The 57,145-nt window shown below is 73.0% G+C and carries 49 protein-coding genes, 1 rRNA gene and 2 pseudogenes; 14 read left to right on the top strand and 38 right to left on the bottom strand.

Annotated features, from left to right (window positions below; all coding sequences use genetic code 11):
- Nucleotides 1-256: 256 nt before the first annotated feature.
- Nucleotides 257-1,294, top strand: a complete 1,038-nt coding sequence (locus tag QNO07_RS19990; RefSeq protein WP_283993560.1) for an aspartate-semialdehyde dehydrogenase — start codon at nucleotides 257-259, stop codon at nucleotides 1,292-1,294.
- 117 nt (nucleotides 1,295-1,411) lie between these two features.
- On the opposite strand, the gene QNO07_RS19985 is transcribed toward QNO07_RS19990, so the two are convergent.
- The 5 genes from QNO07_RS19985 to QNO07_RS19965 form a co-directional block, all read right to left on the bottom strand.
- Complete coding sequence (locus tag QNO07_RS19985; protein WP_502961891.1) at nucleotides 1,412-2,485, bottom strand: S1 family peptidase; 1,074 nt, start codon at nucleotides 2,483-2,485, stop codon at nucleotides 1,412-1,414.
- Nucleotides 2,486-2,790: 305 nt separating this feature from the next.
- A complete protein-coding gene (locus QNO07_RS19980) occupies nucleotides 2,791-3,642 on the bottom strand; it encodes a slipin family protein (RefSeq protein ID WP_283993558.1) in 852 nt (283 codons plus the stop codon).
- Between the two features lie 188 nt (nucleotides 3,643-3,830).
- Nucleotides 3,831-4,766 (bottom strand): S1 family peptidase, encoded by a 936-nt coding sequence (locus QNO07_RS19975; RefSeq protein WP_283993557.1) that lies wholly within the window; start codon nucleotides 4,764-4,766, stop codon nucleotides 3,831-3,833.
- A 163-nt stretch (nucleotides 4,767-4,929) separates the two neighbouring features.
- Complete coding sequence (locus QNO07_RS19970; RefSeq protein WP_283993556.1) at nucleotides 4,930-5,733, bottom strand: DUF1684 domain-containing protein; 804 nt, start codon at nucleotides 5,731-5,733, stop codon at nucleotides 4,930-4,932.
- Between the two features lie 132 nt (nucleotides 5,734-5,865).
- On the bottom strand, nucleotides 5,866-7,044 hold the full coding sequence (locus tag QNO07_RS19965; protein WP_283993555.1) for a DUF5685 family protein: 1,179 nt from the start codon (nucleotides 7,042-7,044) through the stop codon (nucleotides 5,866-5,868).
- 296 nt (nucleotides 7,045-7,340) lie between these two features.
- Between QNO07_RS19965 and QNO07_RS19960 the strand changes: the two genes are divergently transcribed.
- The gene (locus QNO07_RS19960; RefSeq protein WP_283993554.1) at nucleotides 7,341-7,787 is read left to right on the top strand and encodes a cell division protein SepF; all 447 of its coding nucleotides are present in this window, start codon (nucleotides 7,341-7,343) and stop codon (nucleotides 7,785-7,787) included.
- Between the two features lie 58 nt (nucleotides 7,788-7,845).
- On the opposite strand, the gene QNO07_RS19955 is transcribed toward QNO07_RS19960, so the two are convergent.
- Nucleotides 7,846-9,033 carry an acyl-CoA dehydrogenase family protein gene (locus QNO07_RS19955; protein ID WP_283993553.1) on the bottom strand — a complete coding sequence of 396 codons (1,188 nt, stop codon included), beginning with the start codon at nucleotides 9,031-9,033 and terminating at the stop codon, nucleotides 7,846-7,848.
- A gap of 42 nt (nucleotides 9,034-9,075) precedes the next feature.
- Nucleotides 9,076-10,713, bottom strand: coding sequence for an MFS transporter (locus tag QNO07_RS19950; RefSeq protein WP_283993552.1), 1,638 nt, complete (start codon nucleotides 10,711-10,713; stop codon nucleotides 9,076-9,078).
- 490 nt (nucleotides 10,714-11,203) lie between these two features.
- Between QNO07_RS19950 and QNO07_RS19945 the strand changes: the two genes are divergently transcribed.
- Nucleotides 11,204-12,211: a phosphatase PAP2 family protein gene (locus tag QNO07_RS19945; protein ID WP_283993551.1), complete on the top strand. Its 1,008-nt coding sequence runs from the start codon at nucleotides 11,204-11,206 to the stop codon at nucleotides 12,209-12,211.
- A gap of 56 nt (nucleotides 12,212-12,267) precedes the next feature.
- Here the strand turns inward: QNO07_RS19945 and QNO07_RS19940 are convergent, their stop codons facing one another.
- The 4 genes from QNO07_RS19940 to QNO07_RS19925 form a co-directional block, all read right to left on the bottom strand.
- Nucleotides 12,268-12,483, bottom strand: a complete 216-nt coding sequence (locus QNO07_RS19940; protein ID WP_283993550.1) for an I78 family peptidase inhibitor — start codon at nucleotides 12,481-12,483, stop codon at nucleotides 12,268-12,270.
- A gap of 518 nt (nucleotides 12,484-13,001) precedes the next feature.
- Nucleotides 13,002-13,172, bottom strand: coding sequence for a hydrophobic protein (locus QNO07_RS19935; protein ID WP_283993549.1), 171 nt, complete (start codon nucleotides 13,170-13,172; stop codon nucleotides 13,002-13,004).
- 94 nt (nucleotides 13,173-13,266) lie between these two features.
- Nucleotides 13,267-14,127, bottom strand: a complete 861-nt coding sequence (locus QNO07_RS19930) for a hypothetical protein (protein WP_283993548.1) — start codon at nucleotides 14,125-14,127, stop codon at nucleotides 13,267-13,269.
- A gap of 234 nt (nucleotides 14,128-14,361) precedes the next feature.
- Nucleotides 14,362-15,018 carry a LysM peptidoglycan-binding domain-containing protein gene (locus QNO07_RS19925; protein ID WP_283993547.1) on the bottom strand — a complete coding sequence of 219 codons (657 nt, stop codon included), beginning with the start codon at nucleotides 15,016-15,018 and terminating at the stop codon, nucleotides 14,362-14,364.
- A 275-nt stretch (nucleotides 15,019-15,293) separates the two neighbouring features.
- Here QNO07_RS19925 and QNO07_RS19920 point away from each other — a divergent pair, with 275 nt between their 5' ends.
- On the top strand, nucleotides 15,294-16,091 hold the full coding sequence (locus tag QNO07_RS19920) for a DUF8842 C-terminal domain-containing protein (RefSeq protein WP_283993546.1): 798 nt from the start codon (nucleotides 15,294-15,296) through the stop codon (nucleotides 16,089-16,091).
- A gap of 58 nt (nucleotides 16,092-16,149) precedes the next feature.
- Nucleotides 16,150-16,467 (top strand): hypothetical protein, encoded by a 318-nt coding sequence (locus QNO07_RS19915; protein WP_283993545.1) that lies wholly within the window; start codon nucleotides 16,150-16,152, stop codon nucleotides 16,465-16,467.
- 59 nt (nucleotides 16,468-16,526) lie between these two features.
- Here QNO07_RS19915 and der read toward each other — a convergent pair whose 3' ends face one another.
- The 14 genes from der to pyrG all read right to left on the bottom strand — a co-directional run bounded on the left by der (nucleotide 16,527) and on the right by pyrG (nucleotide 31,899).
- A complete protein-coding gene (gene der, locus QNO07_RS19910; RefSeq protein WP_283993544.1) occupies nucleotides 16,527-17,993 on the bottom strand; it encodes a ribosome biogenesis GTPase Der in 1,467 nt (488 codons plus the stop codon).
- Nucleotides 17,994-18,037: 44 nt separating this feature from the next.
- A complete protein-coding gene (locus tag QNO07_RS19905) occupies nucleotides 18,038-18,625 on the bottom strand; it encodes a lysophospholipid acyltransferase family protein (RefSeq protein WP_283993607.1) in 588 nt (195 codons plus the stop codon).
- Nucleotides 18,626-18,720: 95 nt separating this feature from the next.
- On the bottom strand, nucleotides 18,721-19,422 hold the full coding sequence (cmk, locus tag QNO07_RS19900) for a (d)CMP kinase (protein ID WP_283993543.1): 702 nt from the start codon (nucleotides 19,420-19,422) through the stop codon (nucleotides 18,721-18,723).
- Between the two features lie 145 nt (nucleotides 19,423-19,567).
- A complete protein-coding gene (locus tag QNO07_RS19895; protein WP_283993542.1) occupies nucleotides 19,568-20,656 on the bottom strand; it encodes a prephenate dehydrogenase in 1,089 nt (362 codons plus the stop codon).
- Nucleotides 20,656-21,018, bottom strand: coding sequence for a chorismate mutase (gene aroH, locus QNO07_RS19890; RefSeq protein WP_283993541.1), 363 nt, complete (start codon nucleotides 21,016-21,018; stop codon nucleotides 20,656-20,658). Before aroH ends, QNO07_RS19895 begins: the two co-directional genes overlap by 1 nt.
- 110 nt (nucleotides 21,019-21,128) lie before the next feature.
- A complete protein-coding gene (locus QNO07_RS19885; RefSeq protein WP_283993540.1) occupies nucleotides 21,129-22,124 on the bottom strand; it encodes a pseudouridine synthase in 996 nt (331 codons plus the stop codon).
- A 12-nt stretch (nucleotides 22,125-22,136) separates the two neighbouring features.
- On the bottom strand, nucleotides 22,137-22,778 hold the full coding sequence (scpB, locus tag QNO07_RS19880; protein WP_283993539.1) for an SMC-Scp complex subunit ScpB: 642 nt from the start codon (nucleotides 22,776-22,778) through the stop codon (nucleotides 22,137-22,139).
- Entirely contained in the window at nucleotides 22,775-23,923 is a 1,149-nt protein-coding gene (locus QNO07_RS19875) for a segregation and condensation protein A (protein ID WP_283993538.1), read from the bottom strand. Before QNO07_RS19875 ends, scpB begins: the two co-directional genes overlap by 4 nt.
- Nucleotides 23,924-23,968: 45 nt before the next feature.
- Complete coding sequence (locus QNO07_RS19870) at nucleotides 23,969-24,529, bottom strand: hypothetical protein (protein WP_283993537.1); 561 nt, start codon at nucleotides 24,527-24,529, stop codon at nucleotides 23,969-23,971.
- On the bottom strand, nucleotides 24,526-25,707 hold the full coding sequence (locus QNO07_RS19865) for a ParA family protein (protein WP_502961890.1): 1,182 nt from the start codon (nucleotides 25,705-25,707) through the stop codon (nucleotides 24,526-24,528). The genes QNO07_RS19870 and QNO07_RS19865 overlap by 4 nt, the downstream gene beginning before the upstream one ends.
- Before the next feature lie 348 nt (nucleotides 25,708-26,055).
- Nucleotides 26,056-27,171: an alanine dehydrogenase gene (gene ald / locus QNO07_RS19860; RefSeq protein ID WP_283993606.1), complete on the bottom strand. Its 1,116-nt coding sequence runs from the start codon at nucleotides 27,169-27,171 to the stop codon at nucleotides 26,056-26,058.
- A gap of 150 nt (nucleotides 27,172-27,321) precedes the next feature.
- The gene (locus QNO07_RS19855; protein WP_283993535.1) at nucleotides 27,322-29,373 is read right to left on the bottom strand and encodes a tetratricopeptide repeat protein; all 2,052 of its coding nucleotides are present in this window, start codon (nucleotides 29,371-29,373) and stop codon (nucleotides 27,322-27,324) included.
- A 190-nt stretch (nucleotides 29,374-29,563) separates the two neighbouring features.
- Complete coding sequence (locus QNO07_RS19850) at nucleotides 29,564-30,193, bottom strand: NUDIX domain-containing protein (protein WP_283993534.1); 630 nt, start codon at nucleotides 30,191-30,193, stop codon at nucleotides 29,564-29,566.
- A complete protein-coding gene (gene pyrG / locus QNO07_RS19845) occupies nucleotides 30,193-31,899 on the bottom strand; it encodes a CTP synthase (protein WP_283993533.1) in 1,707 nt (568 codons plus the stop codon). The genes QNO07_RS19850 and pyrG overlap by 1 nt, the downstream gene beginning before the upstream one ends.
- Before the next feature lie 353 nt (nucleotides 31,900-32,252).
- Between pyrG and QNO07_RS19840 the strand changes: the two genes are divergently transcribed.
- Nucleotides 32,253-34,061 carry a glycoside hydrolase family 15 protein gene (locus QNO07_RS19840; RefSeq protein ID WP_283993532.1) on the top strand — a complete coding sequence of 603 codons (1,809 nt, stop codon included), beginning with the start codon at nucleotides 32,253-32,255 and terminating at the stop codon, nucleotides 34,059-34,061.
- Between the two features lie 129 nt (nucleotides 34,062-34,190).
- Here the strand turns inward: QNO07_RS19840 and QNO07_RS19835 are convergent, their stop codons facing one another.
- The gene (locus tag QNO07_RS19835) at nucleotides 34,191-34,457 is read right to left on the bottom strand and encodes a LamG domain-containing protein (protein ID WP_283993531.1); all 267 of its coding nucleotides are present in this window, start codon (nucleotides 34,455-34,457) and stop codon (nucleotides 34,191-34,193) included.
- Nucleotides 34,458-34,721: 264 nt separating this feature from the next.
- Between QNO07_RS19835 and QNO07_RS19830 the strand changes: the two genes are divergently transcribed.
- Nucleotides 34,722-35,750: a LacI family DNA-binding transcriptional regulator gene (locus QNO07_RS19830; RefSeq protein WP_283993530.1), complete on the top strand. Its 1,029-nt coding sequence runs from the start codon at nucleotides 34,722-34,724 to the stop codon at nucleotides 35,748-35,750.
- 24 nt (nucleotides 35,751-35,774) lie between these two features.
- Here QNO07_RS19830 and QNO07_RS19825 read toward each other — a convergent pair whose 3' ends face one another.
- From QNO07_RS19825 to QNO07_RS19790, 8 genes are all read right to left on the bottom strand, one after another.
- A complete protein-coding gene (locus QNO07_RS19825; protein ID WP_283993529.1) occupies nucleotides 35,775-36,935 on the bottom strand; it encodes a glycosyltransferase family 4 protein in 1,161 nt (386 codons plus the stop codon).
- A 243-nt stretch (nucleotides 36,936-37,178) separates the two neighbouring features.
- A complete protein-coding gene (gene recN, locus QNO07_RS19820; RefSeq protein WP_283993528.1) occupies nucleotides 37,179-38,930 on the bottom strand; it encodes a DNA repair protein RecN in 1,752 nt (583 codons plus the stop codon).
- 282 nt (nucleotides 38,931-39,212) lie between these two features.
- A complete protein-coding gene (locus QNO07_RS19815; RefSeq protein ID WP_283993527.1) occupies nucleotides 39,213-40,127 on the bottom strand; it encodes an NAD kinase in 915 nt (304 codons plus the stop codon).
- The gene (locus QNO07_RS19810; protein WP_283993526.1) at nucleotides 40,124-40,945 is read right to left on the bottom strand and encodes a TlyA family RNA methyltransferase; all 822 of its coding nucleotides are present in this window, start codon (nucleotides 40,943-40,945) and stop codon (nucleotides 40,124-40,126) included. Before QNO07_RS19810 ends, QNO07_RS19815 begins: the two co-directional genes overlap by 4 nt.
- Before the next feature lie 7 nt (nucleotides 40,946-40,952).
- The gene (locus QNO07_RS19805; RefSeq protein WP_283993525.1) at nucleotides 40,953-41,204 is read right to left on the bottom strand and encodes a hypothetical protein; all 252 of its coding nucleotides are present in this window, start codon (nucleotides 41,202-41,204) and stop codon (nucleotides 40,953-40,955) included.
- Nucleotides 41,205-41,214: 10 nt separating this feature from the next.
- On the bottom strand, nucleotides 41,215-42,027 hold the full coding sequence (locus QNO07_RS19800) for an ABC transporter ATP-binding protein (protein ID WP_283993605.1): 813 nt from the start codon (nucleotides 42,025-42,027) through the stop codon (nucleotides 41,215-41,217).
- A gap of 35 nt (nucleotides 42,028-42,062) precedes the next feature.
- The gene (locus QNO07_RS19795) at nucleotides 42,063-43,091 is read right to left on the bottom strand and encodes a FecCD family ABC transporter permease (RefSeq protein WP_283993524.1); all 1,029 of its coding nucleotides are present in this window, start codon (nucleotides 43,089-43,091) and stop codon (nucleotides 42,063-42,065) included.
- A complete protein-coding gene (locus QNO07_RS19790; RefSeq protein ID WP_283993523.1) occupies nucleotides 43,088-44,107 on the bottom strand; it encodes a FecCD family ABC transporter permease in 1,020 nt (339 codons plus the stop codon). The genes QNO07_RS19795 and QNO07_RS19790 overlap by 4 nt, the downstream gene beginning before the upstream one ends.
- A 202-nt stretch (nucleotides 44,108-44,309) precedes the next feature.
- On the opposite strand from QNO07_RS19790, the gene QNO07_RS19785 reads away from it, so the two are divergent.
- Nucleotides 44,310-45,332 carry an ABC transporter substrate-binding protein gene (locus QNO07_RS19785; protein ID WP_283993522.1) on the top strand — a complete coding sequence of 341 codons (1,023 nt, stop codon included), beginning with the start codon at nucleotides 44,310-44,312 and terminating at the stop codon, nucleotides 45,330-45,332.
- A 37-nt stretch (nucleotides 45,333-45,369) separates the two neighbouring features.
- Nucleotides 45,370-46,269: a siderophore-interacting protein gene (locus QNO07_RS19780; protein ID WP_283993521.1), complete on the top strand. Its 900-nt coding sequence runs from the start codon at nucleotides 45,370-45,372 to the stop codon at nucleotides 46,267-46,269.
- A 67-nt stretch (nucleotides 46,270-46,336) separates the two neighbouring features.
- On the opposite strand, the gene QNO07_RS19775 is transcribed toward QNO07_RS19780, so the two are convergent.
- Complete coding sequence (locus tag QNO07_RS19775; protein ID WP_283993520.1) at nucleotides 46,337-47,359, bottom strand: HAD hydrolase-like protein; 1,023 nt, start codon at nucleotides 47,357-47,359, stop codon at nucleotides 46,337-46,339.
- Nucleotides 47,360-47,465: 106 nt separating this feature from the next.
- Between QNO07_RS19775 and QNO07_RS19770 the strand changes: the two genes are divergently transcribed.
- The 5 genes from QNO07_RS19770 (at nucleotide 47,466) to QNO07_RS19750 (ending at nucleotide 54,474) form a co-directional block, all read left to right on the top strand.
- A complete protein-coding gene (locus tag QNO07_RS19770) occupies nucleotides 47,466-48,728 on the top strand; it encodes a DUF1015 family protein (protein WP_283993519.1) in 1,263 nt (420 codons plus the stop codon).
- Nucleotides 48,729-49,125: 397 nt separating this feature from the next.
- Nucleotides 49,126-50,685 carry a pyridoxal phosphate-dependent decarboxylase family protein gene (locus QNO07_RS19765; RefSeq protein WP_283993518.1) on the top strand — a complete coding sequence of 520 codons (1,560 nt, stop codon included), beginning with the start codon at nucleotides 49,126-49,128 and terminating at the stop codon, nucleotides 50,683-50,685.
- A 29-nt stretch (nucleotides 50,686-50,714) separates the two neighbouring features.
- Nucleotides 50,715-52,037 carry a lysine N(6)-hydroxylase/L-ornithine N(5)-oxygenase family protein gene (locus QNO07_RS19760; protein WP_283993517.1) on the top strand — a complete coding sequence of 441 codons (1,323 nt, stop codon included), beginning with the start codon at nucleotides 50,715-50,717 and terminating at the stop codon, nucleotides 52,035-52,037.
- Nucleotides 52,034-52,603: a GNAT family N-acetyltransferase gene (locus QNO07_RS19755; RefSeq protein ID WP_283993516.1), complete on the top strand. Its 570-nt coding sequence runs from the start codon at nucleotides 52,034-52,036 to the stop codon at nucleotides 52,601-52,603. Before QNO07_RS19760 ends, QNO07_RS19755 begins: the two co-directional genes overlap by 4 nt.
- On the top strand, nucleotides 52,600-54,474 hold the full coding sequence (locus QNO07_RS19750; RefSeq protein WP_283993515.1) for an IucA/IucC family protein: 1,875 nt from the start codon (nucleotides 52,600-52,602) through the stop codon (nucleotides 54,472-54,474). Before QNO07_RS19755 ends, QNO07_RS19750 begins: the two co-directional genes overlap by 4 nt.
- A gap of 575 nt (nucleotides 54,475-55,049) precedes the next feature.
- On the opposite strand, the pseudogene QNO07_RS19745 reads toward QNO07_RS19750, so the two are convergent.
- The 3 genes and pseudogenes from QNO07_RS19745 to rrf all read right to left on the bottom strand — a co-directional run.
- Nucleotides 55,050-55,682: pseudogene (locus QNO07_RS19745) on the bottom strand (tetratricopeptide repeat protein); the annotation flags it as partial.
- Nucleotides 55,683-55,997: 315 nt separating this feature from the next.
- Nucleotides 55,998-56,810 (bottom strand): annotated as a pseudogene (locus QNO07_RS19740) (tetratricopeptide repeat protein); the annotation flags it as partial.
- 260 nt (nucleotides 56,811-57,070) lie between these two features.
- Nucleotides 57,071-57,145: ribosomal RNA gene (gene rrf / locus QNO07_RS19735) — 5S ribosomal RNA — on the bottom strand; the annotation flags it as partial.

Below are 57,145 nucleotides of genomic sequence, written 5' to 3'. Positions count from 1 at the left end.
CGGGGATAACACCGCCGGCCCGCATCCGCGGCTTGAGTTCTAGCGGTCCGGGCCGCCCCGCGCCTCCGCAGCCACGCCGTCCCGCCGTCGTCCTGTGCCAGAATCGCCGCCGGGCGGGGGCCCGGGCCGGGCCCGCCGGTGGCTCCACCAGGTGTGACCGAGGTCAAAGGGTTGGCGGCCCGTACATTTGCCGGTGCAGGGTAGGGACCAGGATTCCGGACACCGCACGGACCGAGCACAGACGAGAAGGAGCCCCATGAGGATCGGCATTGTCGGAGCCACCGGTCAGGTCGGCAGCGTGATGCGCGACATTCTGACCGAGCGCGACTTCCCCGTGGAGGAGCTGCGGCTGTTCGCCTCCGCTCGGTCCGCCGGACGCACGCTCCCCTGGAAGGACGGCGAGGTCACCGTCGAGGACGCGGAGACGGCCGACTACGGCGGCCTGGACATCGTGCTGTTCTCCGCCGGCGGCTCGACCTCCAAGGTGCTGGCCCCCAAGGTCGCCGCGGCCGGCCCGGTCGTGATCGACAACTCCTCCGCCTGGCGCCTCGACCCCGAGGTCCCGCTGGTGGTCGCGGAGGTGAACCCGCAGGCCGCCACCGACCGGCCCAAGGGCATCATCGCCAACCCGAACTGCACCACCATGGCCGCCATGCCCGTGCTGCGCCCGCTGCACGAGGAGGCCGGGCTCGCGGCGCTGGTCGTCTCCACCTACCAGGCGGTCTCCGGCAGCGGACTGGCCGGCGTCGCCGAGCTGGACGGGCAGGCCCGCAAGGCGGTCGAGTCCGACGCCACCCGGCTCACCTTCGACGGCGACGCGGTGGACTTCCCCGCGCCGGACAAGTTCAAGCGGCCGATCGCGTTCAACGTGCTGCCGCTGGCCGGCTCGATCGTCGACGACGGTCTGGAGGAGACCGACGAGGAGCAGAAGCTCCGCAACGAGAGCCGCAAGATCCTCGACATCCCGGAGCTGAAGGTCTCCGGCACCTGTGTGCGCGTGCCGGTCTTCACCGGGCACTCGCTCCAGGTCAACGCGCGCTTCGAGCGGCCCATCAGCCCCGAGCGGGCCCGCGAGCTGCTCGGTGCCGCTCCCGGCGTGACGCTGTCGGACATCCCCACGCCGCTCCAGGCCGCCGGTCAGGACGCCAGCTACGTGGGGCGGATCCGCGCGGACGAGACCGTCGAGCACGGCCTCGCACTGTTCCTGTCCAACGACAACCTCCGCAAGGGCGCGGCGCTCAACGCCGTGCAGATCGCCGAGCTGGTCGCGGCGGAGCTGCGCTCCGCCCGCTGACCTGGCCCGCCGCCCCGCCCGGCGGCACCCCTCACCACGGAACCCCCCGGCAGTCGCCGGGGGGTTCCGTGGTGAGGGGTGGTCACCGCCGGACCGGGCCGGCGGCGGGTGGACCGGTCAGCCGATCTGGGCGCCGTACTCCGCGAGGGCGTCCGTCACCGGCTGGAAGAAGGTCTGCCCGCCGGAGGAGCAGTCACCGCTGCCTCCGGAGGTCAGGCCGAGCGCGCTGCTGCCGGCGAAGAGCGCACCGCCGCTGTCACCGGGCTCGGCGCAGACGTTCGTCTGGATCAGGCCGTTGACGGTGCCCTGCGGGTAGGTCACCGAGACGTCGAGCGCCTGGACCGAGCCGCCGTGCAGCTGCGTGGTGCTGCCGCTGCGCTGGACCTGCTCGCCGACGGTCGCGTCGCGGGCGTCGGTTATCTGCTGGGTCCGGCCGTTGTAGAGGTTGACCTCGCTGGGGTGGTCGGTGCTCGAGGTGTACTTCACCAGGGCGTGGTCGGCGCCGGGGAAGGTGCCGGCCTCCATCCGCCCGATCGGTGAGCCTCCGGAGGAGGCCGACCAGCTGCTGCCGGCCGTGCCGCAGTGACCGGCCGTCAGGAAGTGCGGCTCGCCGTCCTTCACCACGTTGAAGCCCAGCGAGCAGCGCGAGCCGGAGCTGAAGATGGCGTCCCCGCCCGCGATGAACGGCTTGAACTCACCGCTGGTCTTCTTGAGGACGGCTCTGCCGCCCTGGGCCTCGACCTCCTCGCGCAGCTTCGCGAGGTCGGCCGCCTTCACGGTGGAGTCGGCGGTGACGACGACCTTGTTGGTGACCGGGTCGACGGCACGCGAGGTGCCGGGGACCGCGGACTCGCCCAGATCGTCCTTGGCCGAGGTCAGCTGGGCCAGGCTGTGCCGGACGACCTTCGCCTTCGCCCCGGCCTGCTGGACCTCCTCGGCCGCCGAGGCGTCCAGCACGTTGACCACGAGCTGCTTGGTCTTCGCGTCGTAGTAGGCGCCGGCGGCGTCTCCCTTGAGCTCGGTGGCGAGCGTGCTCGCGAGATCACTCGCGGCGGCGGACGTGAGCACGTCCGCCGTGGGGACGGGGTCTGCGGCGTTGGCATTCGCCATCGTGAGGGTGCCGACCACGAGGGCCGCCACGCCTGCACCTGCGATGGCCGTGCGCCGCTTGTTCATCCGTCGGTGTCGCAACTCGTTACCTCCAGTGGGGGGTTGGAATCACTCCAGGTCGGAGTGATTCCGGAGGATGCCCGGACACGGACTCGCCCTGCAGGACGACTGCGCGTCCATGCCAAGCAGTGCCGCCGAGTATTACGAGTGCGACAGGTCGCACACAAGAACGACTTCACGTCAGCGCATGCGAACGCCCGGTACGGGCGGCGCACCTGACGCTTCGATGGCCGCGCACGTCACACCGCCGTGCGGACACCGGGAAACACCCCGGGCGATCAGTGATCACCTCGGGGTGAGGTCTACACCTGTCTGAAAACCGACCCTCAGGTGTCGCTGCCGGAGGTGCCTCCGGATTCGGGGAACACACTGGCCACCGGCTCGGCCGGGGCAACCGCCGGGCCGGCGGGCGTCCCGGCGGCATGGCCGGCCGGGAGCCGTTCCAGGAATCGCAGCAGCTCGACCGGGAACGGCAGCACCAGCGTGGAGTTCTTTTCAGCCGCCACCGACACGACCGTCTGGAGCAGCCGCAGCTGGAGCGCGGCCGGGGTGTCGGACATCTCCCGGGCTGCGGCGGCCAGCTTCTTCGACGCCTCCAGTTCGGCGTCCGCGTTGATGACCCGGGCCCGGCGGTCCCGGGTCGCCTCGGCCTGCCGCGCCATCGAGCGCTTCATCGTCTCCGGCAGCGAGACGTCCTTGATCTCGACCCGGTCGACGTTGACGCCCCACTCCACGGCGGGGCTGTCGATCATGATGGCCAGGCCCTGGTTCAGCTTCTCCCGGTCGGACAGCAGGTCGTCCAGCTCGCTCTTGCCGATGATCGACCGCAGGGCGGTCTGGGCCATCTGGAAGACGGCGAAGCGGTAGTCCTCCACCCTCACGATGGCGTCACCGGGGTCGACGACCTTGAAGTACACCACCGCGTCCACCCGCACGGTGACGTTGTCCCGGGTGATGCCCTCCTGCCCGGGGATGGGCAGCGTGACGATCTGCATGTTCACCTTGCGCAGCCGGTCGACGAACGGCACGACCAGGGTGAGGCCCGGCGAGCGGACCTCCGACTGGAGCCGGCCCAGCCGGAACACCAGCCCGCGTTCGTACTGCTTGACGACTCGGGCCGCCGCCGCGAGGTACGCCGCGCCGCCCGCCGCCGCTGCCATCACCAGTTCCACGACCATCTCGGCCTCCTGGCATCACAAGTCCGGCAAAGGACGCCATACGTGTCCCTTTCCACCGTACCGGAGCCGCCCCTTGCGGGACCCCTCCCGGAGCGCCCCCGCCCACGCGGGACACCTCCCGCCGGGCCCGGAAGGGCCCCGCGGGCGGTCGTGTGCCGTGCTGTGCTGTGCCGCAGGCGTGCCGGGGATCAGTACACGTTGACGCCGTAGCGGTCGAGGGCGGGCTGTACCGGCTGGAAGAACGTCGTCCCGCCGGTCCGGCAGTCGCCGCTGCCACCCGAGGTGAGTCCCAGCGCGACCGTGCCGGAGAACAGCGGGCCGCCGCTGTCGCCCGGCTCGGCGCAGATGTTCGTCCGGATCAGCCCGCGCACGATCTCCCCGTTGCCGTAGTTCACGGTGGCGTTGAGCCCGGTGACCATGCCGCTGCGCAGCCCGGTGGTGCTCCCGCTGCGCTGGGCACGCTGGCCCACGTAGGCCCTCCCCGCCCGGGTGATGTCCCGCGTGGCGCCGTTGTGGAGGGTGACCGAGCCGGGCTTTGCGACCGAGGTGTCGGTGTAGCGCACCAGGCCGTGGTCCTCCCCGGGGAAGCTGCTCGCCTCGGTGGTGCCCAGCTCCGCGGAGCGGGCCGTGTCCGCGTACCAGGTGGCGGCACCCTCGGTGCAGTGCCCAGCGGTGAGGAAGTAGGAGGCGCTGCCGCTGCGCACGTTGAAGCCGAGCGAGCAGCGCCACTCCTCCGCGTACACCGCCTCGCCGCCCTGGACGAGCGTGGAGAACCGGCCCGGGGTGCGCTCGACGGTCAGGGCCGGCGCCCGGTCGCCCGCGACCTGCCTGATCCGGGCCAGCTCGGAGGCCGGTACCGTGCTGTCCGCCGTCACGACCAGCCGGCCGGCGGCCTCGTCCACGTGCCAGGAGGTGCCCGGCACGTCCGCGTCGAGCACCGCCTGGGCCACCTGTTCGAGCTGGGCGGCGTCGAACGGCTCGGGCTCCCGGGCCCCCGCATCGGGGGCCGCCAGCGCGGTCGACGCCAGCAGCGCCGCCGCGACGGTGAGCACCCGGGCGCGCCGTCCGGCGCCGCGCCGGACGGGGTCGGTGGTGCGGGCGGGGGCGGTGTGCTTGTTCCTCACATGTTCCTCCACAAGGAGTCCGGGACGTGTGCCTGGGCGGGGTCGGGCGGAAGCCCGGGGCAGGACGGGGGCGCCGGGGCGGCCGGGCCCCGAGGCGGGTGGGAGAGCCGGGACGGGCGAGGCCGGGACGAGGACGGCCCCGGGAGGTGCGCACGCCGGGCCGTCAGGAGCTGATGTCGCGCTCCCCCACCGGGATCTCGGCGGCCAGGGTGTTGCCGGGAGGCGGGAAGGGGCACAGGAAGTGGTCGCTGAACGCGCAGGGCGGCAGGGTGGCCCGGTTGAAGTCCACGGTGACCGCACCGTCCGGGTCGGGCGCGCCGGTGCGCAGGAAGCGGAAGCGGTAGGTGCCGCGCCCGCTGCTCCCGTCGGTGAAGACCGCCCACAGAGCGCGGCTGCCGACCACGGACACCTGGAGGGCCTGCGGTCGCCCGTCCGGAGTAGCGAAGGAGACCTGGCCGCCCAGTTCGAGGGTGCGTTCACGGCCGTCGGCGTTGGGCACCCGCACCCCGCGCGGCGCCTCGTACGGCCGGAACCGGCCGGGCCGCACCCAGCGGCCGTCGTAGGACGCGGTCCTGATGCCGGGAAAGGCCCGCCGGGCCGGGGCGTCGGGGTCGTGCACCCGTACCGCCCACTGGCCCTCCCGGTTCAGCAGCTCCAGCCGGCGCTCGCCGAAGGACACCCGGGACCTGGACGGGCCGCCGCTGTCCCGGCCCAGGACCGCCTCCCCCACAAGGAGTTCGCCGTCGACCACCAGCCCGTCCATGATGTCCGCCCGCAGGACGACCCCCGACCCGTCGGGCGCCGGCTGCCAGCGCCCCGGCGTCTGCGGCAGCCGGCCCTCGGAGTCGGCGTCGAGGAGCCAGTGCGTCCCGGTCACCGACAGCGGGCCGTAGGGGGCCGTGACCGTCTCCAGTCGCTGCTGGTGCCACTCCTGCCACTCCTGGGTGGCTGACGTCGTCTCAGTCATGCTGATCAACTTGCCACAGCGCCCGGCTGCGGCAAGTCCGGCGGCGCCGATGGTGGCGAGCGGCCCCTCAGCGGTCGCAGGGCCGGCCGGTGAGCACTCGACCGGCCCTCCCACACTTTCAGGAGCGGCCGCTCAGCAGTCGCAGGAGCAGCAGTCCGGGCAGCAGCCGTCACTCCCGCCGCCGCTCCCGCCACTCCCACCGCTCCCACCGCCACCCCGGCAGGTGTTGCACCCCGGGCACTGGCAGCACTGGCAGCACTGGCAGCAGTCACAGCACTGGCAGCAGTCGCCGTAGCGGCACAGCCCCTCACGCTGCCGCCCGGTCCAGGGGTCGGTGTAGGAGGAGCAGCAGACCTGCCCGGTGCAGAACAGGCCGGTCCACACCGCGCAGCCGGCCACCAGGCCCCGGCGGCGGGTGGGCGGCCGGGGGGTGGGCGGCGCGCCGCCGGGCGCCCGCCCTGCGGCGAACGCGCGGCGTACCGCGCTGCGGGGCTCACGCCCCAGCAGCACCCGCACCAGTGCGCCGTCCTCGAACTCGACGTCGCGCAGTGCCAGCCGGATGCCGTGCGCCGCGTCGTCGCACAGCCTCCGCGCCTCGTCGCTGCCGGTGCCGGTGGCGGTCAGCGGGTTCCACGCCCCGGCGGCGTCGTCCGCCTGCTGGTCCTCGACCGCGTCCAGCAGGTGGGCCAGCCTGCCGAAGAGGCGTCCGGCCTCGGCGAGCGGCGCGGCGTTGCCGGGGCGGCCGGCGAGGTGCGCGGTGTGGGCGAACGCCGCGGCCGTCGCGGTCTCGGTCGGCTCGGTGACGGCGAGCACGCTGCTGCCGGCACCGGCGGCGGCCTCCAGCCGCGGCTGGCGGTCCACCGCGTCGAGCAGCACCGCCGCGTCGAAGCCGAGGCCGGCCGCCGCGCGGCTGCCGTCGCGGTCCCAGCCCGCGGCGACGCGGCGGGCCGCCGCCGCGACCGGCCGGCGGGCCAGCGCGCCGTCGCCGTCGGCGGCGTGGTCCCGCAGCCGGGCGGAGGCGAGCACCAGGGACACGGTGGCCGCCAACCGGGCCCCCTCCCCGCGGGCCACCGGCGCGGTGCGCATGCCGCGCAGCGGGCAGGGGCCTGCCGTGCGCCGGTCCGCCGGGGTGCGCGGGGACTGAGCCTCCGTCAGCACCGAGAGCACCAGACCGTCGTAGTTCGTGGCAATCCGGGCGAACTGCCCGTGTTCTGCTCTCAGTGCGAGGCACAACCCGCACAGATGCGCCATCCACTCGGCGGCGAGTCCCTGCCCCAGCCGGTGCCGGCACGGCCTGATGATTCCGAACACTGTGTTTTTCCGCTCCCCCGCATTACCGTTTCTGCTCCGCACCTTGACGGGCCGTCACGCGGACCTCGCGAGGTGTCACCCGTATGTCCGCCCCGCTCACCCGCGCGGCGGGAAGCAGAGATCTTTCCTTCCGTCACCACCCGTATACCGCAAGACCCCAGCTCCGGCGGCCCTCCCTGTGCACCAGAACTGTCACGAACGGTGCTCGGGGCGGATATCCGCTTGGCGCATCATCCGCATCATGGACGACGATAGGGATTGCGGACAGCACGGACCGCATGCGAGAGGAGGCGTCCATGGGATCGGTGCGCAAGGCGAGTGCCTGGCTGGGCCTCGTCGACGACAGCGAGATGCGTTACTACGACGACGACTACGCCGAGGGGCCGGAGCCCGGAGACGCCGCCCGTGACGTGTGGGTGACGGACCCCAGGATCCGGGCGACGGCCGAGACCGCGCAGGACCAGGGGACCCGGATCGCCACGGTCACCCCGGACGGCTTCCGGGACGCACGCGGCATCGGGGAGCTCTTCCGGGAGGGCGTCCCGGTGATCGTGAACCTGACGGCCATGGAGTCCGCGGACGCCAAGCGGGTGATCGACTTCGCGGCCGGTCTCACGTTCGGACTGCACGGCTCGATCGAGCGGGTGGCCAACCGGGTCTTCCTGCTGACCCCCAACGACTACCAGGTGGTGAACGGAGGAGAGCGGCGCACCTCCGAGGGCGGCTTCTTCAACCAGAGCTGACGCCCCCGGCACCGGACCCGCGGCGCGGTCCGGCTGCCGGACACACCGGGCGAACAGCTCACCGGAAGGCGTCCTGCCCGGTGAGCGCCTTGCCCAGCACGAGCTGGTGCATCTCCACGGTGCCCTCGTAGGTGAGCACCGACTCCAGGTTCGTGGCGTGCCGCATGACCGGGTACTCCAGGGAGATGCCGTTGGCGCCCAGGATGGTCCGCGAGGTGCGACAGATCTCGATCGCCTCGCGGACGTTGTTCAGCTTGCCCAGGCTCACCTGCTCCATCCGGAGGGTGCCGGCGTCCATCCGGCGCCCCAGGTGGTGCGCCAGCAGCAGGCCCTTGTGCAGTTCCACCGCCATGTCGGCCAGCTTCGCCTGGGTGAGCTGGAACCCGGCGATGGGCCGGCCGAACTGCTCACGGCTGCCCGCGTACGCGAGCGCCGCCTGGAAGCTGGCGCGGGCGGCCCCCATCGATCCCCACACGATGCCGTAGCGGGCGTGGTTGAGGCAGCTCAGCGGTCCGCGCAGCCCGGTCACGCCGGGGAGCACCGCGTCATGCGGCAGCCGGACGGCCTCCAGTACCAGCTCACTGGTGACGGACGCCCGGAGCGACCACTTGTGGCGGATCTCCGGCGCGGAGAACCCTGGCGTCCCGGCCGGCACGAGAAAGCCGCGCACGCCCTCCTCGGTCTGCGCCCAGACCACGGCGACCCCGGCCACCGAGCCGTTGGTGATCCACATCTTGCGGCCGTCGAGCACCCAGTCGTCACCGTCCCGGCGGGCCCGGGTGCGCATTGCCGACGGGTCCGAGCCGTGGTCGGGCTCGGTCAGCCCGAAGCAGCCGATGACCTCGCCGGCGGCCATGCGCGGCAGCCACTCCTGCTTCTGCTCCGGCGAGCCGAACCGGTGGATGGCGTACATCGCCAGGGAGCCCTGCACGGAGACCAGGGAGCGGATGCCGGAGTCCGCGGCCTCCAGTTCCAGGCAGGCCAGTCCGTACTGCACCGCGGAGGCACCCGCGCAGCCGTAGCCCTCAAGCGACATGCCCAGCGCGCCGATTCCGCCCAGCTCACGTGCCAGTCCCCGCACGTCGGGCAGCTCGCCGCGCTCGTACCACTCGGCGATGTGCGGCAGGACCCGGTCGGCGGCCCAGGACCGCACGGTGTCGCGCACCGCGAGGTCCTCCGGCGAGAGCAGGTCGTCCAGCCCCAGCGGGTCGGCGGGGTCGAACGGGGGCAGGGTGCGGCTGGACATGCGCGGCCTCCGGTGGGTGATCGTCTGGGCTCGCCGCCGACGTTACGACCGGGTAACCGGTGCGGACAAGAGGGTGCCTGCGCCCTGGGCCGCCGGGCCCGACGGCTGCGCGGGCACCCGGCACGCGGTCTCCATCGTGCGCGGCAGCCGCAGCGCGGCCAGGGCACCGCACAGCAGCAGGCCGACGCTGACCAGCAGCGTCAGGTGCAGGCCGTGCACGAAGGCGCCGCGGGCGACCTGGTGCAGGAGGTCACCGGAGGGTCCGCCGAGCCGGTCAGCGATCGCCTCGGCCTCCCCGAGTGAGCGGCTGGCCGAGGCGCCGACGTCCGCCGGCACGCCGTCGGCGCGGCGGACCGCCGCCGCGTAGGCACCGTTCATCACGCTGCCGAGCACGGCGATGCCGAGGCCGGCGCCCAGCTGGTAGGCGGTCTCCCCGATGGCCGCGGCGCTGCCCGCCTGCTGCGGCGGGGCGTCGCTGAGCATCGACTCGTAGCAGCCGAAGAGGGTCGTCTCCAGCCCGAACCCCAGCAGCACGAAACCACCGATCAGCACCGCCGGGCGGTCGTGCTCCCCCATCGAGGTCAGGCTGAGCACCGCGAGCGCGGTGGTGACGAAGCCCAGCGCGACCATGGTGCGCGGCCCCAGCCACTGGAGCATGCGGGGGCCGGCGAGCCCGGCCGCGACGGCCGCCACCGACAGCGGCAGCAGCCGCAGCCCGGTCTCCAGCGGGGACAGGCCGAGCACGAGCTGGAGGTACTGGGCGGCGATCAGCGCGAGGCCGACGAGTGCCAGCACGGTCAGCACGATGCAGCCCACCGCGGTGCCGAACGCGGGCCGGGCGAAGGCGGTGAAGTCGACGAGGGGGAAGGGTCGGCGGCGCTGGCGGCGCACGAAGAGCGCGAGCAGGCAGGCCCCCACCAGCAGCGGCGCCCAGGCCTGCGGGACGAGGAGGTCCCCGCTGCCGACCCGCTTCACTCCGAGAATGACCGCGAACAGGCCGGAGGCGGCCATGAGCGCGCCCAGCACGTCCCACGGACCCTCACGCCGGCCGGTGGACTCCGGGACCAGCCAGCGGGCGAGCGGGATGCTGAGCACCATCAGCGGGATGTTGATGAGGAACACCGACCCCCACCAGAAGTGCTCCAGCAGCAGACCGCCCACGAGCGGGCCCAGGGCCGCACCCACGGCCGCCACCGCGCTCCACACCCCGATGGCGAGGGCGCGCTCGCGGCGGTCGGGGAAGACCTGCCGCAGGATCGACAGCGTGGCCGGCATGATCATCGCGCCGCCGACACCCAGCAGTCCGCGGGCCGCGATCAGCATGCCGGGGGAGGTCGCCACCACCGCCAGGGCCGAGGCGAGACCGAACAGCGCGTAGCCGTACAGCAGGACCCGCCGGCGTCCGACCCGGTCTCCCAGAGTGCCGAAGAGGATGAGCAGGGAGGCGCAGACCAGCGGATAGCAGTCGACGATCCACAGCAGCTCCATGGCGCTGGGCCGGAGGTCCGCGGAGACCGCCGGTACCGCCACGTGCAGCACGGTGGCGTCGACCGCCACCAGCAGCAGGCTGCTGCACAGCATGACCAGGACGGTCCACCGGTTGGCGGACCCGCCCGCCGGACCTCTCCGGCCGGGAGCGTCCGGCGTTCGAGCGGTCCTCGCCGTGGGCGTCCCTGCCATCCGCACACCTCCTCCTGCCCCGCCCCGGCCGGGGGGATCGCCGGACGCGGGACAGCGTCCAGCCCGGTGGGCAAGGGTCGAGTGATGGGGAAAGGGTACGCGAGTCCGGCGACGGCAGAAGTGCCCCACGTCACTCGTACCGTCCAGGGCCCGGCCCGGGCCTGACGCAGGAGCGAGAACCGTACCCGTGCTCGATCGCCGGCCTCACCGTGGGCGCGTGGGGCGCACGGGCGCCGGGCAGCCCGTCGGAGAACGGGCCGCCGCGAGGGCGCGGGGCCGCCGGTTAATCACCGATGGACTACGGCGGGCGCTCGGGAAAACACCGGCCCGATTCACCCGGAAAAGCCTTCGAAGCAAAAAGCGGACCCCGCGGTTTTCCACCGAAACGACGGTCCGGAAGCGTCCGCTGAGACACATTCCACATCACATCGGCATTACGAAGACCACGGTCGGACCTGGCTGAGCCATCACCCGCTGTAATCTCGTTTGAGTGCGTACCGACCGAATCTTCGCCCGCCTGGAGCAGGAGCCGGCGCGGCCCTCGACCCCGGCCCCGGGGATGAGCGTCACCCGCCAGTCGCTGTTCGTCGCGACCCTGGGCCTGTACACGGGCATCGTGGCGGCCGTGCTGAGCACCACCGTCCTGGTCCGGCTCGACTGGCAGGTCATGCTGTTCCGGCCCTACAAGCAGTGGCCGGAGCTGCACGCCTTCCTGGACTACTTCGTGGTGCTCGGGCAGCGCGGGCCGACCGCGGTCCTGGTCGCCGCCTGGCTCGGCTGGCGGTCCTGGCGGCAGCGCACGCTGCGTCCGCTACTGGTGCTGGGCGTCTCGCTGCTGCTGCTGAACGTGACGGTGGGCGCCGCGAAGCTGGGCATGGGCCGCGAGGGCCCGCACTACGCCACCACCATGGGCTCGAACGAGATGTTCCTGACCGGCGATATATTTCCCTCGGGCCACACCGCCAACGCGGTCGTGACCTGGGGTGTTCTGGCGTACCTGGCCAGCACGGTGCTCGCCAGGCGCTGGCTGTCGGTGGTCGCCGCGCTGTGCGCGCTGGGTGTCGGCACCACCACCGTCTACCTGGGCACGCACTGGGTCAGCGACGTGCTTCTCGGCTGGGCGGCCGGCCTGCTCATCCTGCTGGCCCTGCCCTGGTGCGAGCCGGTCATCGCCCGGGTGGAGGAGCATGTGCTGGCCTACTTGGCGCGAGCCCGGGCCGCGCTGCGGCAGGCGGCCCTGGGCCTGCCGGTCGGCACCGGTCCGTCGCTGGCCGGCCGCCCGGCCGGCGAGACCCAGCCGGTACGCGAGTCAGCGCCCTCCACGGGCCGGAGCGGGTCGTCCGGCTCGATGAGCGCCCGACTGCACCATCCCGGACGCCCGCACGTGATCCGCTCCGAGCGCGCACCCGCCGCGCCCGCGGTCAGCCGGCGTCCGCACCACGAGCCGCCGCCCGCTCCGCACCGCTGGAGCGGGCGCACCGGCAGCCCCCCGCTCTGACACGGAGGCGGGGGACCGGAGCGCTCGGCTCCGGTCCCCCGCCTCCGCTGTCGGCGTCAGCCCTTCCAGCAGCGCACGACCACGCCGTCGGCGACGGCGAGGTTGATTCGGCCTTCCAGGTACTCCATGGTGATCATCGCGTCCGGCTCGATGACCCGTACGGTGTTCCAGCCTCTGGACTTCGCAAGGTCCTGAGCGGCCGACTCGGACAGGCCGACAAAGGCCTCGGTACCGTCGCCCTGCGGCGTGGGGTGTTCCGTTTCGTCTGCCATGTCGGCCACCGTACGGCCTGCCCCCTCTCACGGGGAAGTTCCGGTGTGATCTTTGCGCGGTCACATGTCTGTCACAGCGCCCACCGTCACTCGGTGCTTCCACCCGCGCCTCGCCCAGCGGTCGCGCGAGCACGGAATTAACCAGGCGCAATGATCCGGGTGCGCCCCGGCTGCCGACGTTCCGGGAGACCCGGGCCGAGCTGCGCATTCCCTTTCTGCCATCCAGTGGATAACCACCAGGAATGCTCAGCGCATTTACCGGTTTGACGTCAGGGAAAGGGGGTAATCGAATCTGCTTGCGCACTGCCGCCCAGGGTTCGGCCCGGCGGCCGCCGGGCAGGCCGCCCACCTGCGCGGCGTCCCTCGTCCCGCTCAGCCACCCGCAGAGACGCCTCGCTGTGCAGGTCCGCCGACTGCACGGCAGGACGGCTCCTGCGGACGGCCAGGTCCGCAGGAGCCGCGCCGCGTCATTGGCCCGGGCCGTCGGCCGCCTCAGGTCCGGGCACTGGGGATGGCCGCTACCAGCGATACCACCGTGCACGCCCGCCACCGGAGCCGGCCCCGCGGAACAGGAAGCCGAGCAGCCAGATGACCAGCACCGCGATCGCGACCCACCACAGGATCTCCAGGGCGAAGCCGGCGCCGAAGAGCACCAGCGCAAGAAGCAGAACCAGCAGGATAGGAACCATCGTCCATACACCTCCTGGCCATCGGGTGCCCACTCACGAGGCGTCTACACGGCATTTCCCCACCGCGCCGGGCTACCGCCACCGGGACCCGCCCTCAGCGTGCCGGGAGCCCGCCGACCGGGGCCAGCAGCAGCGAGAGGTCGTTGTCGGCGGTGTAGCACACCTGGGCGACCGTGCCCTCCGCCTCGGCGAGCGGGACCTTCGGGGTGTCAGCGGTGTAGCGCTTGTCCGGCAGGTCGTCGAGGATCCGGCCGACCCGCACCGCCTCGGCAGCCGGGTCGGTCCGCAGCCACAGGTCCCACCGCTCCTCCCCCGAAGGTCGCGGGACGAGGCCGGTCAGCGGCAGCCGGCACACGAAGCCGGGACCGTCGTGGGTCACGGGGGCGCTCAGCACCGGCTGCCCGGCATGCCCCTGCCGCAGTTCGATCCGCGCCTCCGGGCTGAGGGCGGCCCCGAAGAGACGGCCGTGCAGCGTCATCCCACCGCTGTCCAGCCGCAGGTCGGCGGCCTCGGCATGCGGCCAGCGCAACCAGGCGCGGACCGCCAGGTTGCCGTGCCTGGTGCCGTACGGGATCCGTACGCCGAGCCAGGTCCGGCCGGACCGCGGGACACGCTCCAGCAGCGGACCCAGATCGGTCCGGCCCGGCAGCAGGCGCCGCGGGCCGCTCTCGCCGAGCACCAGATAGGCGTTCCAGCGGCCCTCCGCGAGCGGGACCGTGCTGGGCAGCACCGCGCGGAACGTGCCCTCGCCCGCGGGCACCAGCGGCAGCCGTACCGTCTCCACGGGATCGGTGCCGCGGCGGCGGAGCAGCAGGCCGGCGTCCCAGCGCTCCCCCTCGCCCGGCAGGGCGATGTCGAAGGTGAGACCGCCGGCGCTGTCCGCCGTGCAGTCGGCGAACGGCCGGCCTGCGGGCTCGTCCGGCCCGGGCACGGCGTCGGCGGTGGCCGCCGTCATGGCGCTCACCTCCCGCCGCGCTGATGCGGCGAAGGCGGTTCGTGCGACAGGCGATGGTGGTGCATGCGTCCCCGGGGTGGTGCGGATTCGTGCGGGCGCGCGCGTCCGCGCTCCCGCCTTTCACCCGGTAGGACGTACAAGACGTCCCGAAGGTTGGCCGGGCGGGGGTCCTGTGGTGGAAATCTCCTCCGGAGCACACGACCGACACCGTTCGGCTGCCGTCGGGCGGGCGGGTCAGACGGTGGCTGCCGGGTCGGGCCGCGGCACCGTGACCCGTCCGGCCGCGGCCGGACGCAGGAAGAGCGACGTGCCCGGGCACAGCCTGCCGGGATCGGCGCCGATCAGGTCCCTGTTGAGTGCGTGGAGCGCCTGCCATCCGCCCGGCACACGGTAGGTCCTGGCGAGGGAGTAGAGGGTGTCACCGGTCTTCACCAGGTGCACGGGCCGCCGGGCGTTCTCCCGGGTGGTGAGGCCGCAGCGCACCGAGCACACCGGCCAGGCACCCCAGCCCTGGGTGGCGAGCACCCGTTCGGCGACGGTGATCTGCTGCTCCCGGGTGGCGAGGTCGGCGCGCGCGGCGAACGCCAGGCCGCCGTGCTCCTCCCAGGTGGGTTGCCAGAACTGCAGACCGCCGTAGAAGCCGTTGCCGGTGTTGGTGTCCCAGCGGTCGCTGCTCTCGCAGCGCGCCAGGCAGTTCCAGGGGCTCTCCCCGCTGACGCACCGGGGCGCCTGGGACTGGGACGGGGCCAGGGGGCGGGCCTGGGTCTGGATCTGAATCCGGGCCTGGGCCTGCGCCGGGGACGCGGCGGCGGGTGGCGCCGTCGGCAACAGAGGCAGCAGCGCGGCGCCGAGCGCGACGAGGCCCGCCGGCAGGCGGAGGAGGCGTGGCATCGGCTCACGCTAGCCGGGCGCGAACGGCCCCTCCCGGCCGGCGCGGCCGGGAGGCGCGCGACCCCACCCGGTCGGCCCACCGGGCAGCCGCCGACACGCGGCGGCGCACGGCGCGAACGTACGTGCGGCGCCTCCCTCCTGACGGAAAGTGACGACTGAGGGCGCGCGTTACACGATGCGCAACCACTCGGCGAGTCAGTCGGCCGTCGTGCGTGACCGTGGGCACACCTCACCCGTTGTCCCTACGTACCAGACCCGACCGCCAGGAGTTTCCTGTGTCCTCCATGCTCGACGTCAGCAACGACGTACGCGCCGAGATCGGCGAAGAAGAAGCCGCGCGTCTGCTGGCCGGCGAGACCGTGCCCGGCAGCTACGACTGCACGTCCTGCCGTACCCCCGGCGACACCGCCAAGGAGCGCACCAGCACGGTGCTCTTCGTCGGTGACGAGACGGCCGTGCTCGCCTTCGCCCACGCCGGCTGCATCCCCTCCCAGATCGTGAAGGTCACCGAGGACCAGATCCAGGGTGCCGTGCGCACCATCGCGGCGGAGGGCGGCGCGTCGGTTCCCGCTCCGACCGCGCCGCTGGAGCCGGCCGACCGGCAGGCCGTGCTCGGCGTGACCTGCGGTCAGGTGCTCATCGACGAGCAGCTGTTCCCGGCGATCGTCGTGGAGCCCAACGGGCCGATCGCCCGCCCCGGCACCGACGGCACCGAGGACGAGTTCCTCGCCCTGCTCACCGAGGCCGGCTTCCACCCGGTGGCGGACGTCGCGGAGCGCCCCGCCGCGATCGAGGGCTGGTCGGTGCTGCTGGCCATGGGCAAGCTGCACGCCGTGCTCCAGCCGGGGCCGGACAGCAGCAAGTCCAACTCGTGGTGGCAGGCCCACCAGCCGCTCGCCGTGACCGACGAGTGGCGGGTGTCGGCGAACCGGACCAACACCGTGCTGGTCTACGCGGCGCCGGCGGGCTCCATCGGGCAGCAGCCCCGTGAGGACATGCTGCGCGACGCCCTGGAAGGCGCCGCGAAGTCGGGACGGCTTGCTGCGGCGGCGATGCCGCTGGCCGGTACCTGAGACGGGTTCCCCCACTCGGCCCCGCATCCAGCGGGGCTGTCACCTCGTTGGCCACAGCGTGCAGCCATACGAACACTCCCGCGCCCATCACCCGTACCTCAACCACGGACAGATCCCCGGTATGCGCCCGGCGCACGAGGTCACCCCGGAGCCGTCCGCGACGCCGATCTACGACGCGCTGTACGCCGAGTACCGCAGGTTGTTCCGGGCCCTGCCCGGTGATCGTTCGGGTGAGGAGGGGCTGAGGTTCGAGCAGTTCGGGACGGTGCACGGCACCGCCCTCACCGCCCCGTTCCGGTACGACGACCGGCGCCCCCGCGGTGTGCTGCCCGCCGCGCTGCCGCCCGGTTCCCGGGACGGGCGGCACGGCCTGTGACACGGTTCGGCCCCGCCGGTGACACACCGGCGGGGCCGAACCGTGGACGGGACCTCAGGTCACTTCTTCCTGCCGCGCTTCTCCCGCACCCGCACCGAGATGTGCACCGGGGTGCCGGTGAAGTCGAACTGCTCCCGCAGGCGGCGCTCGATGAACCGGCGGTAGCCGGCCTCCAGGAATCCGGAGGCGAACAGCACGAACCTCGGCGGGCGGGTACCGGCCTGTGTGCCGAAGAGGATGCGGGGCTGCTTTCCGCCGCGCACCGGGTGCGGATGTGAGGCGACGAGCTCGCCGAGGAACGAGTTGAGCCGTCCGGTCGGCACCCGCTTCTCCCAGCCGGCGAGGGCCGTCTCGATCGCCGGTACCAGCTTCTCCATGTGCCGGCCGGTCCGCGCCGAGACGTTCACCCGGGGCGCCCACTGAACCTGCACCAGGTCCCGCTCGATCTCCCGCTCCAGGTAGAAGCGGCGCTCGTCGTCCAGCGTGTCCCACTTGTTGTAGGCGATGACCAGGGCACGCCCGGCGTCCACCGCCATGGAGATGATGCGGGTGTCCTGGACGCTGATCGACTCGTTGACGTCGATCAGGACCACCGCCACCTCCGCCTTCTCCAGCGCGGCGGCGGTCCGCAGCGACGCGTAGTAGTCGGCGCCCTCAACGAGGTGGACACGTCGGCGGATGCCCGCGGTGTCGACGAACTTCCAGGTCTTGCCGCCGAGTTCGATCAGCTCGTCGACCGGGTCGCGGGTGGTGCCGGCCACCTCGTTGACCACCACGCGGTCCTCCCCCGCCACCTTGTTCAGCAGCGAGGACTTGCCCACGTTCGGACGGCCGATCAGCGCGATGCGGCGCGGGCCGCCGAGCGCGGTGCCGAAGGTCTGCTCGGGTGCCTCGGGCAGTGCGTCCAGCACCTGGTCGAGCATGTCGCCGGTGCCTCGGCCGTGCAGCGCGGAAACCGGGTGCGGCTCGCCGAGACCCAGCGACCACAGCATCGCCGCGTCCGCCTCGGCGGACGGCCCGTCGACCTTGTTGGCGCACAGCACCACCGGCTTGCCGGAGCGGCGCAGCAGCTTCACCACGGCCTCGTCGGTGTCGGTCGCGCCCACCGAGGCGTCCACCACGAAGACCACCGCGTCGGCGGCCTCGATGGCGAACTCGGCCTGCGCGGCGACAGAGGCGTCGATGCCGAGCACGTCCTGCTCCCAGCCGCCGGTGTCCACCACCTTGAAGCGGCGGCCCGCCCACTCGGCCTCGTAGGTGACGCGGTCGCGGGTGACACCGGGCCGGTCCTCGACGACCGCCTCGCGGCGGCCGATGATCCGGTTCACCAGTGTCGACTTGCCGACGTTGGGGCGTCCGACGACGGCGAGCACGGGCAGCGGGCCGTGGCCCGCCGCGCCGAGCGCGCCCTCGATCTCCTCGGCGTCGAAGCCTTCCTGCGCGGCGAGCTCCATGAACTCCGCGTACTCGGCGTCGCCGAGCTCACCGTGCCCGTGCTCGTCGCCGGAGTGGATCTGGTCGTTCATGAAGTCCTGTCCTTGCTTTCCGAAAAACTCGACTCAAGTGTGGCTCAGCGGCCGGTCAGCCGCCTGGCGTCGGCCAGGTGCCCGGCGAGCCGCCGCTGGATGCGCGCCGTGGCGGCGTCCATCGCCGTTCGGGTGCGCCGGCCGGTGCCGTCGCCGGCGTCGAAGGGGTCGCCGTAGACGACGTCGACGCGGCTTCGCAGCGGCGGCATCGCGGAGGTCAGCCGGCTGCGGTGCTCGGTTCCGCCGAGCACCGCCACCGGGACCACCGGGGCGCCGGAGCGCAGCGCGAAGTACGCGAGGCCGCCGCGCAGCGCGGCGAAGTCGCCCTCACCGCGGGTGCCCTCGGGGAAGATGCCGAGCACACCGCCCTGCGCGAGAACGCCCAGCGTGCGGGCGATCGCCCCCCGGTCGGCCGAGGCGCGGTCCACCTCCACCTGGCCGACGGCGCGCAGGAACGGGCCGACCGGCCCGACGAACGCTTCCTTCTTCACCATGAAGTGAACCGGCCGCGGTGAGGTGCCGATGACCATCGGGCCGTCGATGTTGTGCGAGTGGTTGACCGCGAGGATCACCGGGCCCGTCGGCGGTACCCGCCAGGTGCCCAGCGCCCTGGGCCGCCACAGCCCGTACATCAGGCCGATGCCGATCCCCCTGCTGACCCGGGCGCCGCGGGCGCTGGGCACTTCCGGGGCGGCCGGAGCCGTCGGAGCGGTCCGGGCACCGCCGGTCACGCCGTCCGCTGCCTGTCCTCGATCAGGGTGACCACACACTCGATGACCTGCTCCAGGGTCAGTTCGGTGGTGTCCACCTCCACCGCGTCGTCCGCCTTGGCCAGCGGGGAGGTCTTGCGGCTGGAGTCGGCACGGTCACGCCGCAGCAGTGCCTGCCGGGTCGCGTCCAGGTCGACCGGCTTCTCCCCGCCGCGCCCGGCCAGCTCGCCGCCGCGGCGGGCGGCGCGGGCCTCGGGTGAGGCGGTGAGGAAGATCTTCAGGTCCGCGTCGGGCAGCACCGTGGTGCCGATGTCCCGGCCCTCGACGACGATCCCGGTGGGCGCGCCGGCCGCGATCGCCCGCTGGAGCTCGGTGATGCGGGTGCGCACCTGCGGGACGGCGCTGACCGCGCTGACGGCCGCCGTGACCTCGGGGGTGCGGATGGGACCGGCGGCGTCCGCGCCGTCCACGGTGATGGTGGGCGCGGCCGGATCGGTCCCGGACACCAGGTCGGGCTTGCCACTGGCGTCTGCGACGGCGGCGGCGTCGTTCACGTCGATGCCGTTGCTCAGCATCCACCAGGTGATGGCCCGGTACTGCGCACCGGTGTCGAGGTAGTTCATCCCCAGCTGCGCGGCGACGGCTTTGGACGTGCTGGACTTGCCCGTGCCGGAAGGGCCGTCGATGGCGACGACAACGGGTGCCGGAGCGGTTTCCACGGTGGCGGGGACCTTTCTTGGACCGGGAGGAGGAGCGCGCGGGCCGGTACCCGGCCCCGCACCAGGCTACCGGCTGGCCGGTGCTGCCACGGCCGGGCATGCCCCGGCCGCCGGAGCGGCCTGCCGGTCGGACCCGGGGGCCGGATCAGCGGGCGTTGATCGACCAGCCCCGGGCCCGCAGCGCCTCGGCGAGCAGCGTCGCGGACTTCGGTTCGACCATCAGCTGCACGTGGCCGGCCTGCTGGCCGGTGGCGTGCTCGATCCGCACGTCCTCGATGTTGACGCCGGCCTGGCCGGCGTCGGCGAAGATCCGGGCCAGCTCGCCGGGGCGGTCGCTGATGAGCACCGCCACCGTCTCGTAGACGGCGGGCGCCTGGCCGTGCTTGCCGGGAACCCGGGCCCGACCGGAGTTCCCGCGGCGCAGCACGTCCTCGATGCCCGCGGTGCCCTCTCCCCGCTTGGCGTCGTCGGCGGACTCCAGGGCCCGCAGCGCGCGGACCGTGGTGTCGAGGTCGCCGGCGACCTCGGAGAGCACGTCGGCGACCGGCCCGGGGTTAGCGGACAGGATGTCCAGCCACATCGCGGGGTCCGAGGCGGCGATGCGGGTGACGTCGCGGATGCCCTGCCCGCAGAGCCGTACCGCCGTCTCGTCGGCGCTCTCCAGCCGGGCGGCGACCAGGCTGGACAGCAGTTGCGGGGTGTGGGAGACGAGGGCGACGGCCCGGTCGTGGGCGTCGGCGTCCATCACCACGGGCACCGCCCGGCACAGCGCCACCAGCTCCAGCGCCAGGTTCAGCACCTCGGTGTCGGTCTCGGCGGTCGGGGTGAGCACCCACGGGCGGCCCTCGAAGAGGTCGGCGGTGGCGGCCAGCGGCCCCGACTTCTCCCGGCCGGCCATCGGGTGCGTGCCCAGGTAGGCCGCCGGGTCGCCGCCCAGGGCGGCCAGTTCCCGGCGGGGCCCGCCCTTGACGCTGCCCACGTCGAGGTAGCCGCGTGCGGCCCCGGCCCGCTGCGCCGCGGCGACGGTCGCCGCGATGTGCGCGGGCGGCACGGCCACCACGGCCAGGTCGACGGGCCCGTCCGCGGGGGCGTCGCTGCCGGCACCGAGCGCCGCGGCGGTGCGGGCGTGCTCCGGGTGGTGGTCCGCGAGGTGCACGGTGACGCCGCGGGCGGACAGCGCGAGCGCGACGGAGGTGCCGACGAGGCCGGTGCCGATGACGAGGGCGGTACGCATTACTGGGCGATGTCCTTGCGGAGTGCGGCAGCCGCGCCGAGGTAGACGTGCGACACGGCTGTTCTGGGCAGGTCGGTCTCGACATGGGCGAGCAGCCGCACCACACGCGGCATGGCGCCGGGGATGTCGAGTTCCTGGGCGCAGATGAGCGGCACGTCCGCCAGCCCGGTGCTGCGGGCCGCCGCGGCGGGGAAGTCGCTGCGCAGGTCGGGGGTGGCGGTGAACCAGATGCTGATCAGGTCGTCCGTGCCGAGCGCGTTGCGCTCCAGCACGGCCGCCAGCAGCTCGGCGACGCGCGCGTGCATCTCCCCCGCGTCGTCCCTCTCCAGTTGCACGGCGCCCCGCACCGCTCGTACCGCCACTGTCCGCTCTCCTCCTCGTTTCCGTGCACGCACCCGGCGGTCCGCCGCCCCGGGTGTGCCTGCCCCGCACGCCGCCGGCCGCACAGCCGGGGGCGCCCGTCGAGGTCGGCCTACAGGCCGACCTCCTTCATCAGCATGCCGACCTCGGTGTTGGTCATACGGCGCAGCCAGCCGGACTTCTGGTCGCCCAGCGGGATCGGGCCGAACCGGGTGCGGACCAGCTTGTCGACCGGGAAGCCGGCCTCGGCGAGCATGCGGCGCACGATGTGCTTGCGGCCCTCGTGCAGGGAGACCTCGACGAGGTAGTTCTTGCCGGTGTTCTCCACCACCTTGAAGTGGTCGGCGCGGGCGTAGCCGTCCTCCAGCTTGATGCCGTCCTTGAGCCGCTTGCCCAGGTCCCGGGGGATCGGCCCCTGGATGGCGGCGAGGTAGGTCTTGCGCACGCCGTAGCGGGGGTGGGTGAGGCGGTGGGCCAGCTCGCCGTGGTTGGTGAGCAGGATGATGCCCTCGGTCTCGGTGTCGAGGCGGCCGACGTGGAACAGCCGCGTCTCGCGGTTGTTCACGTAGTCCCCCAGGCACTGCCGGCCCTCGGGGTCCTCCATGGAGGCGACCACACCGGCCGGCTTGTTCAGCGCGAAGAACAGGTGCGCCTGGGTGGCGACCGTCAGGCCGTCGACCTTGATCTCGTCCTTCTCCGGATCGACGCGCATGCCCTGCTCGACGACGACCTGGCCGTTGACCTCGACCCGCGCGCGCTCGATGAGCTCCTCGCAGGCCCGCCGGGAGCCCATGCCGGCCCGGGCCAGCACCTTCTGCAGGCGCTCGCCCTCCTGCTCGCCGAAGGTCTTCGGCGTCTTGGGCCGGGGGGTGTCGTAGCGGGCGCGGTTGCGCTCCTCGATCTGGGCGTCCAGCTCCCGCGGGCGGGCCGGCGTGGACCGCTTGCGCGGGCCGCCCTTCGCCGCTCCCCGGTTGCCGTCCGAGGTGTAGCGCCGCTCCTCCGGGCGGGGACGTCCCGAGGAGGACTGCTGCTTCTTGTCGCGGCTGCTGCCCGCGCCCCGGTTGCTGTTCCGGTTGCCGTTACTGCCGCTACTGCCGCTGCTTCGCATCAAGTTTCCGTCTTAGGTCTGGGTGTCGCCGCTGTCGTCTACGTCGAACGACGGCACCCCTTCCCTGCTCTCGCCCTCCACCGCGTCCGCTTCGGGTAGGAAGGGCGCGAGCTCCGGCAGCTCGTCCAGGCCGCGCAGGCCCATCCGCTCCAGGAAGTAGTGCGTCGTCACGTACAGGATCGCACCTGTTTCGGGTTCGGTGCCCGCCTCCGCCACCAGACCGCGCTGGAGCAGGGTCCGCATGACGCCGTCGCAGTTCACTCCGCGCACCGCGGAGACCCGTGAACGGCTGACCGGCTGGCGGTAGGCGACGACCGCCAGCGTCTCCAGCGCTGCCTGCGTCAGCCGCGCCTGCTGGCCGTCCAGCGCGAAGCTCTCGACCGCCTCCGCGTAGGTGTCGCGGGTGGAGTAGCGCCAGCCGCCGGCGACCTGCCGAAGCTCGAATCCGCGGCCCTGCCGGGTGTACTCGTCGGCGAGTTCGCGCAGGGCGTCCGCGACGGCCCTGCGGGGGCGCTGAAGGACGCGGGCCAGGTGCTCCTCGGTGGCGGGCTCGTCCACCACCATCAGCACCGCCTCCAGGGCGGGTTTCAGTTCCAGGTCGGCGACCGGCCCGGGGCCGGAGGGCGGCGGGGACGGGGTGGCGGTACCGCTCACGGGCGGGCCTCCTGCGGGTCGGCGTCGGGGGCGGCGCCCCCCGGCGCGGGGCCGGGCGGGGCCGGCGGCTCCTGGTCGAACTCGTCGGTGACCTGCGGACGGGCGTCGGCCGGAGCGCTCCAGCGCACGGTGAGCGTGGCCAGCGCCTCGGGCTGGTCGAGCGTGACGACCCGTTCGCGGTACAGCTCCAGCAGTGCGAGGAAGCGGGCGACGACGGTGAGGGTGTCGGGGGCGTCTGCGGTGAGCTGCTCGAAGCTCGCCTCGCCCTGCTCGCGGAGCCGTGCCATCACCACCTCGGCCTGCTCGCGCACGCTGACCAGCGGGGCGTGGATGTGGTCGACGAATACCTGCGGCTTCGGCTTGGGCTGCATGGCCTTGACGGCGAGGCGGGCGAAGCCCTCCGGACCGATGCTGATCACCACGTCGGGCAGCAGCGCGGCCAGGTGGGGTTCCAGGCCGACGGTCCTGGGGTGGCGGCGGGACTCGTCCTGCAGCCGGTCGGCGAAGATCGCGGCGATCTCCCGGTAGGCCCGGTACTGGAGCAGCCGGGCGAACAGCAGGTCGCGCGCCTCCAGCAGGGCGAGGTCGCCCTCGTCCTCGACCTCGGCGGACGGCAGCAGCCGCGCCGCCTTGAGGTCGAGCAGGGTGGCGGCCACCACGAGGAACTCGGTGGTCTGGTCGAGGTCCCAGTCGGAGCCCATGGCCCGCAGGTGCGCCATGAACTCGTCCGTCACCCGGGAGAGGGCCACCTCGGTGACGTCCATGCGGTGCTTGGCGATGAGCTGGAGCAGCAGGTCGAAGGGGCCCTCGAAGTTGTCCAGGACGACGCGGAAGCGCCCGTCACCGGCCTCGTCCTCGGCCGGCGGGTCGTCAGCGGGCGGGGCCTCGGCGGCGGCGTCCCCGGTCGCGGGCGGCTCCGGGGGCGGGGAGCGGTCAGGGCCGGTCGCGGGCGGCGGGGGCGGCTCGGGGTCCGCGGGTCGGGCGGGGGGCCGCTCAGCGGGCGCCTCGGCCGCCGGAGCGGGCCCGTCCGGTGGGGCGGCGGCCGGTCCGGCCGGCCGGGTCGCGCCGGGGCTGCCGGGGCCGCCGCCCAGCGCCCTCCTGCGGGGCGGTGGGGACGGCGGCACAGGTGCCTCGGACTCGGTCATTGCGGGGCAGATTACCCCGCCGGCCCGGTCTGTTCCGGAACCGGCTCACCGGCCGCGGAGCCTCCGGACCAGGATGCTGGCGTCACCGCGCGACTCCAGGTCGGCGAGCACGACGGCCACCGCCTCGCGCACGATCCGTCCGCGGTCCACGGCGAGCCCGTGCTCGCCGCGCAGCACCAGCCGGGCGTGCTCCAGGTCCATCAGCTCCTCGGCGGAGACGTAGACCGTGATCTTCTCGTCGTGCCGTTCGCGCCCGCTGGGCCGGCGCGGAGCGGCGCGGCCCCGGCGGGAACCACCGGCGGCCTGGCGGCCCTTGCCGGCGGCGGAGTCGGCGCGTGTGCCCTGCTCCGGCCCGCCGGACGCGCTGCGGGCGGCCGGAACGTCACGGCCGGACGCCGGCTCGGCCGCGTCGCCGCGGCCGGGTGCCTCGCCGCCCTCGGCTGCGCCGGGTTCCGCGGCGGGCGCCGCCTCACCGGCCGGCGGGGGCATCCGGACGCCCGAACCGCCGGGCTGGGTGTCGCCGTTGACGTGCTGCCGGGAGGAGGAGGGCTGGACACCCGGACCCCCGGTGGTGCGGAACAGTTCGTCGGCTGCCGGGAGACTCACTCGGCGTGGCACCGGGCGAGCACCTCCCTGGCGAGCTGGCGGTAGGCGGCGGCACCGACGGAGTTGGAGGCGTAGGTGGTGATGGGCTCCCCGGCGACGGTGGTCTCGGGGAAGCGGACCGTGCGTCCGATGACGGTGTGGTAGACGCTGTCGTCGAACGCCTCGACCACGCGGGCCAGCACCTCGCGGCTGTGCACGGTACGGGAGTCGTACATGGTGGCCAGGATGCCGTCGAGCTCCAGTTCCGGGTTGAGCCGCTCCTGCACCTTCTCGATCGTCTCGGTGAGCAGCGCGACTCCGCGCAGCGCGAAGAACTCGCACTCCAGCGGCACGATCACCTTGTGGGCGGCGGTGAGCGCGTTCACGGTGAGCAGGCCCAGCGAGGGCTGGCAGTCGATGACGATGAAGTCGTAGTCGGGCAGCAGCGGTTGCAGGGCGCGCTGGAGCGTGGACTCCCGGGCGACCTCGCTGACCAGCTGGACCTCGGCGGCCGACAGGTCGATGTTGCTGGGCAGCAGGTCCATGCCCGCCACGGCCGTCTTCAGCAGTACCTCGTCGGCTGCCATGCCCCGCTCCATGAGCAGGTTGTAGACGGTGAGGTCGAGTTCCATCGGGTTGACGCCGAGTCCGACGGAGAGCGCGCCCTGCGGGTCGAAGTCGACCAGCAGGACCCGGCGTCCGTACTCGGCGAGCGCGGCGCCCAGGTTGATGGTCGAGGTGGTCTTGCCCACCCCGCCCTTCTGGTTGCACATCGCGATGATCTTCGCCGGTCCGTGCTCGGCGACGGGGCCGGGGATCGGGAAGTACGGCAGCGGGCGCCCGGTGGGGCCGATGCGCTCGCGGCGCTGGCGCGCGGCGTCGGGCGCGAGGGTCGCCGCGTACTCGGGGTCGGGTTCGAACTCCGCGTCGGGATCGTAGAAATGCCCTTCGGGCAGATCACCGATGTGCGGTTCTTCATAGGCCGTCAGACGGTCGCCGTGACCGTCCGCACGGTCGCCGGCCATGGCGTTCACGTGGGATCCGTCCGTGCTCTGGTGGGCTGTCATGCTCGACTGGTCCTGGTGGGAGGTGAAGGTGCGGACAGCTACGGAACCGACAGCCCGGAACCCTTCGGCTTCCCGGCCCGGCGTGAGCGGTCCTGGTTGACCACCTCCGGGAGTAATTGTCGACTCATTCACAAGTCGTCTTACCTCCTTGGCGACCAGGAAACTTCTAGACAGGTCAGCGTGGCACCTTGCCGACGTTTGGCGACTCTATGGCGTGTCGGTGGTCCGCAGCAACACAATCCGTCGGAGACGGCCCGATGTGTCCGCAACCGAACCCCCCGTTGTCAAGGGCGCAAGGCACTCGTACAGGAGGTTTTGCGGGGTCGCGAATCGGTTGAACGGTTATCTTCACGACGAGTTGACCACCCGTCAGGAGCGAAGCACACGTCACCGGCCGGACCCCGGGTCGAAGGGGTCCGGCCGGTGACGTGCGAGGGGCCGTATTGACGGCCGCACTTGACGCGCGACCGCCGCACGGGGTCAGCCGAGCAGGGTCTGCGCCTCCACGTGCTCCAGCCCGTGGGCCTGGGCGACGGGTCCGTAGACGACCTGGCCGTCATGGGTGTTGAGGCCCTTGGCCAGTGCCGGGTCCCGGCGCAGCGCCTCCACCCAGCCGCGGTTCGCCAGCTCCACGATGTAGGGCAGCGTCGCGTTGGTCAGCGCGTAGGTGGATGTGTTCGGGACGGCTCCGGGCATGTTGGCGACGCAGTAGAACACCGAGTCGTGCACCCGGAAGGTCGGCTCCGCGTGGGTGGTGGGACGCGAGTCCTCGAAGCAGCCGCCCTGGTCGATGGCGATGTCGACAAGAACACTTCCCGGCTTCATCCGGGACACCAGCTCGTTGGTGACCAGCTTCGGCGCCTTGGCACCGGGGATCAGCACCGCGCCGATCACCAGGTCGGCGTCGAGCACCGCCTTCTCCAGCTCGAAGGCGTTGGAGGAGATGGCACGCACCCGGGTGCCGAAGATGCGGTCGGCCTCCCGCAGCTTGTTGATGTCCTTGTCGAGCAGGGTGACCTGGAAGCCGAGACCGACGGCGATCTGGGTGGCGTTCCATCCGGAGACGCCGCCGCCGATGACGACCGCCTTGCCCGCCGGGACACCCGGAACACCGCCGGGCAGCACACCGCGCCCGCCCGCCGAGCGCATCAGGTGGTAGGCACCGACCTGGGGCGCGATGCGGCCCGCGACCTCGGACATCGGCGCCAGCAGCGGCAGGGCCCGGCTCTCGGTCTCCACCGTCTCGTAGGCGATCGCGGTGGTGCCGGACGCCAGCAGGGCGTCGGTGCACTCGCGGGACGCGGCGAGGTGCAGGTAGGTGAAGAGCGTCTGGTCCTTGCGGAGCCGGTGGTACTCCTCCGCGATGGGCTCCTTGACCTTCAGCAGCAGGTCGGCGGCGGCCCAGACCTCGTCGGCGGTGCCAAGGATGGCGGCACCGGCGGCGGTGTACTCCTCGTCCGGGATGGAGGAGCCGAGACCGGCTCCCTGCTCCACCACGACCTGGTGGCCGCCTGTGACGAGTTCGTGCACGCCCGCCGGGGTGATGGCGACGCGGAACTCGTTGTTCTTGACCTCGCGGGGGATACCGACCTTCACGTCGATCACGGTCCTTGACTCTGAGGGTGCTGGAGATTCCGGGATTCAACCACTCACACCACCATAGTCAGGACATGCCGGACGTGAGCGGGAGAACCTCAACGCAGCCAGTCTAATGAAGGATCTCCAGCTGTCTAGCCTTACAAAGGGTCAACCTTTCTGGCGATCACTATGGATTTCGCAGGTCGCCTCTGAGGTGGCCTGGCTTTCTGCGGCGGAATCGCCTGTTTCCCCCAGCAGCCGCTCGGCCTCGGCGCGGTGCGCGAGCGCGTCGCCGGGCTCCCCCATCCGCTCGCAGGTGTCGGCCAGCCGCAGCCGCAGCGCCGCCTGCAGCCGGGTGTCCCCGGCCCCGGTCGCCAGGCCCAGCGCGTCGTGGCAGCTGCGCATGGCCTCCCGAGGACGCCCCGCGTACTCCTGCACCCGCGCCACCTCGCTCAGGGCCCGCGCCTGCGCCTGCGGATTCCGCAGCCGGCGGTGCACCGCCGCGGAAGCCCGCCAGGCGTGCAGCGCCTCCCCCCACTGCCCCGCATAGATCTGCACGCCGCCGATGCGGCCGTGCAGCCGGGCCACTCCCTCCAGGTCGCCCTGTACCTGGCACTGGGCGAGCGCCCGCCCGTACCAGTCGGCGGCCCGGTGCCAGTCGTCGAGCTCCGCGTAGGTGCCACCCATCGAGTCCATGGCCCGCACCGCGGCCTGCGGGTCGCCGTCCTCGTCGGCACGGCATGCGGCCAGCGCCTCCCGATAGCGCGCCAGCGCGTCGGGCAGCCGCCCGGTACGGGCGTCGAGGTCGCCGAGGTTCAGCAGCGCAGCGGCACGCTCACGGTGCAGGCCCCGCCGCTGTGCCACCGACAGCACGAGTTCGTGCAGCCGGTACTGCTCCGGCGCCACCTGCTCCGGCGTGCGGTGCGCGTTGAGCGCACGGGCCAGCGCGCCGATGAACCGGCGTGCCAGCGTGTCCAGTTCGCCGTCGGCGACGGCGAGCCGGGCCGCGGCGAGCAGCGCCGGCAGCCGGGAGTCCAGCCAGCGGGCGGCTGCGGCGGGCGAACCGAAGCGCAGCGGACGCGGCTGCTCGGCGAGTTCACGGCGGGCCTCGGTGCCGTCGGGCTCGGTGACCGCCCAGCAGGAGTGCAGCAGCCGCACCGCCCGCTCCAGCAGCCGCGCCCGTGCCAGCAGGACGTCGGCGGGCCGCTCGCGGTTCTCCAGCAGTCCGCGCAGCAGCGGGTCCAGCCATCCGGGGACCCGGTGGGCGTCCTCCCCCGCGGGTTCCAGCAGGCCCAGGCGGGCGAAGTCCTCCAGGGTGCGCTGCGCCGCCGGTACCGAGCAGCCGGCCAGTCCAGCGGCGAGGGCCGCGTCGACGTAGCCGTCCGGCGCCAGGCACAGCAGCCGCAGCGTGCGGGCCGCCTCGGCCGGCAGCGACTCGTGCACCAGGCGGAACGCGCTGGTGACCGGCCGGGCCTCGTCGCCGAGCGCGGCGAGGCGGCGGGCCGCGTCCAGGACCGACACCTGCGGACGGGCTGCCAGCCAGCCCCCGGCGAGCGCCAGCGCGGCGGGCTGGTGGCCGCAGCAGTCGGCCAGCGCCTCGGCGGCGCGCGGGTCGACGGTGATGCGGATCTCGCTGCCCGCCCGGTCCGCGAGCATGTGTACGGCCGCGGCGGAGTCGAGTCCGCCGAGCGTGCAGGGGCGCACGTCCGGCACGCCGGTCAGCGGCCCCTCGGCGGTGGCCACGACCAGGCAGTCGCGGGACTCCGGGACGACCTCCAGGAGTTGCTCGGCGGCGGCCACGTCGTCGAGCAGCAGCAGTGTGCCGCGCTCGGCGAGCGCGGAGCGCAGCACGTCGGTCAGCTCGTCCGGTCCGGCCCCGGCGGGAGCGGGTACGGCGAGTAGGTCGAGCAGGTCGCGGGCGACGCGCTCCAGCGGGACCACCGCCCCGCCGGGGTCGGTGAGGCGGGCCCGCAGCACGCCGCCCGGGTAGTTCCCGGCGACCCGGCGGGCGAACTCCTCCGCCAGCGCGGTGCGGCCCGAGCCGGGCCGTCCGGCGATCAGCAGCACCCGGGCCCGGGGGGCCGGACGGCCGGCCAGCGTGTCGAGCCCGGCCCGCTCCACGTCCTCCCGCAGCGCGTCCAGTTCGCGCTCACGGCCGAAGAAGGTCCCTGCCCCGGCGTTGGTCGCGGGGGTACCGGTGTGCACCGCCTGATCCGTCACAAAGTGAGCGTAGTTCAGGGGGTTCACACGCCGTGGGAGGACAGGCGGCGATCACTCGTTCCGCCGCCCGCGCACCACCCGCTCGGCGGCCCGGCGTCCGGCGCGCGCACGCGCCGGACGTCCGTCGGCCGACCGGCCGAGCAGCCGGTGGGCGGAGACCGTCCGATGCCCGGTCAGTGCCGGTGCCCGGTCAGTGGAACGGGCGGGCCGGCCAGGGGGCGTCGGCCGGGCGCAGCGCTTCGAGGCCGTCCCCTGCCAGCGCCGCGCTGAGCGAGAGCACACCGACCGCCAGGCAGTTGTTGTGCAGGTCGCCGGCGAGCACCCCGCGCACGAGGTCGGGCAGCGGCACCCGGGCGATCTCCATGTCCGCCTCCTCGTGCGCCACCTCGAAGCGCGCGCCGGTCGCCTCGGACAGGCCCCGGGCGAGGAAGACCCGCACCGCCTCGTCGCAGCCGCCCGGCGTGGTGTAGACGTCGGCCAGCACCCGCCAGTCGGCGGCCTTGACGTGCGCCTCCTCGTACAGCTCGCGCTCGGCGGCGTGCAGCGGGTTCTCACCGGGCACGTCCAGCAGCCCGGCCGGGATCTCCCACAGCTTGTGCCGCACCGGGTGGCGGTACTGACTGAGCACCAGCACCCGGTTCTCCTCGTCCAGGGCGAGCACCGCGACCGAGCCGGGGTGCACCTGGTAGTCGCGGCCGGACACGGACCCGTCGGGCATCACCACGTCGTCGGTGCGCACGCTGGTCTTGGCGCCCACGAACGGCGTGGCCGTGGCGGTGACCGCCCACTCCTGCGGCACGTCCCGCAGCCGGCCCGCCATCAGGCGTCCTGCCCGTCGTGCCTGCCGCCGTCGCGCTCGTCGCCGTCGCTCTTCCCGCCGGGAGCGGCCAGGCGCTCGACGGCGGCCTTGATCAGGCCGGCGAACAGCGGGTGCGGGCGGGTCGGCCGCGAGCGCAGCTCCGGGTGGGCCTGGGTGGCGACCAGGTAGGGGTGCACCTCGCGCGGGTACTCGACGTACTCGACGAGCTTGTTGTCGGGCGAGGTGCCCGAGAACAGGAGGCCGGCCTTCTTCTCCAGCTCACCGCGGTAGGCGTTGTTCACCTCGTAGCGGTGCCGGTGGCGCTCCTCGACGTAGGGCTCGTCGCCGTACGCCTCCCGCACCAGGGAGCCCTCGGCGAGCTTGGCCGGGTACATGCCCAGCCGCATGGTGCCGCCCATGTCGCCCTCGCCGGCGACGATGTCGAGCTGCTCGGCCATGGTGGAGATCACCGGGTGGGCGGTGGCCTGGTCGAACTCGGTGGAGTTGGCGTCCTCGATACCGGCGAGGTTGCGGGCCGCCTCGATGACCACGCACTGCAGGCCCAGGCACAGGCCGAGCAGCGGGACGCCGTTCTCCCGGGCGTAGGTGATGGCCCCGACCTTGCCGTCCACACCGCGGTCGCCGAAGCCGCCGGGCACGCAGACCGCGTCCACGTCGGCCAGCTGGGCGGCGGCGCCCTCGGAGGTGCCGCAGTCGTCGGAGGTGACCCACTTGATCTTCACCCGGGTCCGGTTGGCGAAGCCGCCGGCGCGGATCGCCTCGGTGACCGACAGGTAGGCGTCGGGCAGGTCGATGTACTTGCCGACCAGCGCCACGGTGACCTCGTGGTCGGGGCGGTGGACCCGGCCCAGCAGGTCGTCCCACTGGGTCCAGTCGACGTCCCGGAACGGCAGGTCCAGACGGCGCACCACGTACGCGTCCAGGCCTTCGCCGTGCAGCACCTTGGGGATGTCGTAGATCGACTTGGCGTCGATGGCGGCGACCACCGCGGCGTCGTCCACGTCGCACATCAGCGAGATCTTGCGCTTGATGGCGGTCGGCACCTCGCGGTCGGCCCGCAGCACGATGGCGTCCGGCTGGATGCCGATGCTGCGCAGGGCGGCCACCGAGTGCTGGGTGGGCTTGGTCTTCAGTTCGCCCGAGGGGCCGATGTAGGGCAGCAGCGAGATGTGCACCACGAAGACGTTGTCGCGGCCGACCTCGTGCCGCACCTGGCGGACGGCCTCCAGGAACGGCAGCGACTCGATGTCGCCGACGGTGCCGCCGACCTCGGTGATGACGACGTCGACGTCACCGGAGGCCATGCGGCGGATGCGGTGCTTGATCTCGTTGGTGATGTGCGGGATGACCTGCACGGTGTCACCGAGGTACTCGCCGCGGCGCTCCTTGGCGATGACCGTGGAGTAGACCTGGCCCGTGGTGACGTTGGCCGAGCCGTCGAGGTCGACGTCGAGGAAGCGCTCGTAGTGACCGATGTCCAGGTCGGTCTCGGCGCCGTCGTTGGTGACGAACACCTCACCGTGCTGGAACGGGTTCATGGTGCCGGGGTCGACGTTGAGGTACGGGTCGAGCTTCTGCATCGTCACCCGCAGTCCCCGGGCCTTCAGGAGGGCGCCGAGGCTGGAGGCGGTCAGACCCTTCCCGAGCGAGGAGGCGACACCCCCGGTGACGAAGATGTGCTTGGTCGTCATGGAATTCGGCGGCATGGCCAAGAGGGGACTCCCGTGGTCGCGAGGTGAGTGCGGACCGGCCCCCGTGTCGTGCCGGGCGGGGTACCGTCGCTGCGGTTCGGGGGTTTGCCACCCTCCGCTCCACGGGCTACCAGGGTATCAGCAGCGAGCCGCGGTCCGGCGAGGCGCCGTCGCCGCCACCCGCCCGGGTGAGTCGGCGCCGTGTCTGCACAATCGTTCAACGATGTCACGCGCACGCCCCAGGCGTCCTATCGTGACCATCGAGCGGATCTCCGGGTCCGCGTCGTATTCTGCCCGGATACCCGTTTGGGCAGGACTCGCTATCGTGAAAGCACGTCCCACGGGGCGTCACCGCTGTTCGACTGGAGATGCACGTGGCCGGGCGCATCGAGGATTACGCACTCATCGGGGACATGCAGACCGCAGCCCTGATCTGCAGGGACGGCAGCGCCGACTGGCTCTGCCTGCCCCGATTCGACTCGCATGCCGTATTCGCGGGCCTGCTGGGAACGGAGGAGCACGGTTTCTGGCGCCTTGGCCCCGCCCCCACCAACGGCGGCGAGCCGCCCTACGCGACCCGCCGGCGCTACCGCGGCGAGTCGCTGATCCTGGAATCGGAGTGGGACACGCCGCGCGGCACGGTCCGGGTGACGGATTTCATGCCGCCCCGTGACGGCGCGCCGCAGCTGGTGCGGATCGTGGAGGGGATCAGCGGCCGGGTGCCGATGCGCTCCTCGCTGCGCATGCGGTTCTCCTACGGCTGGGTGGTGCCGTGGGTGCACAAGGTCGACAACCGCACGGTCGCGGTCGCCGGCCCCGACTCGGTCTGGCTGGACACCGACGCCGAGACCCACGGCGAGAACCTCACCACCTACTCGGACTTCACCATCAGCCCCGGCGAGCGGGTGGCGTTCACCATCAGCTGGCAGCCCTCGCACAACGGCCCGCCGCCGCTGCCGGAGCCCGAGGCGGCCCTGGAGGCCACCGACGTCTTCTGGCGCGACTGGGTCGAGCACTGCACGTACCACGGCCCCTACCGGGAGGCGGTGGTGCGGTCGCTGATCACCCTCAAGGCCCTCACCTACGCGCCGACCGGCGGCATCGTGGCCGCGCCGACCACGTCGCTGCCCGAGGCGATCGGCGGCGTCCGCAACTGGGACTACCGCTTCACCTGGCTGCGGGACGCGGCGATCACCCTGTCGTCGCTGCTGCGCACCGGCTACCACGAGGAGGCCCGCGCCTGGCGGGAGTGGCTGCTGCGGGCCGTCGCCGGAGACCCGGAGAACCTCCAGATCATGTACGGCATCGCGGGCGAGCGGGAACTGGGCGAGACCGAGCTGACCTGGCTGCCGGGCTACGAGCAGTCGCAGCCGGTGCGGATCGGCAACGGCGCCGCCGGGCAGTTGCAGCTCGACGTCTACGGCGAGGTCACCGAGGCCCTGCACCTGGCCCACATGACGGGCCTGGCCCGCAACGACTACGCGAGCCTGCTCCAGCTCAAGCTGATCCACTACCTGGAGGACCACTGGGACGAGCCGGACGAGGGCATCTGGGAGGTGCGCGGTCCGCGCCGCCACTTCGTGCACTCCAAGGTGATGGCCTGGGTCGCGGTGGACCGCACGGTGAAGCTGATCGAGTCCGGCGACGTGGACGGCCCGCTGGAGCGCTGGCGGGACCTGCGCGACGAGATCCACCGGGACGTGTGCGAGAAGGGCTACGACAAGGAGCGGAACACCTTCACCCAGTCGTACGGGTCGAAGGAGCTGGACGCCTCGCTGCTGCTCATCCCGCAGATGGGCTTCCTCCCGCCGGACGACAAGCGGGTCATCGGCACCATCGAGGCGATCCAGCGCGAGCTGTCCACCCCGGACGGCTTCGTGCTGCGCTACCCCACCGCGGGGGACGACGCGGGCGTGGACGGCCTGGAGGGCGACGAGGGCGCGTTCCTGGCCTGCTCGTTCTGGCTGGCCGACGACCTGGCGATGATCGGCCGGGTGGACGAGGCCCGCAGACTGTTCGAGAAGCTGCTGTCGCTCCGCAACGACCTGGGGCTGCTCGCCGAGGAGTGGGACTCCGGACTGCAGCGCCAGGTGGGGAACTTCCCGCAGGCGTTCAGCCACGTGCCACTGATCGACACCGCGCTGCGGCTCACCACCTCCGGGGCCTACGGGGGCTGACGACACAACGGCCACCGGGCGCCTACGGCGCGCCGCCACGGCCCCCGCGCCCCGGCTCGACGCCTGGGCGCGGGGGCCGCTGTCACGGGGCCGCCGCCATGGGTGTCGCTGTCCACCCCGTGAGGCCCGTCAGCCCTGGCTGACCTGGACGGAGACGTGGTCGACCAGCGTCGACGCGCCCGGCTCGGTGGCGGCCGTGGGCGTCTCGAAGCCCGCCACGCCGTCCGGGAACGCGCCGCCCATCGCGAGGTTCAGCAGCACTAAGTGACCGTGGTGGGTGGCGTCGGCCCAGGTCTGCGCGTCCATGTCGGCCGAGCTGACCGAGTGGTACTGCGTGCCGTCGAGGTACCAGCGCAGCTCCTCGGTGTCGCCGGTGCGGTCCAGTCCGCCCGCCACACCTCGGTCGGCGCGGTGGGCCCGGCCTCCGACGCGGCCGGTACGGAACCGGCGGGCGCGGACGAGGACTCCGCGGCGCCGGCGGCCGGCAGGCCGCCGGCGGCCGCGGTCAGCCAGCGTCGTGTGTGCGTGCTCATGCGTACGCTCCTCCGAGTGGGGATGAGAGCGCTCTCAGGTATCGCACCTGCACACTGCCCAGTCGGGGCGGTAGCGTCAACCCCCTGACGACGGTCTCAAGGGTCGACGACGGATGAGGAGTTAGACGTGCACGGTTCCCGCCCCACCCTCGAAGCGGTGGCAGCCCATGCCGGGGTGTCCCGCGCCACGGTGTCCCGGGTGGTCAACGGCGGAGCGGGAGTGCGCCAGGAGGTGCAGGACCGGGTACGCGAGTCGGTGGCGGAACTCGGGTACGAGCCCAACCGCGCGGCCCGCTCGCTCGTCACCCGGCGCACCGGCGCCGTCGCCGTCGTGATCGCCGAACCCGACACCCGGATCTTCACCGACCCGTTCTTCGCCCAGCAGTTGCGCGGCATCAGCCGCGAACTGGCCCGGCACGACCTCCAGCTCCTGCTGCTCCTGCTGGAGCAGCGCAAGGACTACGACCGCATCGGCCGCTACCTGTCCGGCGGACACGTGGACGGCGCCCTGATGTTCTCCCTGCACCGCGACGACCCCCTGCCGACGATGGCCGCCGCCTCCGCACTGCCGACGGTCTTCGGCGGCCGGCCCGACTGGCCCGGCGCCGACGCGGACCCCAAGCTGCTCTACGTGGACACCGACAACCGCGGCGGAGCCCGGCAGGCAGTCGAGCACCTGGTGTCCCGGGGGCGGCGCCGGATCGCCGTGATCACCGGCCCGCTGGACCAGACCTCGGCGATGGACCGGCTGGCGGGCTACCGCGACGTCCTGGGTACCGCCGGCGAGGTCCCGGAACTCACCGCGCAGGGCGACTTCACCGCCGAGGGCGGCGAGCGCGCGATGGCCGAACTGCTGGACCGCTCCCCCGACCTGGACGCGGTCTTCGCCGGCAACGACCTGATGGCGTCCGGCGCCATGCGCACACTGCGGGCCCGCGGCAAGCGGGTGCCCCAGGACGTGGCGGTGGTGGGCTACGACGACCTCGAACCGGCCGCCTGGGTGGAACCCGCGCTCACCACCGTCCGGCAGGACGTGCAGGGCATGGGCGCGCTGATGGCCGGACTGCTGCTGCGGCGGCTGGGCCTGGACGAGGACGGCACCCCGCCCGCCCCGGTGATCACACCGGCCCGGCTCGTCGTCAGGGACTCCACCTGAGCGCGCCACCGGCGGCGCGGTGGGTCAGACGGCCGCCGCGGACAGCTCGTCGTAGACGCTGAGCACCTGCGCGACGGTGGTGTCCTCGGTGGGCCAGGTCGCGGCCTGCGCACGGCCCGCGGCGGCCATGGCGGCCCGCCGCCCGGGATCGGCCAGCAGGCCTGAGACGGCGTCGGCCAGCGCGTCGGGGTCGCCGTAGGGGACCAGCAGCGCGGCGTCGCCGACCAGTTCGGGCACCGCGCCCACCGCGGTGGCCACCAGCGGCACGCCGGCCCGCAGCGCCTCCTGCGCCAGCGGTGAGCGCCCCTCCCAGCGGGCCGGGAGCACCGCCAGGTCGGCCGCCGCCAGCAGCCGCAGCGCGTCCTCACGGCAGCCGAGCAGCCGCACCGGCAGCTGCTCGGCGTCGATGCGGCGCTGGAGGGCGGCCCGCCGGGAGCCCTCCCCGGCGACGGCCACCAGCGGCTCGGGGTCCCGGTGGCGCCAGGCGCGGGCGGCGGTGAGCAGCACGTCGTGCCCCTGGTGGGGCTCCAGGCGGCCCACGGTGAGGATCAGCGGCCGGTCCACGGCGCCCAGCTCGGCGCGTTCCTTGTGCCGCAGCGTGTCCTCCTCGGCGGCAGGCGCGGCGCTCCCCTCCAGCGGCGGTTCGCCGGCGCACGGGCCCGGGAGCGCGACGGGTGCAAGGCGCGCGTCGCGCGCGCCGCGGCGCCGGGCGCGTTCCACCAGGTCCGAGCTGACCGCGAGCACCACCCGGGCGGCCCGGGCGACCCGGCGCTCCAGCAGGTACGTCATGCGGGCCCGAACACCCTCGCGGTGCGTGCGGGTGTGCCAGGTGACGACCAGCGGCACACGCCGGCGGCGTCCACCGAGCGCCAGAGCGGCCAGCAGCCCCGCCCGCAGCCCGTGGGCGTGCACCAGGTCGGCGTCGGCGCACACCGCGCGAACCGCCGCGAGCGCACCGGCCTCGGTGCGCGCCGGAGTGGGCGCGAAGCGTGCGCCCACTCCGGTGAACCGGTGGCTCGACTCCGCCTCGTCGGGGGCGCAGACCGTCACGCGCACGCCTCTGGCCACCAGCCCGGCGGACAGGGAGCGCACGTGCGCCCCGGTGCCTGCGCTGCCACCGCCGAGGATCTGAACGGTGTGCAGGGGTGTCCGGCCGTGCGGGGACGGTGTGGAGGGGCTGCTCACAGCGGTTCGGGCTCCTGGGGTAGGACAGCGATGCGAACGCGGGGGGCGGCGGGGGCGCGGTTCCCAGGATGCCAGCCGCCGGAGCCGGCCGGGGACAGCCGCAGCAGTCGGCCTCCCGACCGGGCACCCCGGCCGGGCACGGAATCACCGCACCGCCCCCGCGCGGCGGACGGGTGCGGCACGTCACCGCTTCGGGCACTGCGTCACCCGGCGGGCCAAGCACGGCGGTTGCCGGGCCGGTCCTCAGCCGTCGGCGCGGGCCGCCTCCAGCAGCTCCTCGGCGTGCGCCCGCGCGAGTTCGGAGTCCTCCTGTCCGGCCAGCATGCGGGACAGCTCTCGCACCCGCTCCTCGCCGCTGAGCGCCTGCACCCCGCTGCGGGTGACCGAACCGTCGTCGGTCTTCTCGATCAGCAGATGGCGGTCGGCGAACGCGGCGACCTGCGGCAGATGGGTCACCACGACCACCTGCGCGGACCTCGCCAGTCTGGCCAGCCGCCGGCCGACCTCCACCGCGGCCTTGCCGCCGACGCCCGCGTCCACCTCGTCGAACAGGTAGGTGGGCACCGGGTCGGCGCCGGCGAAGACGACCTCCACCGCCAGCATGACCCGGGACAGCTCACCGCCGGAGGCACCCTTGGCGACGGGCCGGGCGGGCGCGCCGGGATGCGGTGCGAGCTGCAGTTCGACCTCGTCCACGCCGTGCGGGCCGAACGCGACGAGCCTGCCGTCGGACTCGATGCCGGCGTCCGGGTCGGCCGTCTCGGACTGCCGCACCGCCACGGTGAGCCGGGCGTGCGGCATCGCCAGTTCGGCCAGCTCTGCGGTGACGGCGTCCGCGAAGCGGCGGGACGCCTCCGACCGGGCCGCCGTCAGGGCGGCGGCGAGCAGACCGAGTTCCACCCGCAGCGCGTCACGTTCGGCGGTCAGCTCGCTGATGCGCTCGTCGTCGCCCTCCAGCTCGGCCAGGCGCTGCGAGCCCTCCTCGGCCCAGCGCAGCACGGCGGTGGCGTCCTCGCCGTACTTGCGGGTGAGGTGGGTGAGCTGGGCCCGGCGCTCCTCGACCGCGGCCAGCCGCAGCGGGTCGGCGTCGAGGTCGTCGGCGTAGCCGGCGAGTTCCCCGGCGACGTCGGACAGCAGGATGTGCACCTCGCCGAGCCGGTCGGCGAGCTGGGCGAGAGCGGGGTCGTGCGCGCGTACGGCCTCCAGGGCGCGGTGCGCGCCCGCGACGAGGGTGCCGGCGTCCACGGTCTCCAGGTCCGCCGGGTCCCCGGCGAGCGCGGTGTGCGCGGTGGTGGCGGCGGAGGCGAGCGCCTCGCTGTGCCCCAGGCGCTCCGCCTCGGCGGACAGTTCGGTGTCCTCGCCGGGCTGCGGCTCGGCGGCGGCGATCTCCTCCAGGCCGAACCGCAGCCGGTCCGCTTCCTGGGCCCGTTCGCGGGCCAGGGTGGTCAGCTCGTCGAGTTCGGCGGTGAGCGCGCGCAGCCGCCGGTAGGCGCGGGTGTAGTCGGCCAGCGGGCCGGACACGGCCGCGCCCGCGTACCGGTCGAGCGCCTGCCGCTGCCGGGCGGGGCGCAGCAGGCCCTGCTGATCGGTCTGGCCGTGCACGGCCACCAGTTCGTCGCTGAGTTCGGTGAGCAGCCCCACCGGCACCGACCGGCCGCCGACATGGGCCCGGGAGCGGCCTTCGGCGGAGACGGTGCGGCTGAGCAGCAGGGCGCCGTCGTCGAGCTCCGCGCCCGCCTCCTCGGCGCGCCGGGCCGCCGGGGAGTCGGCGGGCACCGTGACACGCCCCTCGACGACGGCGGCCTTGGCGCCGATCCGCACGAGTGCGGCGTCGGCGCGCCCGCCGAGCAGCAGCCCGAGGCTGGTGACGACCATGGTTTTGCCCGCGCCCGTCTCTCCCGTCACGGCGGTGAAGCCGGGTGACAGCTCGAAGGCGGCGTCGTCGATCACGCCGAGGGCCTGGATCCGCATCTCCTCCAACACGGATACGACCATACGAGGTTCCCGGCCCGGCTCCCCACCCGCGGTGCGCCCCCGGCGAGCCGCGGCACCTCCGTACGAGCGCAGGACACCGCGTACGGCAGGTGCTCGCCGCCCGGCGGGGGCGGGTCCACGACGGCGGGAGGGGCCGCTGCGCCACGGGCGGCGACACACTCCTCGCACATGCGCGCGAAGGCGCCCGCCGTGCCGCTGCCCGGCGCAGCCAGGCCGCGCCCCGCCCGTGACCGGGCCGGTCCGGGGCCGACTCCGCCCCGGACCGGTCCCGCCCGCCGGCGGTCAGTGCGGGGCGCCGCGCCAGCCGGTGACCGGGAGGGCGAACTTCGCCACCAGGCGGTCGGTGAACGAGGCGTGGTGCAGCCGGGCCAGGCGTACCGGGACGGCGCCCCGGCGGACCTCGACCCGGGCGCCGGGCGGCAGCTCGACCGAGCGCCGGCCGTCGCACCACAGCACGCCGTGCGGGGTCTGCGGCTGGACCTCCACCGCGAGCACCGACGACGGCGAGGCGACCAGTGGTTTGGCGAACAGGGCGTGTGCGCTGATCGGGACCATCAGCAGCGCCTCGACCTCCGGCCACACCACGGGGCCGCCGGCCGAGAAGGCGTAGGCGGTGGAGCCGGTCGGCGTGGCGCAGACCACACCGTCGCCGCCGAACGCGGACACCGGGCGGCCGTCGACCTCGGTGACCACCTCGATCATGCGCTCGCGGGCGGCCTTCTCCACCGACGCCTCGTTCAGCGCCCAGTCGGTGTGCACCGGGTGGCCGTCGACGCCGCCGTTGCGGATCAGGACGTCGAGTGTCATGCGTTCCTCGACCTCGTAGTCCCGGGCGACGACCCGGGCCACCACCTTGTCCAGGTCGTCCCGCTCGGCCTCGGCGAGGAAGCCGACCCGTCCCAGGTTGACGCCCAGCATCGGCACGCCGGAGGCACGGGCGAACTCCGCGCCGCGCAGCAGGGTGCCGTCGCCGCCGAGCACGATCAGCAGTTCGCAGCCGCGCAGGATGTCGGTGCCGACGGGCACGCCGGCCACCTCCGGCGGCAGCGGCAGGTCGCGGGCCTCCTCGTCGAGCACCCGCACGCCGACCCCGTTGCGCAGCAGGCCCTGGACTACGAGTTCGGCGCTGCGGATGGCCGCCGGGCGGCCGGTGTGGGCGAGCAGGAAGACGGTGCGGTCACTGCCGGGTGTGGTCACTGGGGGCCCTCCGCAACGGCACGGTCGACGTCGGCCGGGTCGAGTTCGGGTGCCCCGGCCCGCAGCCACAGGAAGTACTCCACGTTGCCGGACGGTCCCGGCAGCGGGCTCGCGGTGACTCCCCGCACCCCGAGCCCGAGAGCGGAGGCACGCTCGGCGACCGCGCGCACCGCTTCCGCCCGCAGCTGCGGGCTGCGCACGACGCCGCCGCTGCCCAGCCGTTCTCTGCCGACCTCGAACTGCGGCTTCACCATCAGCGCGAGATCCGCGTCCGGTGTGCAGCATCCCACCAGGGCCGGCAGCACCAGCCCCAACGGGATGAACGACAGGTCGCCCACGACTAGTTCCACCGGTTGTCCTCCGAGCGTATCGACTGTCAGCTCCCGGACGTTGGTACGGTCGCGGACAGTGACACGTTCATCGTTGCGAAGCGGCCAGGCGAGCTGTCCGTAACCGACGTCGACGGCGACCACGTGCGCGGCGCCGGCCCGAAGCAGCACGTCGGTGAAGCCTCCGGTGGACGCCCCGGCGTCGAGCGCGCGGCGCCCGGCGACGGTCAGGCCCAGCGGCGCGAACGCGGCGAGCGCGCCGGCGAGCTTGTGGCCGCCGCGCGAGACGTAGTCGGGGTCGTCCGCGTCCTCGCGGACGACGACCGCCGCGCTGGTCTCCACCTGGGTGGCCGACTTGGCCGCGGTGGTGCCGCCGACGGTGACCCGCCCGGCGGCGATGAGCTGCGCGGCGTGCTCGCGGGAGCGGGCCAGCTTGCGGCGCACCAGTTCGGCGTCGAGTCGGCTGCGGCGTGGGCGGGATACGGCCACCTGCGGTTCAACTCCCGGGGTCGTGCTGGTCGAGGGCGGTCAGCGTGGAACGCAGTCCACGGTGCACATCCTCGTACACGTCCAGGTGGCCGGAGACGGCGAGGTGGTCCGCGTCGTCGAGCCTGCGGAGCTGGGCGTCGACCTCGGCGTTGCCGGTCGGCACCGTCCCCGGTCGCGGCGGCCGGGGACGGGCGGCCGGTTCCCCGTCCGCCGCGGTCGTGGCGTGGCCCGGCTGGCCGCCGGGCATGGGCTGGTCCATGCCCTCGACGCTACACGGCGGCCCGCTTCCGGGCGGCCGGGACGACCAGCGGTGTTCCGCTCTCCGGGTCGTCGATGACCTGGCAGCGCAGCCCGAAGACCTCCTCGACGAGTGCGGCGGTCACGATGTCGCCGGGCCTGCCCTCCGCGACGACCCGGCCGCCGCGCATCGCGATCAGGTGGGTGGCGTAGCGGGCGGCGTGGTTGAGGTCGTGCAGTACCGCGACGAGAGTGCGGCCCTGCTCCTCGTGCAGGCGGGCGCACAGGTCGAGCACGTCGATCTGGTGCTGGATGTCGAGGAAGGTGGTGGGCTCGTCGAGCAGCAGCAGCGGGGTCTGCTGGGCGAGCGCCATCGCGATCCACACCCGCTGGCGCTGGCCGCCGGAAAGCTCGTCGACGAAGCGCTCGGCGAGTTCGGCGACGCCGGTGGCCGCCATCGACTCCTGGACGATGCGCTCGTCCTCCTTCGACCACTGCCGCAGCAGGCCCTGGTGGGGGTAGCGGCCCCGTGAGACCAGGTCGGCGACGGTGATGCCGTCGGGCGCGATGGAGGACTGCGGCAGCAGGCCGAGGGTGCGGGCGACCTGCTTGGCGGGCAGGGCGTGGATGTCGCCGCCCTCCAGCAGCACGGTGCCGGTCTTCGGCTTGAGCATTCTTGCCAGGGCCCGCAGCAGGGTGGACTTCCCGCAGGCGTTGGGGCCGACCACGACGGTGAAGGAGTCGTCGGGGATGGCGACGGTGAGGTCCTCGGCGATGGTGCGCTGGTCGTAGGAGAGGGTCAGCCGCTCACCGCGGAGCCGGGATCCGTCCTCGGCGTGGCGCATGTCGGGGGTTCCGTTCTTGATGGGGTTCGCCATGGTCAGATCCGTCCCGCTCGGCGTTCGGTGGCCAGCAGCCACACCAGGTAGCAGCCGCCCAGCACACCGGTCACGACGCCGACCGGCAGCTGCTGACCGACGAGGGCGCGCTGGGCCAGCCAGTCGGCGCTCACCAGCAGCGCCGCGCCCATGAGCACCGCGGGCACCAGGTTGGGACCGGGGGCGCGGGTGACGCGGCGGGCGAGCTGGGGCGCGGTGAGCGCGACGAAGGCGACCGGGCCGGCCGCGGCGGCGGCGAAGGACGCGAGCAGCACCGCGGAGGCCAGCAGCGTCACGCGCACCCGTTCGACCCGCACACCCAGCGCGTAGGCGGCGTCCTCGCCCATCTCCAGCATGCGCAGGCCGCGTGAGCAGCCCAGCAGCACCACCGGGAGCAGCACCGCCAGGACGACGAGCAGCGGCACGGCGTTCTCCCAGCCGCGTCCGTCGAGACTGCCGGTCATCCACAGCACGGCCCGGCTGACCTCGAAGACCTGGCCGCGGGTGAGGAGATAGCCGTTGACGCCGGTGAGGATGGCGGCGATGCCGATGCCGATGAGGATCAGCCGGTAGCCGTGCAGGCCGCCGCGCCAGGCCAGCAGGTAGACGGCGAGGCCGGTGGCGAGGCCGCCGAGCAGCGCGCCGCCGGCCAGCGCGAGGCTGCTGCCGCCGATGACGAAGATGGCGAGCAGCGCGCCGGTGGCCGCGCCGTGGGTGAAGCCGAGGATGTCGGGGCTGGCCAGCGGGTTGCGCACCAGGGACTGGAACACCGCGCCGGACAGGCCGAGCGCGGCACCGACGAGCAGGCCGGTGATCACGCGGGGCAGTCGCAGTTCGTTGACGATGAAGGCGTCGGCGGGCGCCCCGCCGCCGGCCAGGGTCCGCAGGACCTCCGCCGGGGAGAGCGGGTAGTCGCCGGTGCCGATGGCGAGCACCGCCATGCCGAGGGCGAGCACGAGGAGCAGCAGGCCGGAGAGCAGGGCCCTGGGGCGGTACCGCACGGACCAGGAACCGAGTCGGAGTGCGTTCATACCACTGCCATCCTGCGTCGCCTGACGAAGTAGAGGAACACCGGTCCGCCCAGGACCGCGGTGACGATGCCGACCTGGAGTTCGCCGGGCCTGCCCAGCACCCGTCCCAGGACGTCGGCGCCCAGCAGCAGCACCGGGGCGAGCACCGCGCAGTACGGCAGCATCCACCGCAGGTCGGGGCCGGTCAGCGAACGCACGAGGTGAGGCACCATCAGCCCGATGAAGACGATGGGGCCGCACGCGGCGGTCGCCGCGCCGCACAGCAGGGTGACGGCCACGATGGCGCCCGTGCGGGCCTTGGCGGGGTCGGCTCCCAGCGAGCGGGCCGAGTCGTCGCCGAGCGCGAGCGCGTTCAGCGGCCGGGCGAGGGCCAGCGTGACGATGACGCCGCCGGCGATGAAGGGGGCGAGTTTCACGACGGTGGAGAACTCGGCGGAGGCGAGCGAGCCGACGGTCCAGAACCGCATCCGGTCCAGGGACGCCTTGTCGAGCAGCTGCACGGCGTTGACGTAGGACAGCAGCGCGGCGTTCAGCGCGGTGCCGGCCAGGGCCAGCCGGGCGGGTGTGGCGCCGCGCCCGCCGCCGACGGCGTAGACGAGGACGGAGACCGCGGCGGCGCCGGCGAACGCGAACCAGACGTAGCCGCTGAAGGTGGAGATGCCCAGGAAGGAGATCGCGGTGACCACGGCGGCCGCGGCGCCGGCGTTGATGCCCAGCAGGCCGGGGTCGGCCAGCGGGTTGCGGGTGAGCGCCTGCATCACGCAGCCGGCGAGGCCGAGGGCGACGCCGACGAGCAGGCCGAGCAGGGTCCGCGGCAGCCGCATGTCGTGCACGACGGTGTAGGTGGCGGCGGAGCTGTCGGTGAGTCCCAGCCATGCGTCGCCCAGCGACATCGTGCGGGCGCCCAGCGCGAAGCTGAGCACCACCACGAAGGCCAGGGCGACAACGGCGGCCAGCAGGCCGAGCGCTCGCTGCCGGTTGCGCCTGGAGGACGACGGCTCCCCGAGCTGGGGCACGTCGGCAGTCCAACCCCGTTGCACACGAGGCGACTTGGTGAGTGACACGGGTGGGCTCCAGTGGGGGCCGACGGGTTGTTCCGAACCGGCCGCTGAATATTAGCTTTGGTTAGGTTAACCTAACTGCCGTCGGGGCCGCAGCCCCGTGCGTCCTCGTCGAAGTGCATCCTGAGTGCATCGTTTTCCGGAAGAAGGCACCGCTATGTCCCCATCCCGAGCTTCTCACCTCACCCGTCGCGGGCTGCTCGCCGCCGGCGGCGCCCTGGGCCTGGGTGCTGTGGTCACCGCCTGCGGCAGCGACGGTGGTTCGGGATCGGACGCGGCCGCCGAGAAGTCCTGGTCGTTCACCGACGACCGCGACAAGAAGGTCACCGCCGACTCGCGTCCGCAGCGCGTCGTGGCCTTCACCGGCGCGGCGGCGGCTCTGTACGACTACGGCCTCGACAAGGAACTCGTGGGCGTCTTCGGCGAGACGAAGCTGAAGAACGGCAAGCCGGACCCGACCGCGGGCGACCTGCCCGTCGACAGCGTCGAGATCCTCGGCAACGTCTGGGGCGAGTTCAGCGTCGAGAAGTACGCCAAGCTCAAGCCCGAGCTGCTGGTGACCCACATGTACGACCCCGACTCCTTCTGGTACGTGCCGGACGAGAGCAAGGACAAGATCCTCAAGCTCGCGCCGAGCGCCGTCATCACCACCGGCCGGGTGCCGCTGACCGAGCCCGTGCGGCGCTACGCGGAACTGGCCGAGTCCCTCGGCGCCGACCTCAAGGCGAAGAAGGTCACCGACGCCAAGGCCCGCTTCGAGAAGGCCGCCGAGACGCTGCGCAAGACGGCGAAGTCCAGCGGCATCCGGGTGCTCGCCGGTTCCGGCGCGGCCGACACCTTCTACGTGTCCAACCCGGAGATCTCCAGCGACCTGATGTACTTCAAGGAGCTGGGTGTCGACATCGTCGTACCGAAGGACCTGGACGAGGGCGACTACTTCGAGAGCCTGAGCTGGGAGAACGCCGACAAGTACGACGCCGACCTGATCATCATGGACAACCGTACGGGCACCCTCCAGCCGGCCGACCTCACCTCGAAGCCGACCTGGACGAAGCTGCCCGCGGTCAAGGCCGGCCAGGTCACCGAGTGGGACGCCGTGCCGCGCTTCTCCTACGCGGGCGCCGCGCCCCTGCTGGAGAACCTGGCCAAGGCGATCCAGGAAGCCAAGAAGCTGAGCTGACCGGCACGTCCGACCAACGCCGCAGGGAGCGCTGTTGATGAGCACCTCAGCCGCCGTACCGGCCACCGACGCCTTCAGCTTCTTCGAGGTGCGGGTGAGCCGGGTCCGGCGGCTGGGGCCGTCACTGACCCGGATCACCTTCGGCGGCGAGCAGTTGCGCGACTTCGCCTCCGGCGGCCGGGACCAGAGTTTCTCGCTCTTCCTGCCCCACCCGGGCCAGCAGGTCCCGGTGCTGCCGCTGGACGCGGGCGGCGAGTGGTTCGCCCGGTGGCGGGCCGTGCCGGAGGACGAGCGGGCCGTCATGCGCTCCTACACGGTGCGCGCACAGCGCACGTCACCGCCGGAGGTGGACGTCGACTTCGCCCTGCACGGCGATCTCGGCCCCGCCTCCCGGTGGGCCGCCGGCGCGTCCCCCGGCGACCGCGCGGTGCTGCTGGGACCGGCTGTGGCCGACAACAGGAGCGTGGCGTTCCGGCCGCCCCCGGAGGCGGACTGGCTGCTGCTGGCGGCCGACGAGACGGCGCTGCCCGCCGTCGGCGGCATCCTCGACTGGCTGCCGCAAGGCAGCCGGGCGCATGTGTGGATCACCGTGCCGGAGGAGGCGGACCGCCAGGAACTCCCGCTCGGCCCCGGCATGCACGTCACCTGGCTCACCCATCACGGTGACAGCCGCCGCGGCGGCCGGGACCTGCTGGACGCGGTGCGCGCCGCCGCCCTGCCGGCCGGTGCGCCCTACGCGTGGCTGGCCGGCGAGGCCGGTGCCGTGCGCGCCCTGCGCCGGCATTTGGTCGGGGACCGCGGCTTCGACCGCCGGACCGTCACCTTCACCGGCTACTGGCGCCTGGGCTCCTCGGAGGAGCAGCTCCGCGCCGAGGCGATGGCCGAGGCGGCGGGCACCGGCACCGCCGGACAGGACGCGGGGCCGGCGACGGCCTGACGCGGGCAGCCGCGGCTCTGCCCCGCCAGGCTCACAAGCCCGGCCAGGCTCACAGGATGCGCCAGGCTCACAGGCCGAGTGCGGACAGCGCCGGACGGCCGTCCAGGCCGCACCCCCGCTCACCGGCGGCGGACCACGCGGCGGCGCACAGGGCGCGCAGGCCGTCGAGCGGCTCCCCGGAACCGGTCAGCCGCAGCGCCGACTCCCCCGCGCGAGCCGTCCAGCCCCCGCACCGCCAGCCGCCGTCACCCGCGTCCTCGGGCTGCGGATGCGCGGTGAGCAGGCCGCGCAGGTCGGCCGCGACGTAGCTGGGCCGGTGCCGCGGCTCGGCGGCGAGCAGTTGTGCACCGTCGGTGACGCCCGTCAGCACCAGCAGCGAGTCCACTCCGCCCACCGACGCGCCCTCGATGTCGGTGTCCAGCCGGTCGCCGACCACCAGCGGACGCACCGCCTCGGTGCGCAGGATCGTCTCCCGGTGCATCGGCGGCTGCGGCTTGCCCGCCACCTGGGGCTCGGGAGCGTTCTCCATCCAGCGGGTGGCGATCCGCACCACCTCCACCGCGGCCCCGTTGCCCGGTGCGATGCCGCGCCCGCTGGGAATGGTCAGGTCGGTGTTGGACGCGAACCACGCGGCGCCCCGCCCCACCGCGAGTGCGGCCTCGGCGAGGCGGCCCCAGGCCAACTCCGGCCCGCCGTAGCCCTGGACGACCGCTACGGGATCGTCGTCGGCGGACTCGACCACCTTCAGTCCGCGTTCGGCCAGCGCCACCCGCAGCCCCTCGCCGCCGACACACAGCACCGCGCCGCCCTCCGGCACCTGCTCGGCGATCAGGCGGGCCACCGCCTGCGCCGAGGTGATGACGTCCTCGGGAGCGGCGGGCACACCGAGCCGCACCAGGTGGTCGGCGACCGTCTGCGGGGTGCGGGCGGCGTTGTTGGTGACGTACGCCAGCCGCATGGCCGCGGCGGCCTCCGCCAGGGACTCCGCCGCGTGCGGTACCGCGGCGCCGCCCGCGTAGACCACGCCGTCCAGGTCGAGCAGGGCGGTGTCGTAGGCCCGGTGCAGGGGCTGCTCGCAGGATCGCAGCATCGGTGATCGGCTCCCGGGGTGTTGTCGGACGGTTCGGATCCAGTCGGATTCCGATCATCTCTCACCCGGGCCAGCGGCGGACCGGCGGGCGGCATAGCATGCTCGGATGTGCGCTGACGGCCTCTCCCTCGCCCCCTTCCGCGGCCTGCGCTACGCGCCGGAGCGGGTCGGCAGTCTCGCCTCGGTCACCTCGCCGCCGTACGACGTGGTGGTCCGCCCGGACGGTGTGCACCACCTGGAGACCGCCGACCAGTTCAACATCGTCCGGCTGATCCTGCCGCACTCCGCCGACCCGGAGGCCCGACACCGCAAGGCCGCCGAGACGCTGCGCGACTGGGAGTCGCGCGGCGTCCTGGTCCGCGACCGGGAGCCGGCGCTCTACGTCTACGAGCAGCGCCGGGGCGAGGTGGTGCAGCGCGGCCTGATCGGCGCCCTGCGGCTCAGTCCGCCGCAGGAGGGCGTGGTGCTGCCGCACGAGGACGTGATGCCGGACGTCGTGGCGGACCGGATGGCGCTGATGCGGGAGACGGCCGCCAATCTGGAGCCGCTGCTGCTGTCCTACCGCGGTGACGGCCTGCCGACGGGCGCCGGCGCGGTCGTCGAGCGCACCGCCGCCGGGCCGCCGCTGCTGGCCACGACCACCGAGGACGGCTTCGCCCACCGCCTGTGGTCGGTGACCGATCCAGCCGCGCTGCGCGAGGTGGACGACGACCTCGCCGCGCGCAGCGCGCTCATCGCCGACGGCCACCACCGGTGGGCCACCTACCTGCGGTTGCGGGAGGAGCACCCCGACAGCGCGGAGTGGGCCCACGGGCTGGTGCTGCTGGTGGACACCGCCCGCTACCCCCTGCGGGTTCAGGCCATCCACCGCGTGCTGCCGCGGCTCGCCGCCGCGGAGGCGCTGGACCGGCTGGACGGGGCCCTGCGGGTCCGCCCGGTGGCCGGTTCGCTGGACGACGCCCTGGCGGAACTGGCGGCGTCACCCGGTACCGCGTTCGTACTGGCGGGCGCTGACGGTTCGTTCCACCTGCTGGACCGGCCGGACCCGGCGCTGGTCGCCCGCACGGTCGGCACCGACCGGCCCGCGGCCTGGCGGGCGTTGGACGCGACCGTACTGCACTCGGCCCTGCTGGGCCCGGTGTGGCAGGTCCCGGACGATCCGGCGTCGGTCCGCTACCTCCACTCCGCCGCGAGCGCCGTGGAGCAGGCGCGGCGCACCGGCGGCAGCGCGGTGCTGATGCGGGCGGTGGCGGAGGAGACGGTGCGCGAACTGGCCCGGCAGGGCGTCATGATGCCCCGCAAGTCCACCTCGTTCGGTCCGAAGCCCGCCAGCGGCCTGGTCCTGCGCACGCTCGACCCCCCGCGCTGACGTCTGTCCGTGCCCCTTCCCGTCCGCCCACTCCCGGGCGGTCCCGTGCGGGGCGGCGCAGCCGCCCAGGACGCACGCGGGCCGAGGCAGCCGCGCCTGCGCCGGGAACCGGCCGTCGCGTCTGCCGTCGTGTCTGCCGTCCCGGCATGACGTCAGCCGCCGCCCGCCGTCCGCCACTTGGCGTGATCGGGCGGCATCCGGCCGGATACCGCCTTGAGTGACGCACGACGCACTGTCCGAGGGCGGACACACTTTGCATGCTTGGTAAGGGTAGGCTAACCTCACTGCGTCGTTACGCCTTCTTCACCCCCCACCTGGGACGACACCCGCCGCAACAGGGTGTCTTCCTACCCCGCTCAGGTGCGGGCGGTGTCGTCCGCATCTGGGAGGACAGATCGTGAGCTTCCTCGCGCCCACCGCCGAGGACCCGTCTTCAGGAGCGCTGCCCGCGCGGCTGGACAGCAGGGAACACCTGCTGAACAACAGCACCGCGGACCGCTACCGGGACAGTGTCAGCGAAGGCGTCAGCCGGGTGGCCAGCAGAATCGCCACCTGCGAACGCCCCCTGACCGGCATATCCGCCCCGCGACTCGCCCCCGAGATATCGGGCATCGACCTCGAACAACCCCTCGGCGACCACCTCGCCGCCCTGGACGAGCTGGAGAACGTCTACCTGCGGGACGCGGTGTACTTCCACCACCCGCGCTACCTCGGCCACCTGAACTGCCCCGTGGTCATCCCCGCCCTCGTCGGCGAGGCCGTCCTGTCGTCCGTCAACTCCTCGCTCGACACCTGGGACCAGAGCATCGGCGGCACGCTCATCGAGCGCCGCCTCATCGACTGGACCACGCAGCGCATCGGCCTGGGTTCGGCCGCCGACGGCATCTTCACCAGCGGCGGCACGCAGTCCAACCTGCAGGCCATGCTGCTCGCCCGCGACGAGGCGTGCCGTCTGGTCCAGAAGAACTCCGAGACGCCCCGCCGCAAGGCGGAGATCCTGCCCCAGCTGCGCATCCTCACCTCCGAGTGCAGCCACTTCAGCATCGCGAAGTCGGCGGCCCTCCTGGGCCTCGGCTACGACGCGGTGATCGCGGTGCCGTGCGGCGAGGACAAGCGCATGCAGGCGGACGCGCTGGCCCGCGAACTGGACGCCTGCGCACGCGAGGGACTCGTGGTGATGGCGGTCGTCGCGACCGCGGGCACCACCGACTTCGGCAGCATCGACCCGCTGCCGGAGATCGCCGAACTGTGCCGGCGCCACGAGACCTGGTTCCACGTCGACGCCGCCTACGGCTGCGGCCTGCTCGTCTCCCCCCGCCGACGGCACCTGCTGAACGGCATCGAACTCGCCGACTCGGTGACGGTCGACTACCACAAGTCCTTCTTCCAGCCGGTCAGTTCCAGCGCCGTCCTGGTGCGGGACCGCAACACGCTGCGGCACGCCACCTACCACGCCGACTACCTCAACCCGGCGCGGGTGGACGAGGAACGCATCCCCAACCAGGTCGACAAGAGCATCCAGACCACACGCAGGTTCGACGCGCTCAAACTGTGGATGACGCTGCGTGTCATGGGCGCCGACGGCGTCGGTGAACTCTTCGACGAGGTCGTGGACCGGGCCGCCGACGGCTGGAGCCTGCTCACCGCCGACCCCCGCTTCGAGGTGGTCGTCCGGCCGCAGCTCAGCACCCTGGTGTTCCGCTACCTGCCGCCGGACAACTCCGACCCCGCCCTGTGCGACGCGGTCAACCTGCACGCCCGCGAGGCGCTGTTCGCCTCCGGTGAGGCCGTGGTCGCCGGCACCGTCGTGGACGGCCGGCACTACCTCAAGTTCACGCTGCTCAACCCGCAGACCACGCTCAGGGACATCGCCACCGTCCTCGACCTGATCGCCGGTCACGCACGCCAGTACCTCTCCGAGCGGGCTGAACCGCACACCGACCGCCGCGCCGGCTGACCCGACCGCACCGGACAGGAGACCTCTCGATGCCCGCACCGCACGACTTCATCGCCATCGGCCTGGGACCGTTCAACCTCGGCCTGGCCTGCCTCACCGAACCGATCGACGAACTCGACGGCCTGTTCCTCGACAACAAGCCCGGGTTCGACTGGCACCCCGGCATGCTGCTCGAACACAGCACGCTGCAGGTCCCCTTCATGGCGGACCTCGTCACCCTCGCCGACCCGACCTCGCCCTACTCCTTCCTCAACTACCTGAAGGAGTCCGGTCGCCTCTACTCGTTCTACATCCGCGAGAGCTTCTACCCCCTGCGCAGCGAGTTCAACGACTACTGCCAGTGGGCGGCCGGCAAACTGACCTCGCTGCGTTTCGGCCACCAGGTCACCTCCGTCGAGTACGACGAGCAGGAGGCGCTGTACGTCGTCCACACCGTGGAGCTGCCCACAGGTGAGCGGCACACCCACCGCGGGCGCCGCCTGGTGCTCGGCACCGGCACCCCGCCCCACGTGCCCGACACCTGCCGCGACCTCGGCGGCGACCTGCTGCACAACGCGCACTACCTGGAGCACCGCGACGCCCTCCAGGCGAAGAAGAGCATCACCGTCGTCGGCAGCGGCCAGAGCGCCGCCGAGATCTACTACGACCTGCTCCAGGACATCGACGCCTTCGACTACGAGCTGAACTGGGTCACCCGCTCGCCGCGGTTCTTCCCGCTGGAGTACACCAAACTGACTCTGGAGATGACCTCCCCCGAGTACGTGGACTACTTCCACGCACTGCCGCCCGCGACCCGGGACCGGCTGGTCAGCACCCAGAAGCACCTGTACAAGGGCATCGACGCCGAACTCATCAACGACATCTTCGACATGCTCTACACGAAGAACCGCCGCCGCCCCTGCCCCACCCGGCTGATGACCAACACCGCGCTGACCGGAGCCCGCTACGACGAGGCCCGCGGCGCGTACACGCTCGACCTGCGCCAGCACGAGCAGGAGCGGGACTTCTCCCTCACCACCGAGGGCCTGGTACTCGCCACCGGCTACCGCTACGAGGTGCCGGCGTTCCTCTCCCCGATCGCCGACCGGATCGCCTGGGACGACTCCAGCCGCTTCGACGTCCGCCGCAACTACAGCATCGACACCGCGGGCGGCGAGATCTTCGTGCAGAACGCCGAGCTGCACACGCACAGCTTCGTCACGCCGGACCTGGGCATGGCCGCCTACCGCAACTCGTGCATCATCCGCGAGCTGCTGGGACGCGAGCACTACCCGGTCGAGAAGTCCATCGCCTTCCAGGAGTTCTCCGCGCCGGCCGGCGCCGACCACCCGCTGGAGGTGTCCCCGGCATGACCGGCACGGTCTTCACCCGCACCGACAGCCGCCTGGGCGAGTTCTCCCTGCGGCCCGTCGACCCGCTCACCGACGCGGAACTGCTGCACGGCTGGGTCACAGACGCCAAGGCGGCCTTCTGGCTGATGCAGGACGCCTCGCTGCCCGACGTCGAGCGGGAGTTCATGGCGATCGCCGCCAACCCGCACCACGACGCCTTCCTCGGACTGCACCAGGGCGAGCCCGCCTTCCTCATGGAGCGCTACGACCCCGCCCGTGTCGAGCTGAAGGGCCTCTACCCGGCCGAGCCGGGCGACGTCGGCATGCACTTCCTCGTCGCACCGACCGACACCCCCGTCCGGGGCTTCACCCTGGCCGTCATCACCACCGTGATGGAGGCCCTGTTCGACGACCCCGCCACCCGCCGGGTCGTTGTCGAACCCGACGTGCGCAACAGCGCCGTGCACGCCCTGAACGAGGCGGTCGGCTTCCGCGTCGAGGAGAAGATCACCAAGCCGGAGAAGGACGCCTACCTCAGCATCTGCACCCGCGACCAGTTCCTGGCCGCCCGAGGAGCCAACGGATGACCGCCCCCACCTCCCGCCACACCCCGCACCGCGCCGCGGCGGGCGCACCGGCCGGCACCCCGGACGCGGTCGCCCACCTCACCCCCGAGTTGTGGGCACGGGCCGGACGGCTGCTGGTCCGCAAGGCCCTGGCCGAGTTCAGCCACGAACGCCTCCTCACCCCGCGCGAACTCGCGGAAGGTGCCGCGGAGAACGCACCGGACGGCACCCGCCGGTACGCGGTGACCAGCGACGACGGCCGCGTGGAGTACCGCTTCGCCGCCCGCCGTTTCGCTCTGGACCACTGGCAGGTCGACGCGGACAGCATCACCCGGCACCGCGACGGCAGCGAGTTGCCGCTGGACGCCATCGACCTGTTCATCGAACTGCGCGGCACGCTGGGCCTGAGCGAGGAGGTCCTGCCCGTCTACCTGGAGGAGATCAGCTCCACGCTGGCCGGCACCTGCTGGAAACTGGCAGGTGAACCGGTAAGCGCCGCCGAGCTGAGCCGGGCGGGCTTCCAGGCCGTCGAGGCGGGGATGACCGAGGGCCACCCCTGCTTCGTCGCCAACAACGGCAGGCTGGGCTTCGGTTCCGACGAGTACCTGGCCTACGCCCCGGAGACCGCTTCGCCGGTGCACCTGGTGTGGCTCGCCGCCCGGCGGGACCGCTCGACGTTCTCCAGCTCCACCGACCTCGACTACGACACGCTCATCCGGGGTGAGCTGTCCGAAGCGGAACGGGACCGGTTCGACGGCACGCTGCGCGCCCGCGGCCTCGACCCAGCGGACTACCACCTCATCCCGGTCCACCCCTGGCAGTGGCACAACCGGCTGTCCGTCACCTTCGCCTCCGAGGTCGCGCAGCAGCGCCTGGTGCACCTCGGCCCGGGCGACGACGCGCACCTCGCCCAGCAGTCCATCCGCACGTTCTTCAACACCACCGACCCGTCCAAGCACTACGTGAAGACGGCCCTGTCGGTACTGAACATGGGCTTCCTGCGCGGCCTGTCCGCCGCCTACATGAAGGCCACGCCCGCCATCAACGACTGGCTGGCCAACCTGGTCGCAGGCGACGAGGTGCTCCGGTCCACCGGATTGTCGGTCATCCGGGAGCGGGCCGCCATCGGCTACCACCACGAGCAGTACGCGGCGGCTGCGCCCAAGGGGTCGCCCTACCTCAAGATGCTCGCCGCCCTGTGGCGGGAGAGCCCGGTGCCCTCGCTCCAGCCGGGCGAGCGCCTGGTCACCATGGCCTCGCTGCTGCACGTGGACCGGGCCGGCGACTCCTTCGCCGGGGCCCTGATAGCCGAGTCGGGGCTGGCGCCCGCCGACTGGCTGCGCCGCTACCTCGAGGTGTACCTCACCCCGCTGCTGCACTCGTTCTACGCCTACGACCTGGCGTTCATGCCGCACGGTGAGAACGTCATCCTCGTCCTGGAGAACGGTGTGCCCAAGCGGGCGGTGTTCAAGGACATCGCGGAGGAGATCGTCGTCATGGACTCCGCCGCCGTCCTGCCGCCCGACGTGGAACGCATCCGGGCGGACGTACCGGAGGACATGCGGCTGCTGTCTCTGTTCACCGACGTGTTCGACTGCTTCTTCCGCTTCCTCAACGCCACCCTGGCCGCGGACGAGGTGCTGGACGAGCAGACCTTCTGGTCAACCGTCGCCGAGTGCGTCACCGCCTACCAGAAGTCGGTACCGCACCTGGCGGACCGGTTCGACCAGTACGACCTGTTCGCCGAGGACTTCGCCCTCTCCTGCCTGAACAGGCTCCAACTGCGCAACAACAAGCAGATGGTCGACCTCCAGGACCCGGTGGGTGCACTGCAGGTGGTCGGCACACTGACCAACCCGCTCGCCCGCTTCGCGCCGCGCACGAAGGACTGAGCGGAGGCCGGCCCCGCACGTCGGGCGCCGCCGCAGACGCCGAAGGGCGGGACCCTGCAGGGTCCCGCCCTTCGGCGTGCACGCGAGGCACCCCCGCGGCCGGTGCGTCAGCTGCCGCCGGCCCCACGGTCGGCGGGGGCGTCGGCAACTGCGTCAGCGCCGGTCTCGGCGGATGCCTCGGGAGGCGCCTCGGTAGGCGCACCAGCGGGGGCAGCCGCCGGGGCGCTCCCGGACGAGGCGCCGGCGCCGGTGTCCCGGTCGCTCAGGGCTTCGGCGTCCTCCGCGGGGGCAGCCCCCTCCTCTGAGGCGTCGTCCTCCTCCGCGAGGGCGTCCTCCTCGAGCGCCGGGGCAGCCCGGAACTCGGGCACGCCCACCACGGGACGGCCGGTCTCCACGTCCTCGACGGGTACGACCGTCTCGGTGACGTCCTCCGGCTCGTCGTAGACGTCCTCCACGTCGTCGTCGAAGGTGTGCTCCACGTCCACCAGCGCCGCCTCGCCGGTGGCACCGCCGTCGGGGACCCCGACGCGGGACTGCTCGACCGGCTCGTCCTCGTACTCGTCCTCAGCCTCGGGGTCGAGCGCGTCGAGGAACTCGACGCCGTCCAGCTCCGCGAGGCGGTCCGAGGCGTTGGTGGTGCCGCCCTGGTCGGCCTCCAGCGCCTTCGCGAACCACTCGCGCGCCTCGTCCTCCCTGCCGACCTCCAGCAGCGCGTCAGCGTAGGCGTACCGCAGCCGAGCCGACCACGGCTGGACCGAGTTCGACGCCAGCTCAGGGCTCTGCAACGTGACGACGGCGGCCTCAGCCTGGCCCATGTCACGGCGTGCGCCCGCCGCGACAAGACGCATCTCGACCTGCCCCTCCTTGTCCAGCTTGTTGACCTCCGGCTCACCGGCCATGGCCAACGCCTTCTCAGGTCGGCCGAGACCGCGCTCGCAGTCCGCCATGACCGGCCACAGGTGCTGCGACCCGGTCATGCGGCGAGCCGCACGGAACTCGGCAAGCGCCTCGGCGTACTTCTGCACGCTGTACGCGGCAAAGCCCGCCGCCTCGCGCACCGCCGCTACCCGGGAGGCCAGCCGCAGCGCGACCCGCGCGTAGCCGTACGCCTGCTCGGGCTCCTCGTCCAGCAGCCGCGCCACCATCACCAGGTTGCGCGCGACGTCGTCGGCGAGCGTCTTGGGCAGGCTCATCAGCTCCTGCCGCACGTCCTTGTCGATCTCCTGGCCGGTGACCTCGTCCGGAATCGGCAGCCGTCGGATCGGCTCGCGGTCGGGCCGGTCGTCACGGCGGTAGTCGTCACGGTCGTCGCGGCGCCCACGGTAGCCACCGCGGTCGCCGGAGCCGCCGCCCTGGCCGTAGGGACGCCGTCCATCCCGGTCGTCGTCGCGGCGCGGACCACGCGGCCGGTCATCGCGGTCATCCCGACGGAACTGCGGCCGGTCCCCATCGCGACGCGGACCCCGATCGCCACGATCGCCCCGGTCGTCACGGCGGAACCCGCCACCACGCTCATCGTCACGGCGCGGACCACGCGGCCGGTCGTCCCGGTCATCGCGACGGTGCTGCGGCCGGTCCCCGCCACCAGGCCGGAAACCACCACCGCGCTCATCATCGCGACGCGGACCACGCGGCCGGTCATCGCGGTCATCGCGACGGTGCTGCGGCCGGTCCCCGCCACCAGGCCGGAACCCGCCGCCACGCTCATCGTCACGGCGCGGACCACGCGGCCGGTCATCGCGGTCATCGCGACGGAACTGCGGCCGGTCGCCGCCGGGACGGAACTGCGGCCGGTCGCCGCCGGGACGGAAACCACCACCTCGCTCATCATCGCGACGCGGACCACGATCACCACGGTCATCCCGACGGAACTGCGGCCGGTCCCCACCGCCAGAACGGTAACCACCACGGTCGCCGGAGCCGCCGCCCTGGCCATTGGGACGCTGACCACCCCGGTCGTCGTCACGGCGCGGACCACGCGGCCGGTCATCGCGGTCGTCGCGACGGAACTGCGGCCGGTCGCCGCCGGGACGGAAACCACCACGGTCACCGTCACGACGCGGACCCCGGTCACCCCGATCGCCCCGGTCGTCACGACGGAAGCCACCACCGCGCTCATCGTCACGGCGCGGACCACGCGGCCGGTCGTCCCGGTCGTCGCGACGGAACGGGGGACGGTCGCCGCCACCGGGACGGAAACCACCACGGTCACCGTCACGACGCGGACCCCGGTCACCACGGTCATCACGGCGGTAACCGCCGCGGTCGTCATTGCCCCGCGGTGCACCCCCGCGGTCTCCCCGGTCGTCGCGGCGGTACTGCGGACGGTCGCCGCCGGCACGCGAACCGCCACGGTCCCCATCCCGCCGATCGTCACGTCGGGAACCGCGTCCGTCGCCGTCCTGCCGGCGATTGTCGGACCGTTCCGGCCTGGCCGGCCTCTCCTCATGTGAGTTGGACATCGACGTGACTCCTGTCTCGGGGTGGTACACGATCATTCTCGCGTACCAGTTCGTTCGGTGCGCATCGAGCGCAAAGCAAAAAAGGACCGTTGGTCCCAGCATGTCGCTGGGACCAACGGTCCTCATCAAAGATTGTTCGGCGGTGACCTACTCTCCCACACGCTCCCGCATGCAGTACCATCGGCGCTGAAAGGCTTAGCTTCCGGGTT

It is taken from the genome of Streptomyces sp. 549, assembly GCF_030124175.1.
GTDB lineage: Bacteria > Actinomycetota > Actinomycetes > Streptomycetales > Streptomycetaceae > Streptomyces.
This window is presented reverse-complemented; position numbering and strand designations above follow the sequence as displayed.

What these genes read in the sequence shown, in the direction of transcription:
- QNO07_RS19990 (WP_283993560.1), top strand. Translation starts at nt 257, where the DNA reads ATGAGGATCGGCATTGTCGGAGCCACCGGTCAGGTCGGCAGCGTGATG.
- QNO07_RS19980 (WP_283993558.1), bottom strand. Translation starts at nt 3,642, where the DNA reads ATGGTCGTGGAACTGGTGATGGCAGCGGCGGCGGGCGGCGCGGCGTAC.
- QNO07_RS19970 (WP_283993556.1), bottom strand. Translation starts at nt 5,733, where the DNA reads ATGACTGAGACGACGTCAGCCACCCAGGAGTGGCAGGAGTGGCACCAG.
- QNO07_RS19960 (WP_283993554.1), top strand. Translation starts at nt 7,341, where the DNA reads ATGGGATCGGTGCGCAAGGCGAGTGCCTGGCTGGGCCTCGTCGACGAC.
- QNO07_RS19955 (WP_283993553.1), bottom strand. Translation starts at nt 9,033, where the DNA reads ATGTCCAGCCGCACCCTGCCCCCGTTCGACCCCGCCGACCCGCTGGGG.
- QNO07_RS19950 (WP_283993552.1), bottom strand. Translation starts at nt 10,713, where the DNA reads ATGGCAGGGACGCCCACGGCGAGGACCGCTCGAACGCCGGACGCTCCC.
- QNO07_RS19940 (WP_283993550.1), bottom strand. Translation starts at nt 12,483, where the DNA reads ATGGCAGACGAAACGGAACACCCCACGCCGCAGGGCGACGGTACCGAG.
- QNO07_RS19935 (WP_283993549.1), bottom strand. Translation starts at nt 13,172, where the DNA reads ATGGTTCCTATCCTGCTGGTTCTGCTTCTTGCGCTGGTGCTCTTCGGC.
- QNO07_RS19930 (WP_283993548.1), bottom strand. Translation starts at nt 14,127, where the DNA reads ATGACGGCGGCCACCGCCGACGCCGTGCCCGGGCCGGACGAGCCCGCA.
- QNO07_RS19925 (WP_283993547.1), bottom strand. Translation starts at nt 15,018, where the DNA reads ATGCCACGCCTCCTCCGCCTGCCGGCGGGCCTCGTCGCGCTCGGCGCC.
- der (WP_283993544.1), bottom strand. Translation starts at nt 17,993, where the DNA reads ATGAACGACCAGATCCACTCCGGCGACGAGCACGGGCACGGTGAGCTC.
- QNO07_RS19905 (WP_283993607.1), bottom strand. Translation starts at nt 18,625, where the DNA reads ATGTACGGGCTGTGGCGGCCCAGGGCGCTGGGCACCTGGCGGGTACCG.
- QNO07_RS19895 (WP_283993542.1), bottom strand. Translation starts at nt 20,656, where the DNA reads ATGCGTACCGCCCTCGTCATCGGCACCGGCCTCGTCGGCACCTCCGTC.
- QNO07_RS19885 (WP_283993540.1), bottom strand. Translation starts at nt 22,124, where the DNA reads ATGCGAAGCAGCGGCAGTAGCGGCAGTAACGGCAACCGGAACAGCAAC.
- QNO07_RS19875 (WP_283993538.1), bottom strand. Translation starts at nt 23,923, where the DNA reads ATGACCGAGTCCGAGGCACCTGTGCCGCCGTCCCCACCGCCCCGCAGG.
- QNO07_RS19850 (WP_283993534.1), bottom strand. Translation starts at nt 30,193, where the DNA reads ATGGCGGGCCGGCTGCGGGACGTGCCGCAGGAGTGGGCGGTCACCGCC.
- pyrG (WP_283993533.1), bottom strand. Translation starts at nt 31,899, where the DNA reads ATGCCGCCGAATTCCATGACGACCAAGCACATCTTCGTCACCGGGGGT.
- QNO07_RS19840 (WP_283993532.1), top strand. Translation starts at nt 32,253, where the DNA reads ATGCACGTGGCCGGGCGCATCGAGGATTACGCACTCATCGGGGACATG.
- recN (WP_283993528.1), bottom strand. Translation starts at nt 38,930, where the DNA reads ATGGTCGTATCCGTGTTGGAGGAGATGCGGATCCAGGCCCTCGGCGTG.
- QNO07_RS19805 (WP_283993525.1), bottom strand. Translation starts at nt 41,204, where the DNA reads ATGGACCAGCCCATGCCCGGCGGCCAGCCGGGCCACGCCACGACCGCG.
- QNO07_RS19800 (WP_283993605.1), bottom strand. Translation starts at nt 42,027, where the DNA reads ATGCGCCACGCCGAGGACGGATCCCGGCTCCGCGGTGAGCGGCTGACC.
- QNO07_RS19795 (WP_283993524.1), bottom strand. Translation starts at nt 43,091, where the DNA reads ATGAACGCACTCCGACTCGGTTCCTGGTCCGTGCGGTACCGCCCCAGG.
- QNO07_RS19785 (WP_283993522.1), top strand. Translation starts at nt 44,310, where the DNA reads ATGTCCCCATCCCGAGCTTCTCACCTCACCCGTCGCGGGCTGCTCGCC.
- QNO07_RS19780 (WP_283993521.1), top strand. Translation starts at nt 45,370, where the DNA reads ATGAGCACCTCAGCCGCCGTACCGGCCACCGACGCCTTCAGCTTCTTC.
- QNO07_RS19775 (WP_283993520.1), bottom strand. Translation starts at nt 47,359, where the DNA reads ATGCTGCGATCCTGCGAGCAGCCCCTGCACCGGGCCTACGACACCGCC.
- QNO07_RS19770 (WP_283993519.1), top strand. Translation starts at nt 47,466, where the DNA reads ATGTGCGCTGACGGCCTCTCCCTCGCCCCCTTCCGCGGCCTGCGCTAC.
- QNO07_RS19760 (WP_283993517.1), top strand. Translation starts at nt 50,715, where the DNA reads ATGCCCGCACCGCACGACTTCATCGCCATCGGCCTGGGACCGTTCAAC.
- QNO07_RS19755 (WP_283993516.1), top strand. Translation starts at nt 52,034, where the DNA reads ATGACCGGCACGGTCTTCACCCGCACCGACAGCCGCCTGGGCGAGTTC.
- QNO07_RS19750 (WP_283993515.1), top strand. Translation starts at nt 52,600, where the DNA reads ATGACCGCCCCCACCTCCCGCCACACCCCGCACCGCGCCGCGGCGGGC.